The organism is Ferrovibrio sp., assembly GCF_036381655.1.
Classification (GTDB): domain Bacteria; phylum Pseudomonadota; class Alphaproteobacteria; order Ferrovibrionales; family Ferrovibrionaceae; genus Ferrovibrio.
Window position 1 is genome coordinate 1 of the sequence record NZ_DASVCJ010000065.1, and the last position, 57348, is coordinate 57348.

At 63.6% G+C, this 57348-nt stretch carries 50 protein-coding genes, 2 tRNA genes and 1 pseudogene (1 of these 53 only partly in view); 27 read left to right on the forward strand and 26 right to left on the reverse strand.

Annotated elements, in window-relative coordinates; genetic code table 11:
- Positions 1-1669: cytochrome-c oxidase, cbb3-type subunit I (gene ccoN, locus VF194_RS13780; RefSeq protein ID WP_414656108.1), on the reverse strand; the 1669-nt coding region annotated here is incomplete at its 3' end.
- 179 nt (positions 1670-1848) lie between these two features.
- On the opposite strand from ccoN, the gene VF194_RS13785 reads away from it, so the two are divergent.
- A complete protein-coding gene (locus tag VF194_RS13785; RefSeq protein ID WP_330891756.1) occupies positions 1849-2619 on the forward strand; it encodes a DUF2189 domain-containing protein in 771 nt (256 codons plus the stop codon).
- Here the strand turns inward: VF194_RS13785 and VF194_RS13790 are convergent.
- Entirely contained in the window at positions 2616-3380 is a 765-nt protein-coding gene (locus VF194_RS13790; protein ID WP_330891757.1) for a sulfite exporter TauE/SafE family protein, read from the reverse strand. The two genes, VF194_RS13785 and VF194_RS13790, sit on opposite strands and share 4 nt — an antisense overlap.
- Positions 3381-3410: 30 nt before the next feature.
- Between VF194_RS13790 and VF194_RS13795 the strand changes: the two genes are divergently transcribed.
- Together VF194_RS13795 and VF194_RS13800 are read left to right on the forward strand one after the other, a co-directional pair.
- Entirely contained in the window at positions 3411-4043 is a 633-nt protein-coding gene (locus VF194_RS13795; RefSeq protein ID WP_330891758.1) for a hemerythrin domain-containing protein, read from the forward strand.
- Positions 4044-4092: 49 nt separating this feature from the next.
- Entirely contained in the window at positions 4093-4845 is a 753-nt protein-coding gene (locus VF194_RS13800) for a cyclic nucleotide-binding domain-containing protein (protein WP_330891759.1), read from the forward strand.
- Positions 4846-4909: 64 nt separating this feature from the next.
- Here the strand turns inward: VF194_RS13800 and VF194_RS13805 are convergent, their stop codons facing one another.
- From VF194_RS13805 to VF194_RS13820, 4 genes are all read right to left on the reverse strand, one after another.
- Positions 4910-5608 carry an ABC transporter ATP-binding protein gene (locus tag VF194_RS13805; RefSeq protein WP_330891760.1) on the reverse strand — a complete coding sequence of 233 codons (699 nt, stop codon included), beginning with the start codon at positions 5606-5608 and terminating at the stop codon, positions 4910-4912.
- Complete coding sequence (locus VF194_RS13810) at positions 5605-7443, reverse strand: branched-chain amino acid ABC transporter ATP-binding protein/permease (protein WP_330891983.1); 1839 nt, start codon at positions 7441-7443, stop codon at positions 5605-5607. The genes VF194_RS13805 and VF194_RS13810 overlap by 4 nt, the downstream gene beginning before the upstream one ends.
- A 2-nt stretch (positions 7444-7445) precedes the next feature.
- The gene (locus VF194_RS13815; protein ID WP_330891761.1) at positions 7446-8291 is read right to left on the reverse strand and encodes a branched-chain amino acid ABC transporter permease; all 846 of its coding nucleotides are present in this window, start codon (positions 8289-8291) and stop codon (positions 7446-7448) included.
- Positions 8292-8360: 69 nt separating this feature from the next.
- Positions 8361-9701 carry a substrate-binding protein gene (locus tag VF194_RS13820; protein WP_330891762.1) on the reverse strand — a complete coding sequence of 447 codons (1341 nt, stop codon included), beginning with the start codon at positions 9699-9701 and terminating at the stop codon, positions 8361-8363.
- 189 nt (positions 9702-9890) lie between these two features.
- Here VF194_RS13820 and VF194_RS13825 point away from each other — a divergent pair, with 189 nt between their 5' ends.
- The 4 genes from VF194_RS13825 (at position 9891) to VF194_RS13840 (ending at position 14935) form a co-directional block, all read left to right on the forward strand.
- On the forward strand, positions 9891-11447 hold the full coding sequence (locus tag VF194_RS13825) for a helix-turn-helix domain-containing protein (protein ID WP_330891763.1): 1557 nt from the start codon (positions 9891-9893) through the stop codon (positions 11445-11447).
- A gap of 85 nt (positions 11448-11532) precedes the next feature.
- The gene (locus tag VF194_RS13830; protein WP_330891764.1) at positions 11533-11931 is read left to right on the forward strand and encodes a response regulator transcription factor; all 399 of its coding nucleotides are present in this window, start codon (positions 11533-11535) and stop codon (positions 11929-11931) included.
- An 8-nt stretch (positions 11932-11939) separates the two neighbouring features.
- On the forward strand, positions 11940-12215 hold the full coding sequence (locus tag VF194_RS13835) for a hypothetical protein (protein ID WP_330891765.1): 276 nt from the start codon (positions 11940-11942) through the stop codon (positions 12213-12215).
- Complete coding sequence (locus VF194_RS13840) at positions 12215-14935, forward strand: sensor histidine kinase (protein ID WP_330891766.1); 2721 nt, start codon at positions 12215-12217, stop codon at positions 14933-14935. The genes VF194_RS13835 and VF194_RS13840 overlap by 1 nt, the downstream gene beginning before the upstream one ends.
- Before the next feature lie 795 nt (positions 14936-15730).
- On the opposite strand, the gene VF194_RS13845 is transcribed toward VF194_RS13840, so the two are convergent.
- Positions 15731-15807: transfer RNA gene (locus VF194_RS13845), tRNA-Arg, on the reverse strand.
- Positions 15808-16185: 378 nt separating this feature from the next.
- On the opposite strand from VF194_RS13845, the gene VF194_RS13850 reads away from it, so the two are divergent.
- Positions 16186-17277, forward strand: coding sequence for a hypothetical protein (locus VF194_RS13850; protein ID WP_330891767.1), 1092 nt, complete (start codon positions 16186-16188; stop codon positions 17275-17277).
- Between the two features lie 128 nt (positions 17278-17405).
- Here VF194_RS13850 and VF194_RS13855 read toward each other — a convergent pair.
- The 6 genes and pseudogenes from VF194_RS13855 to VF194_RS13880 all read right to left on the reverse strand — a co-directional run bounded on the left by VF194_RS13855 (position 17406) and on the right by VF194_RS13880 (position 23946).
- Positions 17406-17746, reverse strand: a pseudogene (locus VF194_RS13855) (YnfA family protein).
- A 31-nt stretch (positions 17747-17777) separates the two neighbouring features.
- Positions 17778-19265 (reverse strand): ABC transporter substrate-binding protein, encoded by a 1488-nt coding sequence (locus VF194_RS13860; RefSeq protein ID WP_330891768.1) that lies wholly within the window; start codon positions 19263-19265, stop codon positions 17778-17780.
- 15 nt (positions 19266-19280) lie between these two features.
- Positions 19281-20294, reverse strand: a complete 1014-nt coding sequence (locus VF194_RS13865; RefSeq protein WP_330891769.1) for a P1 family peptidase — start codon at positions 20292-20294, stop codon at positions 19281-19283.
- A 12-nt stretch (positions 20295-20306) separates the two neighbouring features.
- On the reverse strand, positions 20307-20795 hold the full coding sequence (locus VF194_RS13870; RefSeq protein WP_330891770.1) for a class I SAM-dependent methyltransferase: 489 nt from the start codon (positions 20793-20795) through the stop codon (positions 20307-20309).
- Positions 20796-20807: 12 nt separating this feature from the next.
- Positions 20808-21263 (reverse strand): cyclic nucleotide-binding domain-containing protein, encoded by a 456-nt coding sequence (locus tag VF194_RS13875; protein WP_330891771.1) that lies wholly within the window; start codon positions 21261-21263, stop codon positions 20808-20810.
- A gap of 31 nt (positions 21264-21294) precedes the next feature.
- Positions 21295-23946: an ABC transporter ATP-binding protein gene (locus tag VF194_RS13880; RefSeq protein ID WP_330891772.1), complete on the reverse strand. Its 2652-nt coding sequence runs from the start codon at positions 23944-23946 to the stop codon at positions 21295-21297.
- Between the two features lie 164 nt (positions 23947-24110).
- Between VF194_RS13880 and VF194_RS13885 the strand changes: the two genes are divergently transcribed.
- The 11 genes from VF194_RS13885 (at position 24111) to VF194_RS13935 (ending at position 36803) form a co-directional block, all read left to right on the forward strand.
- Positions 24111-25334 (forward strand): glycosyltransferase family protein, encoded by a 1224-nt coding sequence (locus VF194_RS13885; protein WP_330891773.1) that lies wholly within the window; start codon positions 24111-24113, stop codon positions 25332-25334.
- 108 nt (positions 25335-25442) lie between these two features.
- Positions 25443-26591 carry a glycosyltransferase family 4 protein gene (locus VF194_RS13890; protein WP_330891774.1) on the forward strand — a complete coding sequence of 383 codons (1149 nt, stop codon included), beginning with the start codon at positions 25443-25445 and terminating at the stop codon, positions 26589-26591.
- Between the two features lie 3 nt (positions 26592-26594).
- Complete coding sequence (locus VF194_RS13895; RefSeq protein WP_330891775.1) at positions 26595-27734, forward strand: glycosyltransferase family 4 protein; 1140 nt, start codon at positions 26595-26597, stop codon at positions 27732-27734.
- Positions 27731-28312 carry a histidine phosphatase family protein gene (locus VF194_RS13900; protein ID WP_330891776.1) on the forward strand — a complete coding sequence of 194 codons (582 nt, stop codon included), beginning with the start codon at positions 27731-27733 and terminating at the stop codon, positions 28310-28312. The genes VF194_RS13895 and VF194_RS13900 overlap by 4 nt, the downstream gene beginning before the upstream one ends.
- A gap of 5 nt (positions 28313-28317) precedes the next feature.
- Positions 28318-29472 (forward strand): glycosyltransferase family protein, encoded by a 1155-nt coding sequence (locus VF194_RS13905; RefSeq protein WP_330891777.1) that lies wholly within the window; start codon positions 28318-28320, stop codon positions 29470-29472.
- Positions 29469-30293: a polysaccharide deacetylase family protein gene (locus tag VF194_RS13910; protein WP_330891778.1), complete on the forward strand. Its 825-nt coding sequence runs from the start codon at positions 29469-29471 to the stop codon at positions 30291-30293. Before VF194_RS13905 ends, VF194_RS13910 begins: the two co-directional genes overlap by 4 nt.
- Complete coding sequence (locus tag VF194_RS13915) at positions 30290-30796, forward strand: hypothetical protein (protein WP_330891779.1); 507 nt, start codon at positions 30290-30292, stop codon at positions 30794-30796. Before VF194_RS13910 ends, VF194_RS13915 begins: the two co-directional genes overlap by 4 nt.
- Positions 30793-32682: an ABC transporter ATP-binding protein gene (locus tag VF194_RS13920; protein ID WP_330891780.1), complete on the forward strand. Its 1890-nt coding sequence runs from the start codon at positions 30793-30795 to the stop codon at positions 32680-32682. The genes VF194_RS13915 and VF194_RS13920 overlap by 4 nt, the downstream gene beginning before the upstream one ends.
- On the forward strand, positions 32679-34586 hold the full coding sequence (locus VF194_RS13925) for an ABC transporter substrate-binding protein (protein WP_330891781.1): 1908 nt from the start codon (positions 32679-32681) through the stop codon (positions 34584-34586). The genes VF194_RS13920 and VF194_RS13925 overlap by 4 nt, the downstream gene beginning before the upstream one ends.
- A gap of 15 nt (positions 34587-34601) precedes the next feature.
- Entirely contained in the window at positions 34602-35627 is a 1026-nt protein-coding gene (locus tag VF194_RS13930; RefSeq protein ID WP_330891782.1) for an ABC transporter permease, read from the forward strand.
- A gap of 6 nt (positions 35628-35633) precedes the next feature.
- Positions 35634-36803 (forward strand): ABC transporter permease, encoded by a 1170-nt coding sequence (locus tag VF194_RS13935; RefSeq protein WP_330891783.1) that lies wholly within the window; start codon positions 35634-35636, stop codon positions 36801-36803.
- Here VF194_RS13935 and VF194_RS13940 read toward each other — a convergent pair.
- Genes VF194_RS13940 through VF194_RS13950 form a run of 3 tightly spaced genes read right to left on the reverse strand, consistent with a single transcriptional unit; the run spans position 36800 to position 39889 of the window.
- Positions 36800-38167 (reverse strand): adenylate/guanylate cyclase domain-containing protein, encoded by a 1368-nt coding sequence (locus VF194_RS13940; protein ID WP_330891784.1) that lies wholly within the window; start codon positions 38165-38167, stop codon positions 36800-36802. The two genes, VF194_RS13935 and VF194_RS13940, sit on opposite strands and share 4 nt — an antisense overlap.
- Before the next feature lie 37 nt (positions 38168-38204).
- Positions 38205-39020, reverse strand: a complete 816-nt coding sequence (locus VF194_RS13945; RefSeq protein WP_330891785.1) for a class I SAM-dependent methyltransferase — start codon at positions 39018-39020, stop codon at positions 38205-38207.
- 38 nt (positions 39021-39058) lie between these two features.
- Positions 39059-39889: an MBL fold metallo-hydrolase gene (locus VF194_RS13950; protein ID WP_330891786.1), complete on the reverse strand. Its 831-nt coding sequence runs from the start codon at positions 39887-39889 to the stop codon at positions 39059-39061.
- 134 nt (positions 39890-40023) lie between these two features.
- Between VF194_RS13950 and VF194_RS13955 the strand changes: the two genes are divergently transcribed.
- Positions 40024-40779, forward strand: coding sequence for an enoyl-CoA hydratase/isomerase family protein (locus VF194_RS13955; RefSeq protein ID WP_330891787.1), 756 nt, complete (start codon positions 40024-40026; stop codon positions 40777-40779).
- Between the two features lie 9 nt (positions 40780-40788).
- On the opposite strand, the gene VF194_RS13960 is transcribed toward VF194_RS13955, so the two are convergent.
- The 5 genes from VF194_RS13960 to carA are packed head-to-tail and all read right to left on the reverse strand — an operon-like array spanning position 40789 to position 47317.
- Positions 40789-41481 carry a response regulator transcription factor gene (locus VF194_RS13960; RefSeq protein WP_330891788.1) on the reverse strand — a complete coding sequence of 231 codons (693 nt, stop codon included), beginning with the start codon at positions 41479-41481 and terminating at the stop codon, positions 40789-40791.
- A 9-nt stretch (positions 41482-41490) separates the two neighbouring features.
- Positions 41491-42351 carry an alpha/beta hydrolase gene (locus VF194_RS13965; protein ID WP_330891789.1) on the reverse strand — a complete coding sequence of 287 codons (861 nt, stop codon included), beginning with the start codon at positions 42349-42351 and terminating at the stop codon, positions 41491-41493.
- Between the two features lie 27 nt (positions 42352-42378).
- Positions 42379-42852, reverse strand: a complete 474-nt coding sequence (gene greA, locus VF194_RS13970; RefSeq protein WP_330891790.1) for a transcription elongation factor GreA — start codon at positions 42850-42852, stop codon at positions 42379-42381.
- A 22-nt stretch (positions 42853-42874) separates the two neighbouring features.
- On the reverse strand, positions 42875-46108 hold the full coding sequence (carB, locus tag VF194_RS13975; RefSeq protein ID WP_330891791.1) for a carbamoyl-phosphate synthase large subunit: 3234 nt from the start codon (positions 46106-46108) through the stop codon (positions 42875-42877).
- Between the two features lie 33 nt (positions 46109-46141).
- Positions 46142-47317, reverse strand: a complete 1176-nt coding sequence (gene carA / locus VF194_RS13980; RefSeq protein WP_330891792.1) for a glutamine-hydrolyzing carbamoyl-phosphate synthase small subunit — start codon at positions 47315-47317, stop codon at positions 46142-46144.
- Between the two features lie 312 nt (positions 47318-47629).
- Here carA and VF194_RS13985 point away from each other — a divergent pair, with 312 nt between their 5' ends.
- From VF194_RS13985 to VF194_RS14005, 5 genes are all read left to right on the forward strand, one after another.
- The gene (locus tag VF194_RS13985) at positions 47630-48088 is read left to right on the forward strand and encodes a GatB/YqeY domain-containing protein (protein ID WP_330891793.1); all 459 of its coding nucleotides are present in this window, start codon (positions 47630-47632) and stop codon (positions 48086-48088) included.
- Positions 48089-48150: 62 nt separating this feature from the next.
- Positions 48151-49995, forward strand: a complete 1845-nt coding sequence (gene dnaG, locus VF194_RS13990) for a DNA primase (RefSeq protein WP_330891794.1) — start codon at positions 48151-48153, stop codon at positions 49993-49995.
- Positions 49996-50060: 65 nt separating this feature from the next.
- Entirely contained in the window at positions 50061-52115 is a 2055-nt protein-coding gene (gene rpoD, locus VF194_RS13995; protein WP_330891795.1) for an RNA polymerase sigma factor RpoD, read from the forward strand.
- Positions 52116-52162: 47 nt separating this feature from the next.
- A tRNA-Ile gene (locus tag VF194_RS14000) sits at positions 52163-52239 on the forward strand.
- 113 nt (positions 52240-52352) lie between these two features.
- Complete coding sequence (locus VF194_RS14005; RefSeq protein WP_330891796.1) at positions 52353-53165, forward strand: adenylate/guanylate cyclase domain-containing protein; 813 nt, start codon at positions 52353-52355, stop codon at positions 53163-53165.
- 31 nt (positions 53166-53196) lie between these two features.
- Here the strand turns inward: VF194_RS14005 and VF194_RS14010 are convergent, their stop codons facing one another.
- The 5 genes from VF194_RS14010 to VF194_RS14030 all read right to left on the reverse strand — a co-directional run bounded on the left by VF194_RS14010 (position 53197) and on the right by VF194_RS14030 (position 56503).
- Positions 53197-53664, reverse strand: coding sequence for a hypothetical protein (locus VF194_RS14010; protein WP_330891797.1), 468 nt, complete (start codon positions 53662-53664; stop codon positions 53197-53199).
- Positions 53665-53675: 11 nt separating this feature from the next.
- The gene (locus tag VF194_RS14015) at positions 53676-53975 is read right to left on the reverse strand and encodes a hypothetical protein (protein ID WP_330891798.1); all 300 of its coding nucleotides are present in this window, start codon (positions 53973-53975) and stop codon (positions 53676-53678) included.
- Positions 53972-54295, reverse strand: coding sequence for a hypothetical protein (locus tag VF194_RS14020; protein WP_330891799.1), 324 nt, complete (start codon positions 54293-54295; stop codon positions 53972-53974). The genes VF194_RS14015 and VF194_RS14020 overlap by 4 nt, the downstream gene beginning before the upstream one ends.
- A gap of 77 nt (positions 54296-54372) precedes the next feature.
- Complete coding sequence (locus tag VF194_RS14025; RefSeq protein ID WP_330891800.1) at positions 54373-56220, reverse strand: sodium:solute symporter family protein; 1848 nt, start codon at positions 56218-56220, stop codon at positions 54373-54375.
- A gap of 16 nt (positions 56221-56236) precedes the next feature.
- Complete coding sequence (locus tag VF194_RS14030) at positions 56237-56503, reverse strand: DUF4212 domain-containing protein (RefSeq protein ID WP_330891801.1); 267 nt, start codon at positions 56501-56503, stop codon at positions 56237-56239.
- Positions 56504-56656: 153 nt separating this feature from the next.
- Between VF194_RS14030 and VF194_RS14035 the strand changes: the two genes are divergently transcribed.
- Positions 56657-57310, forward strand: coding sequence for a hypothetical protein (locus VF194_RS14035; protein WP_330891802.1), 654 nt, complete (start codon positions 56657-56659; stop codon positions 57308-57310).
- Position 57311: 1 nt separating this feature from the next.
- Positions 57312-57348, forward strand: the 5' end (the start) of a protein-coding gene (locus tag VF194_RS14040) for a 3'-5' exonuclease (protein ID WP_330891803.1). Its footprint extends 731 nt past the window's final position; only the first 37 of its 768 coding nucleotides appear in the window; the start codon lies at positions 57312-57314; its stop codon lies beyond the right edge, outside the window.

Sequence of the window (57348 nt, forward strand, 5' to 3'; positions counted from 1 at the left end):
CCTCACGGATGTAGAGATCCCGCCCTTCGATCTCGAGCGGCGTATACGGCTTGACCGCCGCGATGGTCGGAACGTTGGACCGAATGAGGGCGGTTGGCACGAACTCGACCACTCCGCCGATCGCCACCGCGACGAAGGTGAACGCGGCGAACCGGACGGGACGCGCCTCGAGGGTCCTGTGCCAGTCTGCCGATCGCGGCTGCGCCATCGCCACGAGCGGAGGCGCCTGCGCTGACTCGCCTGCGACGAAGACGCCCTGACGGGCCGTCCGGTACAGGTTGTAGGCGGCGACGAGTCCGCCAAGCGTAAACAGCGCCCCGCCGCCCGCGCGCAGCGCGTACATCGGCCGCAGGCGCACGACGGTCTCGAGGAAGTTCGGATAGCGCAGCGCGCCGTCCGGTGTGAACTCCTGCCACATCAGGCTCTGGGTGATCCCGGCGACATACATGGGAATCGCGTAGAAGAGGATGCCGAGCGTCGCGAGCCAGAAATGGGCGTTGGCCAGCCGCTCGGAGTACAGCTTCGTTCCGTAGATCCGCGGAATGATGTAGTAGAGCATCGCGAACGCCAGCCCGCCGTTCCACGCGAGCGCGCCGACGTGGACGTGGCCGATCACGTAGTCGGTGTAGTGCGTCAGCGCATTGACGTTCTTGAGCGACATCATCGGCCCTTCGAACGTCGACATGCCGTAGGCCGTGACGCCGACGACCATGAACTTCAGCACCGCACTCTCTCTTACGCGGTCCCACGCGCCGCGCAGCGTAAGCAGCCCGTTGACCATGCCTCCCCAGGACGGCGCGATCAGCATGACTGAGAACACCGTGCCGAGCGACTGTGCCCAGTCGGGCAGCGCCGTGTACAGCAGGTGGTGCGGACCCGCCCAGATGTACAGGAAGATCAGCGACCAGAAGTGGACGATCGACAGCCGATACGAATAGATCGGCCGGTTCGCCTGTTTCGGGATGAAATAGTACATCATCGCCAGGAAGCCGGCCGTGAGGAAGAAGCCGACGGCGTTATGGCCATACCACCACTGCACCAGAGCGTCCTGCACGCCGGAGAACAGCGAGTAGCTCTTGCTGCTGAACGGCGATACCGGCACCGCCAGGTTGTTGACGATATGCAGCATCGCGATGGTGATGATGAAGGAGATGTAGAACCAGTTCGCCACATAGATATGCGGCTCCTCGCGCTTCATCACCGTGCCGAGATAGGCAATCAGGTAAACGACCCAGACCAGCGTCAGCCAGAGATCGACGAACCATTCCGGCTCGGCATATTCCCGACTCTGGGTAATCCCGAAGACGTATCCGAGCGCCGCGAGCACGATGAAGAGCTGATAGCCGAAGAACAGGAACCAGCCGACCGAGGCGCCGCCGAACAGGCGCGCCCGGCAGGTGCGCTGCACGACGTAAAGCGACGAGCCGAGCAAGGCGTTACCGCCGAAGGCAAAGATCGCTGCCGAGGTATGCAGGGGCCGCAGCCGGCCGAAGGTGGTCCATTCCAGCCCGAGATTGAGCTGCGGAAAGGCCAACTGCAGAGCGACATAAACGCCGGCGGCGAACGCTGCGACGCCCCAGAATATGGTGGCGATCACGAAGGCGCGGACGACGTCCTCGATATAGGGTTCGAAGGTTGCCCGGTTCGGGGCGGCGGCTAGTGCGGTCATGCAGTCCTCGCTATGGCGCCCGGACGGGAACAGACCCGTCCGGCGGCGGCATACTTGGCCCCGCCCCCGATTCCGGCATTGACCCATGTCAAACGCCGACGGGCAAACCTATGCAATACCGGCTAAAGTTTGCGACGTATCGCCGCAGAATGGGAAAGACGTCTGGGAGGTACTTGACTATGGCCAGCATCAGTCAGCCGATTCCGCTTACCCGGTCCATCGTCGTGCGGCAGGTGCGCCCGGACCAGCCCTGGCAATGGCTGGCGTCGGGCTGGCGCGATCTCGCCAGCACGCCGGTTGTCAGCCTCGGTTATGGCAGCGGCCTGGTTCTGGTCAGCTACCTCCTGGTGCTTGGACTTTGGCAGGCGGATTTGCCCTATCTGGTTCTGCCCCTGGCCGGCGGTTTCTTTCTGCTCGCCCCGCTGATCGCCGTCGGGCTCTACGATACCAGCCGCCGCCTGCAAGCCGGCGAGCCGACCGGCCTTGTCATCGCGGTGACCGCCTGGCGGCGGCCGATGCAGGTGGCAACCTTCGGCGTCGTGCTGCTGTTGCTGCATTTCGCCTGGACGCGGATCGCACTGCTGTGGTTTGCACTGTATTTCCATGGCGAGGTGCCGCCGCTGGAAGCCATCCCGTTTTATCTGATCGATGCGGAAAATCTGCCGTTCCTGGTGATCGGTGCCATGCTTGGCGCCGGTTTTGCGGCGCTGGTCTTTGCCGTTTCGGCGATCTCGCTGCCGATGCTGCTCGATCGCGACATCGACGTGGTTTCGGCGATGCTGTGCAGCCTGCGGACGGTACGGAAAAACCCGAAGGCCATGGCCCTCTGGGCCGGGCTCATCGTTCTGTTCACCGCCATCGGGCTGGCCACCTTCTTCGTCGGGCTGGGATTGCTGTTCCCGTTGGTGGCGCATGCCACCTGGCATGCCTACAAGGATTTGGTCGGTTAGCTGGCCGCCAGCCAGCGCCAGGCCATCAATGCCGCCAATACGGCGTTGAAGATCAGGATCGGCACCAGGAAACGCCGCAGGGATTGGCGCAGCCGCTGCCTCAGCACCACGCCCAATCCGCCGACGGCGAACAAGGCCGGCATGGTGCCGAGCGAGAATGCCGCCATGCCGAGCGCGCCGCGCCGCCAGTCGCCGCTGGCGCCGACAAGCAGCAGCGCCGAATAGAGCATGCCGCAGGGCAGGAAGCCGAGCCCCACGCCAAGCACGTAACCCGAAGCCCCTGTCGGTTTCGCAAAGAACGGCGCCAGCAGGCGATGCCAAACGCCGGCGATGCTGCCGAAACCGGCCACCGAACGTTTCGGCAGGAGCTGATCGGCGGCCAGGGTCAGGAACACCAGGCTGGCGGCTATTAGGGCAAAGGCCGGCACCTGCCCGCCGATCAGTAGCGAGCCGATGCCACCGGCAGCCACCGGCGCCGCCGCGCCCAAGGCGGTATAGGTCGTCAGGCGGCCGAAATGGTACGGCAGCAAGGCGGCACCGCGCAGCCGCACCAGCCGCGTCGCCTGATCGACCGGCGTTGCCGCCAGCCGATTGCCGACCTGCGCCAGCACGAAAGGCCCGCACATGCCGGCGCAATGCGCCGCGCCGCCGATCAACCCCATCAGGAACAGACCGGCCGGCAAGCCGAAGCCCGTCATTGCCGTCGCCACATCGCCCCTGGCGAAGGCCGTGCAGGCGGAAAGAAACCAATGCCAATCCATCGCAGGAGCTTACTTCAAAACCATTATAAGGTGTTGATCCTGATCAATGCCGCCGGCACCGGCATGCACCACCGTGGCGTTATGAATCCAGCCGGCAACCTCGTCGAACTGCGCCAATCGGTAACGCCGGCCTTATTGCGGCTTTTCGCCGCGCTCGGCGGCGCGGCGCAGGACGGTTCGCCATTCGATATTCTTGCCGGCCAGCGGCTCTCGCTCGTCGCGGTTTGCGCCATCATGGACGCGTTGCCGAACACGCCGCCAGCCCTTGCCCGCAATATCGCGGCGGCGTTGGCTGGCTTTCTGCGCCACGACTATCTGGCCGTGATCACCGAGGAAGAGGATGGCCTGTTGGTGAAACTGCAGCCCCGCCTTCTGCTTGGCGACGACCTGGATGAAGCGATCCGGCAGCTCATGGAAGAGCATCGGCGCGACCGGCAGGAGGCTTTGCTGCTTGCCGCGAAATGCGACGAAATTGCAACTGGACTGTCCGATGGCGAAGCGGCCGCGACGCTGGTGGCGCTGCGCGCCTTTGCCGAGCGCCAACGCCGCCATCTTGCCTGGGAAGAGGCCATCATTCTTCCGCTTGCGCGTGATCGCCTGTCCTCGGACGATTTGTCGCAGTGGAAGCAGGCTATGAAAAAACGCCTTCACTCCGTAAAATAAATAGTGGCTTGAGATGCATATTTCCTGTCGGAAGAAGTGGGAGCTTCAGATGATCAGCGGCCACAACGTCGTAGCGATGCAGCCGCGCCCACGGCCGGCCACGGCGGAACTGCCGGATGTTTGCGCCAACTGCACGGCCCGCAGCCTGACGATCTGCGCGCCGTTGACGGCGGACGAGCAGGCGGACGTCGCCAGCCTGACCACCAACCTCGCCTTCAAGCCGCGCCAGATGATCTTCCATGAAGGCGACGACGCGGAATACGTCTACAACATCACCGCCGGCAGCGTTGCGCTCTCGAAATCCATGGCCGATGGCCGCCGCCAGATCACCGGCTTCCTGGGTCCGGGCGATTTCCTCGGCTTCAATGCCCGCGCTCAGCATTCGGTCAGCGCCGAGACGCTCACCGATGCACGGGTCTGCCGCTTCGTGCGCCGCGCCTTCCATGATCTGCTCGCCCGCATTCCGACTTTGGAACACCGGCTGCTCACGGTCGCGACCACCGAGCTGGAAGCAGCGCAGGATCAGATCCTGCTGCTCGGCCGCAAGACGGCGATGGAACGGATATCGACATTCCTGCTGATGCAGATCGAGCGCGCCAAAACCCGCGGCGCCGTCACCAATCCCCTGCTGCTGCCGATGACCCGTGCGGAAGTCGGCGACTATCTCGGACTGACCATCGAGACGGTCAGCCGCTGCTTCACCAAGCTGCGGAAATCGAACATCATCAGCTTGCTGAACGCCGACCGCGTCAGCATCGACAACCCGGACGCACTGGCCGCGCTGGCCGATTCCGGGGACTGATTCGCGCTGAGGCGTTTGCCTCAACGTCGCAGACTATGCCGCATACGCGGCCTCTGCCGTGCGATCAGACGCCCAGATACCGTTGCAGGATATCGGGCTGCTGCCGGATATCGGCGGCCGAGCCCTCATGCACGACATGGCCGTTGTTGATCACATAGACCCGCTGCGCGAGCGCCAGCGTGGCTGCCAGATTCTGCTCGACCAGAACGATGGTTTGCCCCGCTGCGGCGAGGTCGCGGCAGGCCCGCATCAGATCATGGACAATGACCGGCGCGAGACCCTCGAACGGCTCGTCCAGCAGGATGATCTTGGGATCGCGGATCAAGGCGCGGGCAATCGCCAGCATCTGCTGCTCGCCGCCGGATAGATCGGTTCCCCGGCTGCTACGGCGTTCCTTCAGCCGCGGAAACATCTCGTAAATCCGCTCCAGCGGCCATTTATTCTGCGCCGTCAGGCCGGCCAGAACGAGATTCTCCTCGACATTCAGGCTGCCGAAGATGCGGCGCTCCTCGTGGACGAGTTGCATGCCGGCCAGCGCAATGGCATGGCTCGGCTTGCCGGTGACGTCGTTGTCGTCGAAGATCACCGAGCCGCTACGCGGCCGCACAACGCCCATCAGGCTTTTCAGCGTGGTGCTCTTGCCGGCGCCGTTGCGGCCAAGCAGAGCCACCACTTCGTTGCGCTCCACCCGCAAGGAAACATCGAAAAGGATATGCGAATCCCCGTAATAGGTGTTGAGCGCCTTAGCCTCCAGCAAGCTCATTCCAGCACCCCGCCGAGATAGGCTTCCTGAACCATCTTGTTCCCCTGGATTTCCGCCGGCGTTCCTTCGACCAGCACCCTGCCCTCATGCAGCACGGTGATACGCTCCGCCATCTCGAAAATCGCATCCATGTCGTGTTCGATAATGACGAGCGTGCGGCCCTGCCGGATCGACTTCAACAGTTTCACGGTTTCGACACGTTCGCTCGGGCTCATACCGGCCAGAGGCTCGTCCAGCAGCAGCAGGCTCGGCGAGGTTGCCAACGCCAAACCGATTTCAAGCCGCCGCTTCTCGCCATAGGCTAGCGCCGAGACGGGAATGTCCAGCCGATGCGTGAGGTTGACCAGCGCGGCGGTATGCATCACCTGCTCGCTCACGCCAGGCATGGTGTCGACATTGCGCAGAACATCGACGCGGAACCGGCCGCGGGCCTCCGCCAGTGCCGCTATGGTGAGATTCTCGCGGACGGTCAGGTTGGAGAAGAGCTGATTGACCTGGTAGCTCTTGGTCAACCCCAACTGGCACACATCGGTAACGCTCATGCCGGTGATGTCGCGGCCTTCGAAGATGATGGTCCCGGAGGTCGGCGCCACTTCACAGGTGAGCAGCTTGAAGAAGGTCGATTTGCCGGCGCCGTTCGGACCGATAACAGCCCGCAATTCGCCGTGCTGCACCGTAAAGTCGATGTCTCCGTTGGCGACGAGGCCGCCATAGCGCTTGGTCACCCCCTTGACCTGCAGGATCGGCCCCGACGAGCCGGTCAGGGCGTGACTGCTGGGCGGCAGCGGCGCCGCCATGGCGGCCGCCGTTTCGGCAGCCGACGCTTCCGCCGGCTGTGCTTCGGCGGCACCGCGCGTCACGGTCAGCGCCCAAAGGTCCTTGAGCGCGCCGATGATGCCGCGCCGCAGGAAGCAGACGAGCAGCACGAAAATCACACCCAGCGCCAGTTTCCACGAGGCGCCCAAAGCCAGCGGCCCCTGCAGGAAGTCGCGCAGGTAGAGCCACACCGTGGCGCCGACCAGGGGCCCGAACAGCGTGCCCAGACCGCCGATCACGGCCTGCATCACCAATTGTCCCGAAGTGTCGAAGGTGAACGCCTCGGGCGGCATGTAACCTTGAAGCACGCCGAGCAGACCGCCCGCCAGGCCGGCATAAGCCGCAGCGATGACGAAGACGAGATGCTTGTACTTCTGCACGTCGTGGCCGACCGCCGCGGCGCGCTGAGGATTGTCACGGATCGCAATCAGGATGTGGCCCACCGGCGAGCGCACGATCTGCCGGGCAATCACCATGCCGATCAGATAGCAGACGGCAATGAAGCCATACATCGACCAGCCGCTGGTGATATGGATGGTGGTGAAGCCGAGATAGAAGGTCGGCGACGGCACGCCCGGAAGGCCGTTCTCGCCCCCGGTGAAAGCTGCCAGCGGCGAGTTCTCGACGAAGAAGAACACCTCGGCGATCGCCACCGTGATCATGGCGAAATAGATGCCCGTCCGCCGCAAGGCGATAAAGCCGATCAGATAGCCCGTGATCGCCGCCACCACGGTGCCGATCGCCAGCCCCAGCACCACGCTGGACAGGCCGGCCCGGGTCAGCAGATAGGCCGCGAAAAAGCCGCCGGTGCCGAAAAAGGCCGACTGGCCGAAAGACAGCAGGCCGGTATAGCCGAACAGCAGGTCGAAACCGATGCCGAACAGGCCGAAGACCAGAATACGGTTCATCGTATCCGGAACGAAGCCGGCGAATGGCAGGATGTAGGGCGCGATCAGCAGGCCGAGCGCGGTCAGGAGATCCGGCAGCCAGCGGCGGCGGAGCAAAGTGCGCTTTACCATGGTCACGACCGTCCCTGCGAGCCGAGCAGTCCGTGTGGACGCAACATGAGTACCAGTGTCATCACTGCAAACAGCATGGCTTGAGATAAGCTTGGATCGAACATCGCCGTAATACTGAGGATTTCGCCCGCGATCAGGCCGCCGAGTACGGCGCCCGGAAACGAGCCGACGCCGCCGATCACCACCACTACGAAGGCTTCCACCAGGATCGCCTCGCCGATATCCGGCGTGATCGGCGCCACCGGCACGTTGACGATGCCGGCAAAGCCGGCCGCCATGGCGCCAATGCCGAACACGATCATGAAGACGCGATAGACATTGATGCCGAGCGATCCGACCATCACCGCATCCTCGATGCCGGCGCGGACGATCATGCCGAGCTTGGTGCGGTACAGCAGGAGATACAGCACCAGCAAGGCGATCGCCACGATGCCGATCACCGCCAGGCGATAGGTCGGATAGATCATGAAGCCGAGATTGGTGATGCCGGTTGCCCAGCTTGGCGCCGGCACCGATTTCGACAGGCTGCCGAAGAAGAAACGGATCGTCTCGACATAGACGATGCCGAGCCCGAAGGTGACCAGAATCTGGTCTTCATGCGGCCGGCTGTAGAAATGCCGGATGATCAGCCGCTCCATCACGATTCCGACGAACATCATGAAGATGGCGCCGGCCGCGATGGCGACGAGGAATGATCCGGATAACTGGTAGGCAACGTAACCGGCGTAACCGCCGATCATGAACATCGCGCCGTGCGCGAGGTTGAGGACACCCAGCGTGCCATAGATGATCGTCAGACCGGAACTGATCAGCGCCAGCAGAGCGCCGAGCACCAGCCCGTTAAACATCTGTGAAATAAAATTAGGCCACGAGAGCATTCCTCAACCCCGCGCACGGATCACGAATTCAACGATGGATCAGGTATAGTCGCCGAGCTTGCATCCGAACGCATCGGGTGCCTGCATCAGCCCCTCACCCGGGACCACGTCAACCACGTCATAGTAGTCGTCCGGACCCTTCATATCGGCCGGCTTCTTGCCGCGCGTGACGATGACCGGGCGTACCAGCTGATGGTCGGCACCGCGGAACCAGACCTCGCCCACCGTGGACTGGACCTTGTAGCCGGCTTCGTACGCCTTGATGACTTCCGGCGGATAGAAGGTCTTGGCGCGTTCGACGGCGTCGGCCCACATGGCGACCTGCATATAGGCCGCGTTGGCGCCCCATTCCGGATTGGACTTGTACTTGCCCCGGAAGGCATCGTTGAACATCTTGGCGAGCGGGAACTTCTCTTCCAGGGTCCACCAGTAATCGGTGGCGGCAAACACGCCGGCCATGATGTCCGCCCCGACTTCCTTCGCCAGGAACGGCGTATTGTAGGGCACAACCAGCGTCATCTTGCCGATGATGCCGAAGTCCTTGGCCTGCTTGATCGACAGAACCGCGTCGCGGCCGAAATTGATGTTGATCACCACATCGGCGCCGCTATTGGCCACATTCAGCAGGTAAGAGCTGAAATCGGTGGTGCCGAGCGGCGAGACCTGGTTGGTCGCAACGGTCCAGCCGCCGGCCTTCAGATGCTCTTCCATCGACTGCCGCACGGTGTGGCCGTAGGTATAATCGGGCGTCAGGAAGGCGATCTTCTTGTTCTTGCCGATATTCTTGATCAGCACCGGCGCGATCGCCTTGGCCGCGGTTTCGGCGTAGAAGCATTCGCGGAAGGAGTAACGCACGCAGTCCTTGCCGGTCGTATCGTTCGAGCCGGAGATGCCCGGCAGGTAGATCACCTTCTCGCGCTGCGCCAGCTTGTTGTTGGCCACCGCCTCGGCGCTCGAAACCGAGCCGGTCATCATCACGGCCTTGTTCTCGCTGATGAACTTCGACAGCGCCTGAACCGCCGTGTTCGGCTTGGCCTGGCTGTCGGCGATGCCGTATTTGACGGTTTTGCCGAGCACCCCCTTCTTGAGGTTCGGCGAAATCTTGTGCATCAGGTCATGGCCGGCATTGAGATGCTCGATGGCAAGCACGTAGCCCTTGATCAGATCCTCGCCCGACGCGGCATAGGTGCCGGTGCGCGGCACCGAAATGCCGACAAACACCGAATCGCCAGAGGAACCGGCGGGATAGGTGCCCAGCGCAGGATGCTCTGCGGCGAATGCGGGCAGGATCAGACCGGACGGCAGCAAGGCGCCACCGGCCAGAACGGAACCCGCCTGCAGAAAAGCACGGCGGGTACGCGGCTTATCGAAAACGGTCATTGGAACTCCTCCCATTATGGCTTTTCGTGCCTTGGCAGCAGACCCCACCGGCACGCTGCGGACTATCTGTAGGAACAGTCGGATGGCCTCGCAACTAAAGGCTGCCCATATTGCAAACTTTTGTGAAAACATTGAAAATTTCAAATTAAACTAGTAAAAAAATTTACAAACCTGCAGGAAATCACCGCCATGCCCCGTCTTCCGATTGGCCATCAGATCCGCGAGGAACGCAGGAAAAAGCACATGACGCAGGCGGCTCTGGCGGCGGCGGCGGGGATTTCGACCTCCTATCTGAACCTGATCGAACACAACAAACGGCCGATCGCCGGCGCCCTTATCAACCGGATCGCCGCCGCGCTCGGAATCGCCCCCAGCCGCCTGAGCGACACGGACAATCTCCGGCTGTCCCAGGACCTTCTGGAAATCGCCCGCACCTATGCCAACCTGCCGACGACAGATCCTGAACAGGTGCTCGATTTTGTCGCCGTCGCCCCTGCCTGGGCGCGCGCCATCCTGCAGCTCCACCGCAGTTATCGCGAAGCATCGGAAACCGCCGTCGCCCTGTCCGACCGGCTGAGCCAGAACCCGGCCCTGATCGAACTCAGCCATGCCGTCCTGACGCGAATCACGTCGATCCGGGCCTTCGCCGAAATCCTGCAGGAACATGGCGAGCTCGACGAGGCGGCGCGGCGGCGTTTCTCCGGCATCATCGCGGCGGAAGCGGATGCGCTCGGCTCGAGCGCGCGGACGATGATCGAACTTCTCAGCGCCAGACCGGGCCATGCCGCCGGCTCCTCGCCGGAAGAAGAAGTCGACGACTTCATCATCTACCATAGCAACTATTTTCCCGAACTGGAGGAGGCCGCCGGCGACCTGCGCCGCCTGCTCGGCGGCGGCGACCGGATCGCCGAAGCGGCGATGGCCGAGCGCCTGGAGAATCTGCATAAGCTCCGCATCGAAAGCGCCGAAGGGATGGCCTACCAGGCCGCAGAGGCGTCATCGGGCGCCGATGTCGTCCGCCTCGATCCCCGGCGGCGGGAAGCCAGCAACCGCTTCATACTGGCGCGATGCCTGGCCGAGCGGGACCATGCGGCCCTGCTGTCGGAAATCGTCCTCGGATCGCCATTGCTGAGCAGCGACGCGTCGCGCCAGGCCGCCCGGCACGCGCTCGCCAACTACATGGCCAGCGCCCTGCTGTTTCCGTACGAGCGCTTTCACGAGATGGCGGAGGCCTGGCGGTACGATATCGAGCGCCTGGCGCATGCCTTCGGAGGCAGTTTCGAGCAGACGGCTCACCGGCTGGTCACGCTGCGCCGCCCGGGCGCCGAGGGCGTGCCATTCGCCTTCCTGCGCAGCGATCCGGCCGGCAATCTGTCGAAGCGCTTCAGCATTCCGGGCCTGCGCATGCCGCGTTACAACGGCGGCTGCGCGCTCTGGCCGCTCTATACCGCCTTTCATTCCCTCGGCCGCGTGGTCACGCAACTGGCTCACATGCCGGAAGGCGAGCATTACCTCCTGATCGCCAAATGCGTCTCCAAACACGCCGCCGGCTATGGCGAGCATGCCACCTTGTTCAGCATCATGGTCGGCTGCGACGCCGCATATATGCCGCGTATCGTCTATGGCGACCTGTTCAACGGCAGCCGCACCAGGGCTACATCCACCGGCATATCCTGCCGCTCCTGCAGCCGAACCGACTGCCCGCAGCGCGCTTATCCGCCGATCCTGACCTCCCGCCCGCGCTAACTTGGCCTCGACCGGCCTGCCGCCGTCATGCTAGCCTTGAACAAGCTGGGCCAAGACACAACGAGAACCAGCAGCGGAGGATATCATGCCCGGGCGAATCCTGGTCGCCGAAGATGAGCCTTACATCGTTGAGGCCATTACGTTCCTGCTGTGCCACAAAGGCTATGAAGTTACCGCGGTCGAAGACGGCGCCGCCGTCATCCCCGCCATAGCCAACGCCAAGCCCGACCTGCTCATCCTGGATATCATGTTGCCCTCGGCCAACGGCTTCGAGGTGCTGTCGCGTATTCGCTCAGCGCAAAATCTTCGGGCCCTGCCCGTCCTTGCCCTCACCGCCAAGGGTCAGGAGGCGGACCGCCAGCGCATGACCGAGCTTGGGGTGGACGACTTCGTGACCAAGCCTTTCTCCAATCGGGATCTGGTCAGCCGCGTGGACCGGCTGCTCGCAACCGGGCCGCAGAACCAACCGGCGGCACGGAACTAGCTCGGCCCATGGCCTCACAGAACCGCTACCAGGAACTTGCCATCGTCCTGCCCCTGGGCGGCACCATCCTGTTCATACCGCCGTATCTGAGTATCTTCAGCCGGGCGGAGTTCGTGTTCGGCATTCCGGTGATGCACCTTTATGTCTTCGGCGCCTGGCTTGCCGGCATCCTGCTCACCGCCCTGCTCTCGCGGCGCTTCATCCGCATCGCCGCTGCCGCCGATCCGGGCCCGCCGGAATCGCGCGGCAAGACCGCCATCGACGCGGGCAATCCGCCGGACTGATGCTGGCATCGACCGCCATCATCACGGTTGCCGGATTGTATCTCGGCGGATTGTTCCTGCTCGCCTGGGTCACCGACCAGCGGGTGGCGCAGGGCGCCGGACGGTTCGTCAGTTCGTCGGTCAGCTATACCCTGTCGCTCGCCATCTACTGCACCTCCTGGACCTTCTTCGGCGCGGTCGGCTCGGCGGTGCGCAGCGGCCTGGAATACCTCACCATCTATATAGGCCCGACGCTGGCGCTGATGGCCTGGTGGTATCTGCTGCGCAAGCTGGTGCGCATCACCAAGGCGCAGCGCATCACCTCGATCGCCGACTTCGTTTCTGCCCGCTACGGCAAGAGCGCATCGCTGTCGGCGCTGATCACGGTGATCGCCGTGGTGGTCGTCACCCCCTATATCGCGCTGCAGCTCAAGGCCGTCGCCGCCGCCTACAATGCGGTCAGCGACCATGCCGCCCCGGGGCTGGGCCAGATCGGCGAGCATAACCTGCCGGGCGACACCGGCTTCTGGGTGGCGATCTGCATGGGCGCCTTCGTCATCCTGTTCGGCACCCGCAACCTGGGCGCCGACGAACGCCATCCCGGCGTGGTCGCGGCGATTGCGCTGGAATCCATGGTCAAGCTGTTCAGCCTCGGCGCCGTGGCCTTCTTCAGTCTTTACGAACTGAACGACGGCGTCGCCGACCTGTTCCACCATGCCCTGCAATCCCCGTCGCTGCAGCGCCTCTATGTCTTCCGCGAGGGCTTCGAGACGCGGTGGATCGTCACCACCTTCCTGTCTGCGGCGGCGATGGTCTGCCTGCCCCGGCAGTTCCAGGTCGCGGTGGTGGAAAATTCCGACGAGCGCCATCTGGCCACCGCGTCATGGGTATTCCCGCTCTACCTGCTGCTGGTCAGCCTGTTCGTCATTCCGATCGCCATCGCCGGCGTGACCCGCCTGCCGGAAGGCATGAATCCGGATCTTTACGTGCTAACTCTGCCGCTGGTCTACAACCGCGACTATCTGGTGCTGCTGGCCTTCATCGGCGGCCTTTCCGCCGGCACGTCCATGGTGATCATGGCCAGCATCGCCCTGTCGATCATGATCTCCAACCATCTGGTCACGCCCCTGCTGCTGCGCCTGCCGCATTTCCGCGAACCCGGCACCGGCGATTTCTCGCGGACATTGCTGCTGGTCCGCCGCGGCAGCATCATCGCCATCCTCACCCTGGGCTACGTCTATTACCGCACCATCACCTCGAGCGATCCGCTCGCCTCGGTCGGGCTGATTTCCTTCGCCGGCGTCGTGCAGTTCCTGCCGGCGCTGCTGGGCGGCATCTTCTGGCGCGGTGCGACCAAGAGCGGCGCGACCACCGGCCTGCTGATCGGCTTCGCGATCTGGACCTATACCCTGCTGCTGCCGAGCTTCGCCCTCCCCGGTACCGTGTTTTTCGATCTGCTGCGCGACGGCCCCGGCGGCCTGGCCTTCCTCAAGCCCGACGCGCTGTTCGGCCTTTCCGGCTGGGACTCTCTGGTGCACGGGCTGTTCTGGAGCCTGTCCTTCAACATCGCCGCCTATATCGGCGTCTCGATCTTCTCCAGGCAGTCGCCGCTCGAGCAGCTGCAGAGCGCGATCTTCGTCGGCATCTTCGAGCGCCGGGCGGCGAATGTCGACAGCGCATTGCAGCGATCCGCGCATGCGGAAGACCTGCTGCGGCTGACGCAGAGCATCCTCGGCCACGAACGGGCGCACCGCATTTTCCGCGACTATGCCCGACGCCAGGGCCGCAAGGACGATCTGCCGATTCCCAACCCCGCCCTCATCGCCTACGTCGAGCGGCAGCTGGCCAGTAGCGTCGGCGCCGCTTCGGCGCGCACCCTGGTATCGCGCATCGTCATGGGCGAGACGATCACGGTGGAAGCCGTGATCTCCATCCTCGACGAGACGCAGCAGGCGATCCGCTACAGCCGCGAGCTGGAACGCAAATCGACCGAGCTGGAGGAGACGGCCGAGAAGCTGCGCCGCGCCAACGAGCAGCTGCGCCGCCTGGACATGATGAAGGACGATTTCCTCAGCCGGGTCAGCCACGAGCTTCGCACGCCGATGACGTCGATCCGCTCGTTTGCGGAAATCCTCGTCAACACGCCGGAGGTGGAAACCGCGCAGACGCGCCGCTTCCTGCAGATCATCCAGCAGGAGAGCGAGCGCCTGACCCGCCTGCTCGACGAAATCCTCGATCTGAACCGCGTGGAGAACGACCAGATCAACTGGCCGGTCGTCATCGCCGATGCCGGCCACATCGCCCGGCAGGCGATGGCCGCGATGGCCGGACTGGCGAAAAGCCATGGCGCCCAGCTCGTCGATGCGCTGGACGGCACCCCTCTGCCGGTCCGGGTGGAGGCCGACCGGCTGCAGCAGGTCTTCATCAACCTGATCTCCAATGCCATCCGCCACAACGACAGCGCCACTCCGATCGTCTGGGTCGAGGGGGGCATCGCCGGCGACGGCAAGACCGTGGAAGTGCGGGTGCGCGACAATGGTCCCGGCATCGACGCCGAGGAGCGCGACCTGCTGTTCGAGAAATTCTCGCGCAGCACGACCGAGCGGCGCAAACGCTATGGCGGCAGCGGCCTGGGCCTGGCGATCTCCCGCAGCATCGTGCAGCGGCTGGGCGGCAGGCTGGTTCTGCTCGAGGGCGCCGAAAGGGGCGCGACCTTCGCGGTGCGGCTGCCCTCCGCCTGAGCGCAGCCCGGCCGCAGCCGCGCCGAGAGCCGGACCGCGAGGCCGGACCGGCCGGCATGGGCCAATTCCCTCGTATCCGCTGTGGAATGATTGCACTGCCATCATTGCAGCAATCCGGCCGGTTTTTGACCGCTGGCGACCGGCCCGGTCGGCTACGGACCGCCACCGACCATCCCTGACCGCTGCGAACCGCGGCAGGCGGGCCTCTTCGGCGCCAGCCGCGGCATACCTTCGTATTCACCTGTCCAACAGCGAAATGCCCTGCCGGAGAGCAGGGTTGCTTAGGAACAATATGGGAACTTGCGGCCCGAAAGACAAGGGCAAGAAGACGATGGGCAACAGCCCGCTCAATCGTCGATCAGGTCAAAACGGGGATGTGACTGGAAGGGCGCTTTGAGCTGCCGTTGGATGGAGGCCTTTCGACGCGTGATCGCGCCAAGCCGTTTGCGTTTTTTCCATCGTTTCATCGACCGGCCGCGCGACCGGCAAAAATATTCCGGTGAAGCCGGGCAGACCCGCCTGAAGGCAAAGACGGGCCGCTCGCCGCCTCAATCGCGGGACTGCTGGTGGATGAGCCCGTCGGCAGGTTGGAGAATGAGAAAGGTACTGGCTGGCCTGGCTCGGGCGGGTTCAAAGCCGTTGCGACCTGCTATCCGCGTGAGCGCCGCGCCGCGAGAAATTCATTCGAGCTCGTGGCGGTATTCGGGGCTTCGAGCACCGCTGTAAACTCGTAGCGGTCCTGTGTAAACCGAACAAAGCGGGACGCGGCTAAGCGGTTTGTGCTCTTGGAGAAAATGGCGCGCTCGAAGAGATTCGAACTCCTGACCCCCAGATTCGTAGTCTGGTGCTCTATCCAGCTGAGCTACGAGCGCGCAGGCGGCGAAAACCGCGATGGGGGCGGAACCTACTCAATTCGCTGGGCCGGCGCAAGGGCCAAGCGACAGCCTTTGCCGTTCGTCGCAAGCCTCGGATTCTACTAGCAGATGAAGCTTGCGAGCGGTTCCGCGCCCCCCTAGAATACCACCGTTCGCAGAAGGCGCGCGCTGGCCGCAGGACGGTGTCGGGCCGAGAGTGCAACGGGGGGCCCTCAGGCCATTATGACAAAGCAAGACAACAGCAACGCAAATCGGCGCGGCATGGCACAACCTGTTCATTGTGAGGCTGCTCGTATTCCGACAGAGCGGCGCCGCCGCCTGGCTTCAGCCACTGCCCTCGCCGCCTTGGTCCTGGCGCTGTCGGGCTGCTCGTACATGTCCGACGAGTTGTGGCCGTCGCTGACCGGCGAGGATCCCGCCGGCCAGCCGGGCGCCACGGTGCAGCAGATTCCGCCGTCGAGCGCCGAAGCGAATCCGCAGCCGGTGCTCACGCCCCCCGCCATGGGCTCGACCAATTTCACCGTGCCCGGCGTCACCCCGGGGCAGCCGACCGGCACCTTCGTCGGCCAGAAGGTGCAGCAGATGCGCAGCGAGCTGGCCCAGCTCCAGCAGCAAGTCACCAGCCGCAACCAAGCGCTGCAGAGCATCCGCGTCAAAGCAACCCAAGATTCGCAGAATTATCACGGCCTGGTGGCCGCGGTCAGCACCCGCCTGCAGATGGGCACCACGCCGGGCAATCCGATCCTGATCAACCAGTGGAATCAGGCCCAGGTCAATCTCGACCGCATGGCCAGCGATGTCGATCAGCTCAGCAGCCTGGGCAACCAGGTCGCCGCCGATTCGGCGATGGCCACCTATCTGCTGCAGGCGATCAAGTCGACCTACAGCCTGTCCGGCGCGATCGACGAGGATCACCGCCAGCTCGCCGTGCTGGAGGACGAGACCGCCAAAACGGTCGTGCTGATCGACCGCCTGCTGGGCGAACTCAGCCAGGACGTCGCGCGCCAGAGCAACTATATCGGCAGCGAGCGCGCCAACCTGACGACGCTTTCGGCGGCGATCAAGCAGGGCGAATTGCTCGGCCCGTCGCTGGGCAACCGCGCCACCTATTATGCCGGCGCGCAGCAATTCGCAGCGATGGATACCGGCGCCCCGGTCAATACCCAGGGCCGCGTGCCGCTGGTGGTCATCCGCTTCGACCGCGCCGACGTTCCCTATCAGCAGGCGCTGTATAACGCCGTTTCGCAGGCGCTGGCGCGCAAGCCGAATGCGGTGTTCGACGTGGTCGCCGTCGCCGCCGGCGGAACCCCGGCGCAGGCCGCCAGCAACCAGAACCAGGCGCGGCGCAATGCCGACCGGGTGCTGCGCTCGCTGGCCGATATGGGCCTGCCGGCCAGCCGGGTGAACGTCACCGCGGCACGGGATGCGCAGGCGGCGGCCAACGAAGTGCAGGTCTTCGTCCGCTAAGGCGGCCGGTCAGGCTTCAGGGTTTCAAAAGCCCGCCGGGGAAACCCGGCGGGCTTTTTCTTTCCTGATGACGCTTCGGCGATGACTCTTTAGCGATGATTCTTTTGGGGGACCGCCGGCAGCGAGCCTTAAAGCTGCGGCCCGGCGGCGCGGGGCCCGAACAGGATCACCGCCATGCCGGCCAGGCAGAGCGCCGCGCCGGCAAAAGGTCCCAGCGGTCGGGCCGGTGGCCTTCCACCGCCCAGGCCCAGACGAGCGCCGCGGCGATGTGAATGCCGCCATAGGCGACACAGGCGCGGCCGGCCAGCGGACTGTCGGCCAGGGTGAGCAGATAGGCAAACAACGCCAGCGCCGCCAGGCCGGGGATCAGCCAGAGCGGCGACTTATCCAGCCGCAGCCAAAGCCAGAAGGCGAAGCAGCCGGCGATCTCCGCCACCGCCGCACCGAGGAAGGCCAGCAGCGACATCATCCGCGGCCTCGTCCGCCCGGCTTCCTGCCGCCTATTGCCAGGAGACCGCCGACAAATCGTTCACCGCGACTGGTGCATTGGTCCAGAAGCCGGTCAGGCCGGCCTTGTAGACGCCGATGCGCGGCAGGTTGAACAGAAAGCCGACGACGGCATCCTCGGCCAGCAGGCGCTGCAGATCCTGCAGGGCCTTGATCCGCTCGGCCTTGTCCAGCGTCGTATCGGCCCTGGCGATCAGATCCTGCGCCTGCTTGCTGTCATACTGCCAGTAATAATTGGGGTCGGCGAACTTGATGTAGTCGTTCGGCTCGACATGGCTGACGATGGTCAGATCGTAGTTCTTGTTCTTGAACACGGTATCCAGCCACTGTGCCCATTCCATATTCTCGATCTTCGCCGTGATGCCGATATCGGCCAGCAGGGCGGCGATGATCTCGCCGCTGCGGCGCGCATAAGCCGGCGGCGGCAGTTTCAAGGTCAGTTCGAGACGGCCGATGCCCGCCTCCTTCAGCAGGGCCCTGGCCTTCGCCGGATCGTAGGGATAGCGGCCGGTCATATCGACATAGGCCGGATCATGCGGCGGAATCCAGCTTCCGATCGGCTTGCCGTAACCGGAATTGGCGCCGTCGATGATCGCCTTGCGGTCGAGCGCGTATGAAATCGCCCGGCGCACGCGGATATCGTCGAGCGGCTTGCGCTTGTTGTTCATCGACAGGATGGTCTCGCCCTCGGTCGATCCGATCGTGACCTTGAACTGCTTGTCCTGCTGGAATTGCGGCACATTCTCGCCGGTCACGCCGATCGGCACCGCATCCAGCCCGCCCGACAGCAGGGCCGCCACCATGGCGCCCTGATCGGCGATGAAGCGGAACTTCGCCGTCTTGATCCTGATGGCCGGCCTGTCGCGGTAACTGTCGGATGCGACCAGCGTGACGGAATCGCCCTTCACCCATTGCTCCAGCCTATAGGGGCCGGTGCCGACCGGCTTGGTGGCATTGGTGGCAGCCGATTCCGGCGCGGTGATGACGGCGGTGTTCTCGCCCAGGCTGAACAGCAGCGTCGGATCGGGCTTCTTGAGCAGGATGCGCACGGTCAGGGCGTCCGGCGTCTCGATCGCCGCCATATTGGCAAAGACGGCCTTGCGCTTGTTGGTGCTTTTCTCGCCGCCATAGGTCTCGAAGGAATACTTCACGTCGGCGGCGTCGAAGGCGGTGCCGTCCTGGAATTTCACGCCCGGCTTCAGCTTGAAGGTAAAGGTCTTCATATCCGGCGCGACGGTCCAGCTTTCGGCCAGCAGCGGCGCCACTTCGCCGTTTTCCTTGATCCGGGTCAGCCCCTCGAAGATGTTCAGATGCGTGATCTCGCCGATCGCGGCGGCCGGCGCGATCGTCGGATCGAGGCCCGGCGGCTCGAGCACCATGCCGATGGTGACCGAATCCTTGTGCGGCTGCGCCGAAGCGACGTTTGCCGCGCAAAACAGGCCGATACCGAGCGCCGCCGCGAAGAACGTCCAAACCCGCATGATCTTCCTCCCAGGCTAAGGCTGCCGCGACGCCTCCCTGAAGCTCGCATAGGCCCCCAACGTTTCGGCCGACCATACGCCGCGGGCGACGGCGCGCGCAACGCAATCGGCGGCGATGCTGCCCACGCGGGCGATCAGCCAGTTCCGTTCCGCAGCTTCACCCTGTTCCTTCCAGGCGGCGGTGGAAAGCGCGAACAGCGCATCGCCGTCGAACGGCGTATGCACTGGCCGCACCGCCCTGGCCAATCCGTCATGCGCCATGGTGGCGACATGCCTGAGCGCCGCCTTGTCCAGGGCGGCATTGGTCGCCACAACGCCGATGCAGGTATGGCCGGCCAGGCGCGACTCCGCCGGAATGCCCAAAGGCAGCGTGCCGTGCGGCATGGCCATCGGCCGGCCGCCGAATTCATCGCCCTGCTCGTAGGGCGCCGCCCAGAAGCCGCCATCGCCCGGCGTCGTCACGCTGCCGACGGCATTCACCGCCACCATGGCGGCGACGATCAGGCCGTCGGCTTCGCACCAGGAGGCGCTGCCCAGCCCGCCTTTGAGCTTGCCGGCCGCCGCGCCATAGCCGGCGCCGACATTGCCCAAGGCAAAGCCGCCGTCCCGCGCCTGCGCGCAGGCCGCGTAACCCAGGCGGCGATAGGGCGGCTCCTCGCCCCAGTCCTTGTCGCCGCCATTGCTCAGATCGAACAGGATCGCCGCCGGCACGATGGGGACGATGAACTCGCGGATCGCGTAGCCGCGCTTGTGCTTCGCCAGCCACTGCATCGCGCCCGATGCGGCATCCAGCCCGAAGGCCGAGCCGCCGGACAGGCAGATCGCATCCACCGCCGGCATCATCGCCTCGGGGCGCAGCAGATCGGTCTCGCGCGTGCCCGATCCGCCGCCGCGGATATCGACCGAACAGGCGGCGCGCCGGTCCGGCAGGATCACGGTGACGCCGCTGCGTACCTTTTCATCGACGGCGTGGCCGACCGCAAGGCCGGGAACGTCCGTGATGAGATTATGCGGGCCCGGACCGGTCATGCGCCTGGCCCGCTACGCCCTGACATAGACGAAGTAGCGGTTCGCCGGGATTTCGACCGGCGGCACGCGCGGCTGCAATGCCTCATGATCCAGCTTCTGATCGCTCAGGATGATCGCCCCGCTGGCGGCCAGGGGCGGCAGCCAGTTGCTCAGATTCGCCACCTGCCTCGCATTGGCTTCCGGATCGCCCAGGCCGGCATCGGCATGGATGAGCTTTGCCGCGCCGGGATGGCTCCGCGCGAAGGCGGGCAGATTGTCGGCGAACTCGCCCAGGATCAAATCGCCCGGCGGCGGCACCGAGCGCGGATTGGCGTTGTTGGCGCGATCGAAGGCGACAATGCGCCAGCCCGGCAATTTCTCGCGCAGGTGGTCGTATGTGCGCCCATTGCCCAGCCCGACCTCGAGGGCAAGGCCGGAATTTTCGCCGAAGGCCGTCACCGCCCAGTTGATCAGGGCGCGCTGCGCCTCGAGGCGTCGGATGAAGCTGTCCAACCTGCTCATGAGGAAAACCGTCTAAGCCCGGCCCTGCGCGGACAGGGCCCGCAAATCCGCGGTCGTCCGCTCCAATCTTTGTGCCAGCACGCGCATGATCTCCACTGCTATCTGGGGGAAGTCGGCTATTAGACGGAAGAACAGATCCTTTTCAATGCGCAGCACGGTCACTTCCGTCGCCGCTGTGACGGTCGCCGTGCGGGGGACGTCACAAAGGATTGCGATCTCGCCGACGAAATCGTTCTGCTTCAGATGCGCCACCTTGAAAGGCCCGCCCGGGGTGTCGACCGAGACATCGGCCTCGCCGTTGATGATGACGAAGGCCGCATCGCCCGGATCGCCCTGGCGGCAAAGCACGTCGCCCGGCTTGTAGGTCAGTCGCCGGCTGGTGAATGCCAGCAGCTTCAGTTTGGACGGCTCGATCTTCGCGAAGAGCGGAATGCGCCGCAGCAGGTCGACTTCTTCATTCAGGCTCATAGCGCAACCCCTTTCCTGTCTCGCGCCCGCATCAGGCGTGCATCAGCATCTGCTTGAACCGGCCATGCCGTTCGCTCAGATCGGCATAGCGTCCGGTCTGCACGACGGTGCCGTTCTCGATCACCAGAACCATGTCGAACCCTTCGCAATCGCTGGCGCGCTGCAACAGCCAGATCAGACCGCGATCCCGCTGCATCTCCAAAACCGCCCGCAGGACCGCGGCATGACTGCGCGGATCGAGCGCGGCGGTCGATTCGGATAGCAGCAGCCAATCGGGGCGCTTCATGAGAGCGCGAGCGATAGCCAGCTTCTGCCGCTGCGAGGCATTCAGCCGGGCGCCGCCGATGCCGACCTCGAACTGCAACCCAATGGCGATGATCGGCTCGCGCAGCTCCAATTGCTCGATCACATCGGCCATGACGCGGCCGACCTTCTCCTGCGCCTGCGCCTGCCCGTAGGAGATGCGCCCGAACAGGATATTGTCGACGATGCTGGACGAGATGGTGAAATGCGCCGGATCGAAGAAGGCGACGGCATCCTTGCGATCCTCGGGCAGGGTATCGGCGAAGATCTTGCGCGCCTTCAGGATCGCTTCGCGCTCGCTCTCGTCGAAATGACCGAGACGATGCCGCGCCAGAATCAGCTTGAACGGCAGCGACATCAGGCGGATGCGGTCCTGCTCCGAAAGCTGATCCAAAGCGTCGGGCTTCACCCGCATCAACAGCTCCTGATAGTCCGGCAGGTCGTCGGACGAGATGAAACTGAACTGCTGGAAGAATTCGTGATCCGGCGGCAGATCGGCGAACAGTTCGACCATCGTGCTGGCGACTTCATAGCCGATGCTCAAAAAGCGCTGCTTGAGGCCGACAGCCTCCAGCACGCTGAGCATATGCGGATCGCGCGCCAGATTGTCTTCGTGATAGATGCCGTTGCGCGGGGTGCCGAACATCAGATTCTCGGCCACCGTGGCGTTGTTGTTGTAGCGGTCCGGGTCCCAGCTTTCCACCAGATCGGCCAGCGCGCCGTCCGCGAGGCGCGTGCGGAAGGCATCCCTCGCCTTCAGTATGCGCGCGGCAAGGTCCGGCTCCTGCTCGGGATTGATCGTCCCGCGCATGCCGAATTGATAGACGTCCTCGTCGAAGGCCGCCGCCGCCAGCGCCCGGATCGCGGCCTGCCGCATGTCATGGGGGCCGCTGGCGCCCGCCGCGGCATAATCGGTCCAGTCGGCATCCGGGTCGTGGACGGAATTGCCCGATGCCACGACCTCGGCCATTTCCCGATCGAAGCGGCGCTGGGCCTCCGGGCTGCGCTCCGGCGCCGTCACCGGCCGATGGCGCAGGCCGAACAGCAGATTCTCGCCGATCGAGGCATTAAAGATATGCGCCGAGGGACCGACATAGGCCAGCCTGCGGCCCGTCACCGTCTCCGGCAATTCCGTGATGCTCCTGCCGTTTATGATGATCTTGCCGCGGGTCGGCATCTGCAGTCTGGCCAGCAGCTGCAGGAAATCGTCGCCGCCCAGCCCGATCACGGCGACGCGGGCCGGCCAGGGAATCGTCAGGTTGAGGTTTTCCAGGATCGGCTCGCCCTGATCGTCCTGCAAGGTGACGCCGGCCAGCTTGATCTCGCCGGTCAGCGGCACCGGCGTTTCCGGCTCCACCAGCTGATCCTCCGGCGGCAGCAATCCCGGCGGCTCGAACTGGCTGACCACCTGATCGTATTTCTGTTTGACGTCCTCGCGGGTCTGGTAGTGGTTGAGCAGTTCCCGCCAGGGCGCCGCCATCTCCTTATGGGCGCTGACTGCCGCCACGACGGTACCGACATCGAGCGTACCCTTGATCGCAAGATATCCGCCGATCGAATAAAAGAAGAAAGGACCGAGCTGCTGAATGAAATTGTTCAGGAACTTGATCATGAACTTGCGCTGGAAGATTTCCACGCGAATCCAGTAACTGACGCCCAGCCGCCGCGAGAACTCCGCCAGCATGCGGTTGGCGCCGTCATGCGTATGCACCTCGGTGATTCCGCCGATCGTCTCGCTGATACGGTCGGATAGCCGCCGCTGGTTCTTGATGCGCTCGCGGCCCAGCGCACGCACTTTTGCCTGCATGCGGGGCACGAAATAGAACTGGATGGGATAGAGCGACACCGCGGCCAGAGCCATGATCGGATTCTGGATCACCAGGAAGGTGAAGATCACCAGCAGCATGCCGCCCTGGAAGATCGGCAGGGCGAAGCTCTCGCCGATGAAGCCGCCGATCGGCTCCACTTCGGCAATCACCATGGGGATGATCTCACCCTGGCTGGTGCGGCGAAAGGTCGGCAGCGGGAACCGCAGGATCTGCGCGTAAAGCTCGTAGCGCAGCCGGCGCAGCATCCGTTCGCCGGTAATGCCCTGGAAAAAATTGATGGCGTATTTGAAGGCCTGCTGGACCAGAACCAGAGCCAGAAACCCGAAGCACAGGGCCAGCAGATAGCTGGCATGGTCGAGCTGGACCCACCCGAGGCCGAACAGGTCGACCGGGAAGCTGATGTCACGGCCCTGGATGCCCTGGTTAACGATGGCCTTGGGCATACTCAGGTAATAATAGTAGGGTCCGAAGGATAGAACTGAGAGCAGGACAATGATCACCTGCTGTCTCAAGCTATGCTTCAGGATGAAGCGATAGAGATTCTTCTCCATGGGTACTTCCCATTCTTTGCCGAACCTTAACCCAGCCCGGGCAAGCCGCCAATCGTCGGGCAGGAACGGGAACGGCCAGGGAATCATTACAGGGCAGGCCCTTGGCCAATAGCTGGGGGCTATGCCATAGTCTCGTCCGAAGGTCCCAAAGGGGGGATACTCGCATGGTATCGCGCAGCGACGGCACCCGTGTGCTGATCTACAGCCACGACACCTTTGGCCTGGGCCATTTGCGCCGGTGCCGAACCATCGCTCATGCCCTGGTCGAACGCTACAAGGACATGTCGGTCCTGATCCTCTCGGGCTCGCCGATCATCGGAAGCTTCGATTTCCGCAGCAGGGTCGATTTCGTCCGTATACCCGGCGTGATCAAGCTGCGCGACGGACAGTATACGTCCCTCAACCTGCCGATGGATATCGAGGAGACGCTGAAGATCCGCGCCGAGATCATCCAGCATACGGCACGCATTTTCGATCCGGACATCTTCATTGTCGACAAGGAGCCGCTCGGCCTGCGCGGCGAGGCGCTCGAAACCATGAAGATGCTGAAGGCGCGCGGCACCCGGATCGTGCTTGGATTGCGCGATGTAATGGACGAGCCGAGTCTGCTGGCGCCGGAATGGAAGCGCAAGAATGTCATGCCGGCGCTGCGGTCGCTGTTCGACCAGATCTGGGTCTACGGCCTGCCGCAGTTCTGCGATCCGCTGGCCGGCATCGAACTGCCGGAACGCGTCAGGCGCAAGGTGGTCTATACCGGGTATCTGCCGCGCTTCCCGGTGGAGCCGCCGCCGGAACACCAGTTGCCGGAAATCACCCAGCGCCCTTTTCTGCTTGTCACCCCCGGCGGCGGCGGAGATGGCGAAGGATTGATCGAGTGGGTGCTACGCGCCTACGAAACCAACGAGATGCTGCCCTACCCGGCCCTTCTCGTGCTGGGTCCGTTCATGCAGCGCGAGCGCCGCGCCGAATTCCTGGCCCGCGTCGCCCGGCTGCCGCGCGTCGAAGCCATCACCTTCGATGCCCATATGGAACATCTGGTCGAGAATGCCGTCGGCGTCATTGCCATGGGCGGCTATAATACGTTTTGCGAAATCCTGAGCCTGGACAAGCGCGCCATCATCGTGCCGCGCAAGCGTCCGCGCATGGAGCAGTTCATCCGTGCCCATCGCGCTGAACAGCTTGGGCTGGTACGGATGCTCGAAGATGACGGCGAGTACGACCCGGCGGTGATGGCCGCCGCCATCCGCAAACTGCCGCGTCAGCCATTGCCGTCCGAGGTCGTCATACCCGGCCTGCTGGAAGGCCTGGACAACGTCGACCGGCTGGTGCAGCCCTGGCTGCGGCCGGTTTCCGCCCCCGGCGCCAACATCGTTGAACTCCGGGGCTGACCCTCTTTTTTCGTAATCGTTTCTGGCGCCATGTCGGTTCCTGTAGCTTTTCTCCTCAAAGGGTATCCGCGTCTTTCGGAAACCTTCATCGCCCAGGAAATCGCTGCCTTGGAGGAGCGTGGCCTCGACATCCTGATCGTGTCCTTGCGCCATCCGACCGACAAAAAACGCCACGCCCTGCATGAGCAAATCCGGGCACCGATCCTGTATCTGCCGGAATATCTTTATCAGGAACCGCTGCGGGTGCTGAAAGGCTGGTGGCGGGCGCGGCGTCTGCCGGGCTATCGGGACGCCAGGCGTCTCTGGTGGCGAGACCTCAAGCGCGATCTCACCCCGAACCGGATTCGCCGCTTCGGCCAGGCTTTGGTCCTCGCCGCCGAGTTGCCCGAACGCTATCGTCATCTGCATGCGCATTTCATCCACACGCCAGGATCGGTGGCGCGCTATGCGGCGCATCTGCTGGAACTTCCCTGGAGCGCTTCGGCGCATGCGCGCGACATCTGGATCACGCCCGAATGGGAGAAGCGCGAGAAGCTGGCAGATTGCGCCTGGATCGTGACCTGCACGGCCCATAACGTCACCCATCTCGCCGCACTGGGCGATCCGGCGAAGGCGGCGCTGGTCTACCATGGTATCGATTTCTCGCGTTTCCCGGAACCGCCGCGCTGGCGGCCGGCACGCGATGGCCGCGATGCCGCCGATCCCGTGCAGCTCCTCACGGTCGGCCGCGCCGTGGAAAAGAAGGGCTTCGATATTTTGCTCAAGGCGTTAGCCCGGCTTCCCGGCGATCTGCACTGGCGGCTGACGCATATCGGCGGCGGACCGCAGCTGAACTCGCTCAAGGCCCTGGCGCAGGCACAAGGCATCGCCGAGCACGTGGTCTGGCTCGGTCCGCAAAGGCAGGACGAGGTCATCGCCGCTTATCGCGCGGCCGACGCTTTCGTGCTGGCCTGCCGGCGCGACCGGGATGGCGATATGGATGGCCTGCCGAACGTCCTGCTGGAGGCGCAGAGCCAGGCGCTGCCCTGCGCGGCCACTGCCATTTCCGCGATCCCGGAGCTGATCGCGGATGGCGAAACAGGGCTGCTGGTCCCGCCGGAGGATACCGAAGCCCTTGCCGTCGCCCTCAGCCGCCTCATACTCGATCCGGCCTTGCGGCAACGTCTGGGCAATGCCGGTGCATTACGTGTGCGGAACGATTTCGCCATGGCGCCGGGGATCGCCGAACTGTCCCGGCGTTTCGGCCTGACGGCGTAAGCGATGCGGGTAGGCTTCTACGCGCCGCTGAAGCCGCCGGATCATCCGGAGCCGTCGGGCGATCGCCGCATGGCCCGGCTGTTGATCTCCGCCCTGCGCGGCATGGGCCATGACGTCGCCGTGATCTCGGGACTGCGCAGCTACAACAAGTCCGGCGACGCAGGACAGGAAGCGGCGACGGCGGCAGCGGCGCAGTTCGACCTGCAACGGATCGAGCGCGCATGGGCCGCAGAGCCGGCCGGCCGTCCCGATCTGCTTTTCACCTATCATGTCTATCACAAGGCTGCCGATTACCTCGGACCGGCGCTGAAGTCGCGTTTCGGATTGCCCTACGTCATTGCCGAGGCTTCGGTCGCGCCGAAACGCAAGAATGGCCCCTGGGCGGCCGGTTACGCCCAGGCCGCCGCCGCCATCCAGGCTGCGGACGCCATTCTCGCCATCACGACTTTGGATCGCGCCTGCCTGACGGCCTTCGTCGGGGAAGAGAAAGTCCTCCCCTTCCCGCCCTTCATCGATCCCCTGCCTTTTCTGCAAGCCGCCGCGCGGCGCGAAGACGAGCGCCGGCTGCTGGCGGAGCGGTTCCATTTGCCGCTCTGTCAGCCCTGGCTGCTGGCGGTCGGCATGATGCGGGGCGGCGACAAGCTGGCCTCCTATCGCCGCCTGGCGGAAACACTCCAGCTCGCCCGGCAGGCATCGTGGCATATGCTGATCGCGGGCGACGGACCGGAGGAAACGGCCGTGCTCGCCGCCTTCGGGCCGCTGGGCGGGCGCACCCGGTTTCTGGGACAGCTCGAACTCGATGACCTGGCGGGACTCTATGCCGCCAGCGACCTTTATGTCTGGCCCGCCGTCAACGAAGCCTATGGCATGGCGCTGCTGGAAGCCCAGGCCGCGGGCCTTCCGGTCCTGTCGGTCAACACCAGGGGCGTGCCGGATATCGTTTGCCATCGCGAAACCGGCTGGCTGGCCGACGACGATAGCGCGATTGCGCTTTCCGATGCACTGCTGCGGCTGCTGAACGCACCGGCGGAACGGCAGGCGATGGCGGCAGCAGCGCCGCGGCGCGTGGAACGGCATCTTTCGATCGCCGCCGCGCAACAACGACTGGCTACCCTTTTCCAACAATTGGGGTTGGCGGCATGACCCGCTTGGTCTTTCTTCGGCATGGCCCGACCGATTGGAATGCCAGCGGCCGTCTGCAGGGGCGCAATGATCAGCCGCTGTCCGCGGCCGGCCGCAGCTCTCTGTCCGGCCGCAGATTGCCTGCCCCGTTGATACGGCGTCGCTGGTATTCCAGCCCGCTGCGACGCGCCAGAGAGACGGCGGATCGGCTGGGCATTTCGGCCCTGATCGAGCCGGCGCTGATCGAAATGGATTGGGGCCGTTATGAAGGCTGCACTTTGAGCGAATTGCGGGCCCGCCATGGCGAGGCCTTCGCGGCCAACGAGGCGCGCGGCCTGGATTTTCTGCCCCCCGATGGCGAAAGTCCGCGGCAGGTGCAGGATAGGCTGCGCCCCTGGCTGCGCAACATCGCGGCCGCGGGCATCGATGCCGGCGCCGTCACGCATAAAGGCGTCATCCGTGCCATGATGGCGATGGCCTATGACTGGCCGATGCTCGGCAAGCCGCCGGTCAAGCTCGATTGGCGCTGCCTGCATGACTTCGATATCGACCGAGATGGCCGGCCGCGCCCGGCTGCCATGAACATGTCTCTGGAGTGACTTCAGTGCCGGCAAAACCACGCATCATGATCTATGTTCAGCATCTGCTCGGCGTCGGTCATCTCCATCGGGTCGCGGCAATCGCCCGTGCGATGGCACGCGGCGGCTTCGATACCACGCTGGTCTCCGGCGGCATGCCCGATCCGACGCTGCATGGCCTGGAGGACATCCGGTTCGTCCAGCTTCCGCCCGCGCGCGCCAAGGATGCCAGCTTCCGCATCCTGCTGGACGAGAACGGCGCGGAGGTCACGGATGCCTGGCGCGGCATGCGGCAGGAGCGGCTCAATGCCGTATTCGACGAGGTCGGCCCCGACGCCTTCCTGACCGAACTCTTCCCCTTCGGCCGCCGCCCGATGCGTTTCGAGCTGCTGCCGCTGCTGGCCCGCATCCGCGAGCGCCGGCCGCGCCCCCTCGTCTTCTGTTCGGTGCGCGACATCCTGGTCGACCGCACCAAGCCGGAACGGGACCTGGATAGCATCGCCTGGCTGCAACAATACTACGATGCCGCTTTCATCCACGGCGATGCGCAACTGGTGCCGTTCGAGAAAACCTTTCCGCTGGCGGGCCGGATCAAGGATCAGCTGCATTACACCGGCTATATCGTCGAGCAGCATAGCCTGCCGCAAACGGATGCCGGCGATGGCGAGGTGCTGGTATCGGCCGGCGGCGGCGCGGTCGGCCTGCCGCTGTTCCGCGTGGCCTTGGCAGCGCGCGGGTTGTCTTCGCTGCGGGACAAGCCTTGGCGCTTTCTGGTCAGCCGCCAGGAAGACCCCGCCGAGGTCGAGGCGCTTCGCCGTTCCGCCGGCCCCGGTGTCGTCATCGAGCCGGTCCGGGCCGATTTCCCCGGTATGCTGCGCCGCTGTCTGCTTTCGATCAGCAAAGCCGGCTACAATACCGTGATGGAGACATTGGCCAGCCGCGCCAGGGCGGTGGTGGTGCCCTTTGCCGGCGGCGAGGAGACGGAACAGGCGCTGCGCGCCGATCTCCTGGCCGGACGCGGCCTGCTGCAGGCGGTCCGGGAGACGGAACTGACGCCGCAACGCCTGGCGGACGCGATCGACAAGGCACTCATGACCGAACCGGGCCGCAGCAACATCCGGCTGGACGGCGCCGACGAAACCGCCCGTCTGGTCCGGCATTTCCTGGCGGCGCGAAAATGACGGGGGATCGCGGCGCCGCGCTATCGTGGCCGCAGGCCTGGGCCGCCCTGGATGCCGAACTCGGGCAGTGGCAGGCCGCCGGGAAAGTAGCCCGGTTCTGGTGGCGCGACGACGACGCCACCAAAGCCACACCGGCGCTGAACCGGCTTGTCACCCTGCGGAAGACCGTCGATGTTCCGCTGACGCTCGCCGTCATACCAGCCCAGCTTGCGCCGTCGCTGGTCGATCTGGTTGCGGCTGCGAACGGCATTACCGCGGCGCAGCATGGCTTCAGCCACGCAAACCATGCTCCGGCAACGGAGAAGAAATCGGAATTCCCGGCCAGCCGCAGCCTCGACGAGCGCCTGCGGGACCTTCGAACCGGTCAGGCCATTCTGCGGCAGCGGCTTGGAGAGAAGTTTCAGCCGGTTCTGGTCCCGCCCTGGAACCGGTTCGCCCCCGACCTGCTCGGCACTCTTCCGAGCCTGGGCTTTTCGGCGATTTCGGCTTTCCAGCTCCGCCGGCAATACTGGGCCGCGGAAGGGCTGGCGCAACTGAACACCCATATGGATCCCGTCGACTGGCGGGGCGGGGATTCGGACCTTGGCTGCCGCATGGCGCTCATGGCGGCCATCCAGGCCCTGACGGCAATCCGCACGGGGCTTGCCCATCTGCAACCTGTGGGACTGCTGACCCACCATCTGCGCCATGACAGCGCGGGATGGGACTTCATCGAAACATTCCTTCGCCGGATCGCTGCCCATCCTGCCGCCCGCTGGGTTGATCTTGCGGCGGCATTGGCTGTCGGCCGGCCGGTTGGCGATATCATTCAAGCATCATGATCCGCCTCCACTACCCCTTTTCGCGCCTTTGGCCCGATTATCTGAGGTCGCTTCTCGGCCTCGCCTTCTGCCTTGGACTGCTGTTGTTTGCCACGCCACAATCTGTCATTTTTGTGCTGCTTGCCGGTTTGAGCCTGCTATTCGCCTGGCTGGGAGCCAGCGCGATATGGCGCCAGCAGATCGAGGTCCAACTCGACGCCTCAGGAGTGGCATGCCAGGGCCGGTGGGGATTCGGTGTACGCCGGCGGGTGGTAGAGTGGTCCGGCGTTTCGGCGGTGGTCTTGAGGTATTACTCAACGCGTCGCGACCGGGGCAAGGGATGGCTGCAATTGACGATTGAGGGACATGGGGGACGCTTAAGCGTCGACAGCGACATGATCGGCTTTCCGCAATTGGTGCGGGAAGCGCTGGCTGCTGCCCGCCGCCTCGATCTGCCGCTGAGCGAAACCACACTCGCCAATGCAGCCCGGCTTGCCGATGCCGGGCGAGAGGGCGTGTGGTGAGCAGCAATCTCCTCGAGATCAACGACCTGCACGTTCAGTTCCACCTGCCCGAAGGTGTGATCAAGGCCGTCAATGGGGTCAGCTTCCGCATCCCCCAGGGCGGGACGGTCGCCCTCGTAGGAGAGTCCGGGTCGGGCAAGTCGGTGGTCAGCCAGTCCATCATGGGAATTCTGCCGCGGCCGGCGAAAATCACCGGCGGCAGCATTCTCTTCTACGATCCGCTGACGCCGGAAATTCCGGTCAACATTGCCGGCCTGGACCCCCGCAGCGAAGCAATGCGTCACCTGCAAGGCGGGCGCATCTCGATCATCTTCCAGGAGCCGATGACCTCGCTCAGTCCGTTGCACACGATCGGCGATCAGGTCAGCGAGGCGCTGCATCTCCACCGCAAGGCGAGTCGCGCCGAGGGCCAGGAACTGGCCGCCGAGATGCTGCGACTGGTGGGCTTTCCCGATCCGCAACGCGCGTTGCGCACCTACGCCTTCGAACTGTCCGGCGGCTTGCGTCAGCGCGCCATGATCGCCATGGCGCTGGTCTGCCGGCCGGCCCTGCTGATCGCCGACGAGCCGACCACGGCGCTGGACGTTACGATCCAGGCGCAAATCCTGAAACTCATAAAGGACCTGCAGGCCGAACTCGGCATGGCCGTCCTGATGATCACGCATGACCTGGGCGTGGTCGCCAATATGGCCGACGAGATCGTCGTGCTGTATCATGGCGAAGTCATGGAGCGCGGCACGCTCGACGACATCTTCCAGGATCCGCAACACCCCTACCTCAAGGCCCTGCTGCATGCCGTGCCCCGCTTCAACATGAAGCCGGGCGAACGCCTGCAGCCGATCCGCGAAATCAAAAGCCAGGTCGGCGACCTGTTGCGCAGCAAGAAGCAGGCGGCGGGCAAGTCGACGGGGCAGACGCTGCTCGAAGTCGAGCATGTCGACAAGACCTTCTCCCTGCGCAAGGGCGGCCTGTTCGGCGGACACCAGGAAAATCTCGTCAAGGCGGTCGACGACGTCAGCTTCAGCATCCGGCGCGGCGAATGCCTCGGCCTGGTCGGCGAGTCCGGCTGCGGCAAGACCACGGTCAGCAAGCTGATCCTGCGGGCCATCACGCCCGACAAGGGCAAGATCCGGTTTCACGACGGCGACCGCTTGGTGGATGTGCTATCGCTGAGGGACGAGGAACTCTTCGCTTACCGCCGCAATGTCCAGTTCATCTTTCAGGATCCTTACTCGTCGCTGAATCCGCGCATGACCGTCTTCGACATCATCTCCGAGCCGATGGTCATCCACGGCATCGGCGACGCGGACGAGCGGTTCGAACGGGTCAAGGAACTGATGACTCTGGTCGGCCTCGACGTCCGCTTCCTGCGTCGCTATCCGCATTCCTTTTCCGGCGGCCAAAGGCAGCGCATCGGCATCGCGCGCGCCCTGGCGTTGCAGCCGGACTTGCTCATTTGCGACGAGCCGGTTTCGGCTCTCGACGTCTCCATCCAGGCGCAGATTCTGAACCTGTTGAAGGACCTGCAGCGCGAGCTGGGCCTCACATATCTGTTCATCTCGCACAATCTGGCGGTGGTCGACTACATCGCCGACCGGATCGCCGTGATGTGCGCCGGCCGCCTCGTCGAGCTGGCGCCGCGGGATGTGCTTTTCTCCAACCCGATCCACCCCTATACCAAGACGCTGCTCTCGGCCGTGCCGAAGCCCGATCCGAATGACCGGCTCGATCTTCGGCTCTTGATGGCGGAAAGAACATCCAGCCCAGCGGCCTGGCCGCATCCCTTCACTATATCTGACAACGCGCGTTCGCATATGCTGGATCTCGGCAACGGTCATCTTGTCCGGGCCTCGGACGCCGCCGGAATTCGGGATCTCGTGGCATGACGATACTCGCTCGCTTCGCTTTCGCCCTTCTGCTCATGGCGGTCGCGCCGTGGTTTCCGGCGCAGGCCCAGCCGCTCGAACTTCAGGAGACATCGTCGCTGGCGGCCGATGTTGCCGCCGGCCGCCTCCCCCCGATTGAAAAGCGAGTCCCGGAACATCCGTTGGTCGTTTCGTTCAAGCAGCCGAATATGATCGGCCAGCAGGGCGGCGAGTTGCGTACCTTGATCGGCCGCATGCGCGACCTGCGCCTTCTCAGCGTGATCGGCTACACCCGGCTGGTCGTCTATAACGAAAAATTCGACTTCGTGCCTGATCTGGTGGAATCCTTCGACGTCAAGCAGCAGCGGATATTCACCTTCCATCTGCGGCCAGGGCACAAATGGTCGGATGGCGCCCCGTTCACGTCCGAGGATTTTCGCTACTACTGGGAAGACGTCGCCCTGAACAAGGACCTGAGCCCGTCCGGCCCCCCTGTCGAATTTCTGGTCGACGGCGAATTGCCGAAAGTCAGCTTTCCCGACGAGCTGACGATCCGTTACGAGTGGTCCAAGCCAAACCCGGACTTCCTGCCCAGATTGGCCGGCGCCGCGCCGCTCTATATCTATCGGCCGGCCCATTACATGAAGAAATTCCACGTCAAATATGCCGACCCCGCTGTGCTCAAGCAGGAAGTCGCGGCGGCCAAACAGCGGAACTGGGCCGCGCTGCACAACAAGCTCGACAACATGTATGAGCTGGACAATCCGGACCTGCCCACGCTCAATCCCTGGGTGATCACCACCCGGCCGCCGGCGATCCGCTTCGTCGCCCAGCGCAACCCCTATTTCCACCGCGTCGATACGAATGGCGTACAGCTTCCCTATATCGATCAGCTGGTGCTCACCCAGGCGGACGCCAAGCTGATTCCCGCCAAGGCCGGCGCAGGCGAAGCCGATCTGCAATTCCGCAACATCGACTTCAACAATTTCACCTTCCTGAAGGAAAACGAAAAACGGGCCGGCTATCGCACATTGCTGTGGCGCACCGCCAAGGGATCGCATTTCACGCTCTATCCCAATCTCAACTGCAACGATCCGATCTGGCGCCAACTCAATCGCGACCCCCGCTTCCGGCACGCGCTGTCGCTCGCCATAGATCGGCAGGCGATCAATGAATCCCTTTTCTTCGGCCTGGCCATCGAGTCGAACAATACGGTGCTGCCGAACAGCCCGTTGTTCAAACCAGAATACCAGACCCAGAATGCCACTTTCGATCCGGCAACGGCCAACCGACTGCTGGACCAGATCGGACTGACCAAGCGGGACGATAACGGTACCCGCCTGCTGCCGGACGGACGGCCGCTGGAGATCATCGTCGAGACCGCGGGCGAGGATACCGAACAAACCGATATCCTCGAACTGATCGGCGAGAACTGGGCCAAGATCGGCGTCAAGCTGTTCGCCAAACCGAGCCAGCGCGACATCGTCCGCAACCGCATATTTTCCGGCGAAGCGATCATGTCGGTCTGGACCGGCCTGGAGAACGGGCTGGCCAAAGCCGACACCATCCCCAACGAGCTGGCACCGACCTCGCAATACCAACTGCAATGGCCGAAATGGGGGCAGTGGCACGAAACGCACGGACAGGCCGGCGAACGGATCGACATGCCAGCGGCCCAGGAGCTCTACGACTTGTATCAGAGCTGGCTCGGTAGCGCCGACGAGGCCGAGCGGGCGCGCATCTGGCATCGCATGCTGGCCATTCACGCCGATCAGACCTTCACCATCGGGGTTATCAGCGGTGTTTTCCAACCGATCGTCGCCAATCGCAAGCTGATGAATATTCCGAAGGAAGGTATCTTTAATTGGGATCCCGGCGCATTCATCGGCTTGTACCGCCCGGAAACCTTCTGGTACCGGCAATAGGGCTGGGCAGAGTCCATGCTGATTTACCTGGCGCGCCGCCTGCTGTTGATGATCCCGACCCTGTTCGTGATCAGCTTCCTGGTTTTCACCATCATCAAGCTGCCGCCCGGAGATTACCTGAGCAACCAGATCGCCGAGCTGCGCGCGCAGGGCGAGGACTCCGCCCTGCAGCGGGTTGAATTCCTGCGCCATCAATATGCTCTGGATCGCCCCTTCCTGGAGCAATATGCAATCTGGATCGGCCTCTGGCCTGGCCCCAATGGCTTGTCAGGATTGCTGCAGGGCGATTGGGGCTGGTCCTTCGAATATAACCGTCCGGTCGGCGAATTGATTGCCGACCGCCTGGTGATGACGGCCATCATCAATGCGGGAACCATTCTGTTCATCTATCTGATCGCTTTTCCCATCGGCGTCTATTCGGCGACGCGGCAATATTCCTGGAGCGATTACGGCTTCACCCTGCTGGGCTACATCGGTCTGGCAACGCCGAATTTCCTGCTCGCCCTGGTCCTGCTTTATTACGCCAATGTCTGGTTCGGCCTCAGCATGGGCGGGCTTGTCGCACCCGAGCTCATCAACGCACCCTGGGGCTGGGAAAAAATCCGCTCGCTCCTCGCCCATATGCTGGTGCCCGTCATCGTCATCGGCACTTCCGGCACCGCCGCGATGATCCGCCGGCTGCGCGCCAACCTGCTGGACGAACTGCAAAAGCAGTATGTGACGACGGCGCGGGCCAAAGGCGTGCCGCCGCTGCGCCTGCTGCTTCGTTACCCCGTGCGCATGGCGCTGAACCCCTTCGTGGCCGACATCGGCAACCTGCTGCCATCGATCGTGTCCGGATCGGTCATCGTATCGGTCGTCATGAGCCTGCCCACCGCCGGGCCGATGCTGCTCGGCGCCCTGCAGTCGCTCGACCAGTATCTGGCCGGTTCCTTCCTGATGTTCCTCGCCGTGCTCACCGTGGTCGGCATGCTGATCTCGGATATCCTGCTGGCGCTTCTCGATCCGCGCATTCGCCTGACCGGCGGGCAAGCAAAGTAGGCGGGCATGAACGAATACCGCGATACGCCGAAGATCGAGCACTGGATCAGCAAGGCGCCATTCAACCCCTATTCCGTCGAAAGCCTGACGCCGGAGCAGGAGAAATATTACCGCGCCTCGCAATGGCAGATGATGTGGTGGAAATTCCGCCGCCATCGCCTCGGATTGTGGAGCGGCGTCATCCTGCTGGCGATCTACGCATCCATTTTCGTTTCCGAATTCATCGCACCGTACAATCTGCAGACCCGCAATCCGCGCGCCATCTACGCGCCGCCGACGGCGATCCATTTGATCCACGAGGGCAAATTCGTCGGCCCCTTCGTCTATCATCAGCGCTTCCGGATGAATACGGAGACCTTGAAGCGGGAATATCGGCCGGACCTGTCGCGCATCCACAAATTGCGATTCTTCTGCCAGGGCGACGCCTACAATTTCTGGGGTCTCATCCCGATGCGATTCCATTTCGTCTGCCCGGCCAAGGATGGGACGTTTTATCTCTTCGGCACCGATCGCCTCGGTCGCGACATCTTCTCGCGCATCGTCTACGGCACGAGGATTTCGCTGACGGTCGGCCTGATCGGCATCAGCATCAGCTTTCTCATCGGAATCACGTTGGGCGGCATTGCCGGCTATTATGGCGGCTGGGTGGATAATCTCATTCAGCGTTCGATCGAACTGATCCGCAGCCTGCCGGAACTGCCGCTCTGGATGGCCCTGTCCGCCGCCCTGCCGGTCACCTGGTCGCCGATCCTGGTCTATTTCGGCATTACCATCATCCTCGGGCTGCTTGACTGGCCGGGCCTCGCCCGCGCCGTGCGCTCAAAGCTGATGGCACTGCGCGAGGAGGATTTTTGCATGGCGGCCCAGCTCATGGGCGCCTCGCCAGGACGCATCATCGGGCGCCATCTGCTGCCGAGCTTTACCAGTCATCTGATCGCGTCGGCGACCTTGTCGATACCGACGATGATCCTGGGCGAAACGTCGCTGTCGTTCCTCGGCCTCGGCTTGCGACCGCCGATCACGTCCTGGGGCGTGCTTTTGAACGAAGCCCAGAACATCAATGTTGTGGCGCTTTATCCCTGGCTGATGACGCCGGCGATCCCGGTCATCATCGTCGTTCTTGCCTTCAACTTCTTCGGAGATGGCCTGCGGGATGCGGCAGATCCCTATCGTTAGGATTCAGGCTCGATAATCGCAAGGTCGACCGGCACCGGAACGCCCTCGACATGGCGGCCGCGACGGATTTCCACATCGTGCGGCGGCCCGTAACCCTGCTCCTTCCCCAATTCGAATGTTTCGACACTGGCGAGGCCGAGGCATCGCTCGACCTTGCATTGCTTGTCGAGCTTGGCCGCGAGGTTAACGGGCTCGCCGATCACTGTATATTCCAGGCGCGAGGCGTCGCCCACGGCGCCAAAAACGACCTGACCGGCGGCTACGGTGACGCCGATCCGGATCGGCACCTGCCCCGCCGCCACTCTTTCCTCGTTCCAGAGCCTGGCGGCCTTGCTCAGATCGTGGACCGCGCGCAGGGCATCGGCAGCGAAGGTCTCGCTCGGCCTTGCCGCGCCGAAGGAGGCCAGAATGCCGTCGCCGAGAAACTTGTCGATGCTGCCGCCATGCCGGCGAATGACCGAGACCATGCGGGCCTGATAATCGGCCAGCAGCAGCATCAGGTCGTTCGGATCGAGCTGTGTCGACAACGGCGTAAAGCCGCGAATGTCGACATGCAGGATCGCGGCGGTTCTGACCTCGCCCTGACCGGGCTGGATCTGCGCCTGGGACGCGGTGATCGCCTGGGCGATTTCGGGGGCGAAGAAGCGCTTCAGATCCTGCGCCGCAATGCCCTCGGTAACCGCGCGCACGAGAAGCCGGCGGGCCCGCACGATGGCAAGGGCGAGGATGACGGTCGTCATCACAATGGCAATGATCTTGTCGACCTCGCCGGCAATCAGGACCTTGTTCGAGGTGATGTATTCGACGTAATCCTGCGCAACGGGCGAATCGAGGGAGTCGAACGTGTAGGCGTAGTAGACGAGATATATCCAGCCCGCGGCGGCGGCGAGCCCGGTCAGCAGGACATATGTTACATCGAACCGCAGCGCGCGCAGGGCGATGAAGATGAAGACGTAGAACAGCGTCGGCACCTTGAGGTAAAAGCCGGCCGGCTGCAGATACTGAATATGGAAACCCCAGATCAATCCCAGCAGCAGCAGAACGTCGGCGATCACCGAAATCGCCAGGAACCAGGGCGGCATGTATCCCTTGATACACAGGCCGAGGCGCAGAATGCTGAAGACGAAATAGATGCCGATGACCCAGGGAGCCGGCGTGAACAGGGCATATTCGTCCATCGCCATGGCCATCGGCGAATGCTTGTAGAGCAAGGAGAAAGTGGCGATGACGGCGAACTGGACGATCGCGATCAGCAGTTCGCTGGAGCGCTGTTGCTGGCGGATGGCCTGAAGGACACGCTCCGGCGGGCGGCCGTCTATGCCGCGGCCGAAGACGAGATTCGTAAACCGGCTGCCCTTCCCCATTGACTCATCATGGGCCGAATGCCGGTTGCGGGCAAGATCAGGTGCCTTTGCAAAGCCACAAGCTGGCAGGAATCGCTTCGGCGGCGCCCGGCAGCCGCCCGATCACGCCGGTGTGCAGCTGCGCGCTCAGGCGGGTGGCCACGAAATGGCTGGCGAAAATCGGCTTGAACCCGCACGACAGCAGCGGGCCGACCCCCTGCTGCTCGTTATAGCCGCGCCATGCCCAGGCCGGCGGATAATCGTCGGGCAGGAAGATATCGTGGATGTGGATCAGTATGCCTTCCGGCAATCCCGGCAGGATGCGGTTGAACAGCCAATCGACATCGGTTCCCGGCATCAGGATATGGCTGGAGTCGATGAACAGGATGTCGCCTTCCCGCAACGCCTGGAAGGGCGCCATCCCGGCCTGCTGCACCACCGTCTGGACCAGCCGGATCGGCAAGCCGCGCAGATCGGCGCGCGGCGCAGGATCGATCGCGGTAATCTCGGTTGGCAATCCACCGTCCCGGACGGCACGGGCGAGAAACCGGGTCGAATGCCCGGACCCCACTTCGACGATGCGACGGGGGCCGTATTGACGCACCAGGGTGTAGGCCGCTACGGCGTCGAGAGTGGGGAACCAGCTCTGATCGAAGCGCGGCGCCGGCGGCGGCGCCCGCTCGGCAGCGATCCGCAGCAGATCGGCGGCATAGCCTTCGGCGCCCCGCAGCAGATCCTCGAATACTGGTTCCGCCGCGGCGAACAGACCGGCCAGGGACTCGTAAACCGGCTGCCGCGGCGCGATGCTGTCAGCGTAACGATAGGGAATGAAAAAGCCCTGATGCCGCAACCCCGAAAGGGTCTGCAATCCCATGCGCAGACGGCGCCAAGCAAGCGAGCGGAACATTGCGATCAGGGGCGCAGGACCAGGCCTTCGCGCGCCACGATCGAGCCCGGACGGACCTCCGAGAGCTGTTCGGCCACGCGATCCATGAAAGCGTCGTCATGCTCCGGATCGTGATGGAAGACGACGAAGGTCTTCACATCGGCGGCGTCGCAAAGCCGGGCGCCAGCCTGCCAGGTCGAATGGCCCCAGCCCTTGCGGCAGTAATATTCCTCGTCGGTGTACATCGAATCGTAGATCACGATATCGGCGCCGCGGATCAGCTTGACGATATTCTCGTCCAAGCCGTGTTCGGGATGCTCGGTGTCGGTCAGATAGCAGATCGATTTGCCGCCGTATTCGATGCGATAACCGGTCGCGAGGTCCGGATGGCTGAGCGGGCCGGTGCGAACCGTAACCCCGGGACGGGGATGCAGGACTTCGCCCTGATGGAAATCGGTGAAATCGATCTGCGCCTGGAAAATTTCCATCGGCACAGGGAAAAGCGGCGAGCACATCATCTGCTTCAGGACGCCCTTGATGCCCGTGCCGTCGGTGACATGGCCGGCATAGACATGAAACCGGCTGCGCGGATCGAAGAAGGGGCAGAAATGCGGCAAGCCGCAGACATGATCGTAATGCGTGTGGGTCAGGAACAGGTCGGCGTCGACCGGTCCCTCCTGCTGCAGGGCAAGGCCAAGCGCGCGGATACCCGTTCCAGCGTCGAAGAGAAGCAGATGCTCACCGCACCGTATCTCCAACGAGGAGGTATTCCCGCCATAACGAACGACATCCGGGGAGCCGACGGCAATACTGCCGCGCACCCCCCAGAACCGGACATAAAACTCTTCAACCCCCACTCGGGCCTCCTGTTTCCCGTCAGCGTCGAGAGACGGAGCGCCTTCTGATCTCACCGCCGGTATCACCAGCCCTTGCTGCCTGCCAGAGCCTGTGCGGAAATGTGTCATGGGAAAGATTAAGGGCGGATAGGTAGGTGTCTCAAGCTTTTCTTCTGGTAATCCAAGATTTTCGGGCCACCATCACATTTTGCCGCCCGGAGAGGCATAACGCCCTGGAAATCCTTGATTTGGATGCTCTTGACGCAGCGTTAACAGACCTCTCTATCCGCGAAGATGTGCGTCTGTTGCTACTTAAAGCCGAAGGCAAGAGCTTCTGCTCGGGTGTCGATCTCTCTGCCATCGCCGGCCGCGACTGGCGCGACAATCCGCTGGAGCGGGTGGCCGATCGCTTGGAAGCCCTGCCCTTCCCCACCCTCTGCGTCCTACAGGGGGGCGTTTATGGCGGCGGCACCGATCTGGCGCTGGCCTGCGATTTCCGCCTCGGCGCCGAAGGCATACGATGCTTCGTTCCGCCCGCGAAACTCGGAATCCAATATCATCCGCACGGTCTGAAACGCGCCGTTACGCGGCTCGGCCTCGGCCCGGCCAAGCGGCTATTCCTGGCGGCCGAGGCATTCGACGACGCCGAGATGCTGCGCACGCATTTCCTGGATTGGCTGGTGCCGCGCGACAGCCTGCAGGCGCGCGCCGAGGAGCTTGCCCAGGCGATCGTTGGCCTGGCGCCGCAGGCGGTGCGCGGCATGAAGCAGACGCTGAATGAAATCGCCGCGGGATTGCTGGACGAGCGGGCGGCACGCGATCGCGCCACCGCCAGCTTCAATACAGAGGACGCCCAGGAAGGCCGGCGCGCCATGAAAGAAAAGCGCCCGCCGCAATTCCTCGGCCGCTGATATTCGGCGTCACGGCTGCAGGCGATAGCCGCCGGGATCGGTGATCAGCAGCTTCGCCTCGCTCGGGCTGCGCTCGATCTTCTGCCGCAGGCGATAGATGTGGGTTTCCAGCGTATGGGTCGAAACCCCTGCGTTGTAGCCCCAGACTTCCGTCAGCAGAGTCTCGCGCGGCACCGGCTTGGCGCCGGCGCGCAGCAGATATTTGAGAATGGCGGCTTCCTTCTCGGTCAGCCGGACTTTCTTGCCGGCCTTTTCATTGTCGAGCAGCAGCTTGTTCGCCGGGCGGAAGGTGTAAGGCCCGATCGTAAAGACGGCGGCTTCGCTTTGCTCGAACTGACGCAACTGCGCGCGGATGCGGGCCAGCAATACGCCGAGCTTGAACGGCTTGGCGATATAATCGTTGGCGCCCGATTCCAGCCCCTGGATCGTATCGGCATCGCCATCGGCGGCCGTCAGCATGATGACCGGGGCGCGCACACCCAGATGGCGCAGCTGCTTGCAGACATCGCGGCCATCCATATCCGGGAGCCCGACATCCAGCAGCACCAGATCGAAATGATCGCGCTGGACGATATCGATGGCGGCAGCCGCGTCATTGACGCAGGTCGTCGTGAATTCCTTGGTCGCCTCAAGCTGCTCTGCCAGCAGCGATTGCAGCGTTCGGTCGTCATCGACCAGTAAGACGCGCTTGGCTCCGCTCATTTCCCCTCCTCACCCGAACCACGCCGCCACCGCGGCATGAATGGCGCTTCCTGGCCGGGCCAGTTCGTCGACGATATTGAAATGATGCTTACCCGGCGCAGTGATCTCCGTCACCGCCCCCTGCACGGATTGGCAGATTTTCACGAAATCGTGTTGTTGGCCATGGAAGCCTTCGGTTTCCAGCTCGCCGACCGCAAGGATCATGGGAGCCGGGATGTGCCGCCAGGATGGCAGCAGATACTGCGGACTGTTCCGGATCGCCACCACCTCATCCAGGCCAAGCCTGTCATTCAGATAGCAGCGGCTGATCGGCAACAGATCATAAAGGCCCGACAGCGATGCCACCCCTTTTACCAAATCGCGCGGTGCGGCGCCGTCGAGGGCCTGCCACTCCGTCAGCATCGCCATGAGAGCCAGATGGCCTCCGGCCGAATGTCCGCCGACAACGATCCGGTTACGGTCGAAACCCAAGGGCGCGGCTTCGCGCCAGAGCCAAAGCAGGGCGCGCCGCACGGAGGCCACGATCTGGTCCATATCCGCTTCGGGAGCCAGCGGATAGCCGAGCAGCGCGACATTGGCGATTTGATCGGCTTCCGGCGCGGCAAAGCCGTTCGCGACAAAGCTGTTGTCCTCTTTGCCCATTGCCTGCCAGTAGCCGCCATGGATGAAGACCAGCAGCGGCCTGTCGGCTTCGGACACGGTGAACAGGTCGAAGGTTTCGCGCGGATGCGGGCCGTAGGCAATATCGCGCCGCAAGGGCAGCTTGCTGCGCGTCTGCTCGCTCAATGAAGTCCAGCGGGCGAAATCCTGCTGATGGCCGGGAACCGCCGCACGATTGTTGTAGAGCCTGTCGAGCGCCGCGCGATCCATCTGGATCTCCTCCCTGCGGCGCCTCGGCTATTTGAAGGCGACGGAAACGATTTCGTAGGCTTTGGCGCCGCCCGGCGTCACCACCTCGACGCTGTCGCCTTCCGCCTTGCCCACCAGGGCCCGCGCCAGCGGTGCCGTGATCGACAACAATCCGGATTTGATATCGGCTTCATCGGCGCCGACGATCTGGTAGGTGCTCTCCTCGCCGGTGTCTTCGTCGGCAAGAACGACGGTGGCGCCGAACTTGACCCGATCCCCCGACAGTTTCGAGACGTCGATCACTTCCGCGCGCCGCAGCTTGTCTTCGAGCTCAAGGACGCGCGTCTCGATCCAACCCTGACGCTCCTTGGCCGCGTGGTATTCCGCATTCTCCGACAGATCGCCATGTTCGCGCGCTTCCGAAATCGCACGGATCACGGCAGGCCGTTCAACAGTTTTCAAATGCTTCAACTCGGCTTCCAGACGCTGGTAGCCGGCTGCGGTCATCGGGATCTTCTGCATAGCTCCCCTTCCTAACAGACCGTCAAAAATAAGCCTGGAGCGGAGCCACGGCAAGGCTCCCTGCCCGCAGGGCCTCGATTGCGCGCACCGCCGCCTTCGCGCCGGCGACGGTGGTGAAATACGGAATCTTGTTCATCAGCGCCGTGCGACGCAGATCGAAGCTGTCGCGGATCGAAGCGGCGCCTTCGGAGGTGTTGAACACCAGATGGACTTCGCCATTCTTCATGGCGTCGACCACGTGCGGCCGCCCTTCCATCACCTTGTTGACCCGCTTCACTGCGATGCCGTGTTCGCCGAAGAAACGCGCCGTGCCCGAGGTGGCGACAATCTCGAATCCCATGGCGATCAGGCGCCGCGCCGCGTCCACCAATGCCGGCTTGTCGCCATCGCGGACGGAAATGAAGACACTGCCGGCCAGCGGCAGCACCGTACCGGCGGCGATCTGCGCCTTCGCAAAAGCCGTGCCGAAGTCGCGGTCGATGCCCATCACCTCGCCGGTCGACTTCATTTCCGGGCCAAGGATGATGTCGACGCCGGGGAAGCGGGCGAACGGGAAAACGGCCTCCTTCACCGCGACATGGCCGGCACCGGGACGCTTCAGGTCGAAGCTCGACAGCGCCTCGCCGGCCATGACGCGGGATGCGAGCTTGGCAAGCGGAATGCCGATTGCCTTGGCAACGAAGGGCACCGTGCGCGAGGCGCGCGGATTGACTTCGAGGATATAGACGACGTCGTCCTTCACGGCGTATTGCACGTTCATCAAGCCGACCACCTTCAGCGCACGCGCCAGAGCCTGGGTTTGCGTCCTGATTTCCTCGATAATCGGCGCCGCCAGACTGTAGGGCGGCAATGCGCAGGCGCTGTCGCCGGAATGGATGCCGGCCTCCTCGATATGCTCCATCACGCCGGCAACGAACTGCGTCTCGCCATCCGCCAGGCAGTCGACATCGACCTCGATGGCATCCGACAGATAGCTGTCGATCAACACCGGGGACGTGCCGGAAACCTTTACCGCCTCGGTCATGTAACGCTCGAGCTGCGCCGGTGTGCGCACGATCTCCATGGCGCGGCCGCCCAGCACATAGGAGGGCCGGATCACCACCGGATAGCCGATCCGCGCGATCACGGCGCGCGCCTCCTCTTCCGAGCGGGCGATGCCGTTGGCCGGCTGCTTGAGCTGCAGTTTCTCCAAAAGCTGCTGGAAACGCTCGCGGTCTTCGGCCAGGTCGATCGCATCCGGCGACGTGCCCAGAATCGGCACCTTGGCGGCTTCCAGGCCAGCCGCCAGCTTCAGCGGCGTCTGGCCGCCGAACTGCACGATAACGCCCAGCAGCTTGCCCTTCGACTGCTCGATGCGGACGATCTCCAGCACATCCTCGACCGTCAGCGGCTCGAAATAGAGGCGGTCGGAGGTGTCGTAATCGGTCGAGACGGTCTCCGGATTGCAGTTGACCATGATGGTCTCGAACCCGGCTTCCTTCAGCGCATAGGCGGCATGCACGCAGCAATAATCGAATTCGATGCCCTGGCCGATACGGTTCGGACCGCCGCCGAGAATGATGACCTTGGTGCGGTCCGACGGCTGCGCCTCGCATTCGCCCTGGGCGACGGATTCGTAGGTCGAATACATATACGGCGTGCGGCTTTCGAATTCCGCCGCGCAGGTATCGACCCGCTTGAATACCGGCACCACGCCGGCAGCGCGCCGTTGCGCCGCCACCTCGGCTTCGGTGCGGCCGCTCAACTCGGCCAGCCGCGCATCGGAGAAGCCCATGCTTTTGAGCGCCTGCAGACCGTCGGCATCCTGCGGCAGGCCCTTTTCACGGATGCGCTGCTCCGCCCGGACGATCTCCTCGATCTGCTCGAGGAACCAGGGATCGTACTTGCAGGCGGCATGGACCTCGGCAATCGACAGGCCATGCCGGAAAGCCTGCGCGATCACCAGCAGGCGATCCGGCGTCGGCTTGGCCAGGGCAGCGATGATCGCCTCCTTGCCATCGGCTTCATCCGCGTCCTGTATCTCGACTTCATTCAGGCCGGTCAGCCCGGTTTCCATCGAGCGCAGCGCCTTCTGCAGGCTTTCCTGGAAGCAGCGGCCCATCGACATCGCTTCGCCGACGGACTTCATCGAGGTATTGAGCAACCGCTCGGTGCCGGGGAACTTCTCGAAGGTGAAGCGCGGCATCTTGGTGACGACATAGTCGATCGTCGGCTCGAAGGAGGCCGGCGTCACCCCGGTGATATCGTTCATCAACTCGTCGAGCGTGTAGCCCACCGCCAGCTTGGCGGCGACCTTGGCGATCGGGAAACCGGTCGCCTTGGAAGCCAGGGCAGACGAGCGCGAGACGCGCGGATTCATCTCGATGACGACCATGCGGCCATCGGCCGGGTTCACGGCGAACTGCACGTTGGAGCCGCCGGTCTCGACGCCGATCTCGCGCAGCACCGCCATCGAGGCGTCGCGCATGATCTGGTATTCCTTGTCGGTCAGGGTCAGCGCCGGCGCCACCGTGACGCTGTCGCCGGTATGCACACCCATCGGATCGACATTTTCGATCGAGCAGACGATGATGCAGTTGTCCTTGCGGTCGCGGACAACCTCCATCTCGTATTCCTTCCAGCCGAGCACCGATTCGTCGATCAGCACCTCGGTGGTCGGCGAGGCATCGAGCCCGCGCAGCACGATCTCGTCGAATTCCTCATGCGTATAGGCGATGCCGCCGCCGGTGCCGGCCAAGGTGAAGGACGGCCGGATCACGGCCGGCAGGCCGACATGCGAGAGCAGCGCCCGCGCTTCTTCCAGCGTATGCGCCGTGCCCGAGCGCGGCATGTCGAGACCGATCTTGGTCATTGCCTGGCGGAACAGCTCGCGGTCCTCGGCCTTGGCGATCGCCTCGCGGCTGGCGCCGATCAGCTTCACGCCGAACTTCTCCAGCACCCCCATCTCGGCCAGGCGCATCGCGGTATTGAGCGCCGTCTGCCCACCCATGGTCGGCAGCAGCGCGTCCGGCCGCTCCTTCTCGATCACCTTGGCGACGATCTCCGGCGTGATCGGCTCGACATATGTCGCATCCGCCAGCCCCGGATCGGTCATGATCGTCGCCGGGTTCGAGTTGATCAGGATGACGCGATAGCCTTCCGCTCTCAGCGCCTTGCAGGCCTGCGTGCCGGAATAGTCGAATTCGCAGGCCTGACCGATCACGATGGGGCCGGCGCCGATGATCAGGATGCTTTTTATGTCGGTACGTTTGGGCATGATCCACCTGGGGCAGCGAAGACGCGAAGCGTTTCAGCCGCGTTGCTGCTCCATCAACTTGACGAAGCGCTCGAAGAGATAATGGCTGTCCTGCGGCCCCGGCGAGGCTTCCGGATGATACTGGACCGAGAAAACCGGCTTGTCCTTCAGTTTCAGGCCCTCGTTGGAGCCGTCGAACAGCGAGACATGCGTGCGCTCGACATTCGCCGGCAGGCTGTCATCGACCACGCAGAAGCCATGATTCTGGCTGGTGATCTCCACCTTGCCGGTCTCGATGTCCTTGACCGGATGATTGGCGCCGCGATGGCCGCGATGCATCTTCTCCGTCCGGCCGCCGAGCGCCAGCGCCATCATCTGATGGCCCAGGCAGATGCCGAAGACAGGCTTGCCGCTGTCGATCAGCGTCTTGATCGTGGGCACGGCATATTTGCCGGTGGCTGCCGGATCGCCGGGACCGTTCGACAGGAACACACCATCCGGATTGTGGCGCAGAACGTCTTCCGCCGGCGTATCGGCCGGCACGACGGTGACCTTGCACCCCACATCCGCGAGACAGCGCAGGATGTTGCGCTTGATGCCGAAATCCAGCGCGACGACACGGAATTTCGGCTGTTCCAGCTTGCCGTAGCCTTGGCCCAGGCTCCAGCGCGTCTCGTCCCAGGTATAGGTCTGCCGGCAGCTCACCTCGGCGGCGAGGTCCATGCCTTCCAGGCCAGGCCATGCCTTCGCCTTGGCATGCAAAGCCGCCAGATCGAACTTGCCGTCCCTGCGATGGGCGATCACGCCGTTCGGCGCGCCGCCATCGCGGATGCGTCGCGTCATGGCGCGGGTATCGATGCCGCTGACGCCGACCAGGGCCCGCAGCTTCAGCCAATCGTTGAAATGGCTGTTGCTGCGGAAATTCGATGGGCTGGTGATCGGCGCGCGCAGGATCAAGCCGCGTGCTGCAATCCCCTGGGTTTCGATATCCTCGCTGTTGGTGCCGGTATTGCCGATATGCGGGAAGGTGAAGGTGATGATCTGCCCGGCATAGGACGGATCGGTCAGGATTTCCTGATAGCCCGTCATCGAGGTGTTGAAGCAGACCTCGCCGACCGTTTCTCCTTCGGCGCCCAGGCCATGACCCCAGAACACGCTGCCATCGGCCAGCACCACCACACCCGTATAGCCCGGGCCCGGCGGTGCGGCGTATTTCTGTGTCTCGGCCATGATCCGGCTCTCCACTCAAGCAAGGCTACGCCGGGCGGGCGGCGTAGCTCTGGCCGCAAAAAACCACCGGAGGGCGATGCGAGGACCCGACTCCGGCGGTACGGCACAGATTATAACGATGGTGCGGCACGTGATGTATGCCGCGCTAACCGGGGGCGGACCATATCAAAACGGAAGCCGTCGTCAAGCCCGGTTCTCAACTGAAAATTATAACAGGATCAAAGGGTTATTCTTTTTGCGTGATCCGGTCGCATGGGCTATGCTGCGCCCCTTCCAAAAACCCCCGATTCCGTTACCGCAGAGGGAATGCTGATGCTGCGCGAAAAGCTTAACCAGGCGCTCAAGGATGCCATGAAGGCAAAGGATACGCGCCGTATTGCCACTTTGCGCCTCATCCTGGCTGCCCTGAAGGACCGCGATATCGCTGCGCGGACCAGCGGCGACGATCGGACCGGCATTGCCGATACCGACATCCTTTCGATGCTGCAGACCATGGTACGCCAGCGCCGCGAGTCGATTGCCGCCTACGAGCAGGGTGGCCGGCTCGATCTGGTCGAGCAGGAGAAGGAAGAGATCGCGATCATCGAGGGATTCCTGCCCCAGCAGCTGTCGGAGGCGGAAGTGGAGGCTGCCGCCAAGGCCGCCGTCGCCGAGGTCGGCGCCCAGGGAATCAAGGACATGGGCAAGGCGATGGGCGTCCTGAAGGCGAAATATGCCGGCCAGATGGATTTCGCCAAGGCCGCGGCAGTCCTGAAAGAGCTTCTGAGCTAGTCTTTTCATTGCTACTCTGCGGGGCTGTCCCGGGTCCAGGATGGGCCTGGGAGTGAGGGGCTATGGCGTTTCCTGATTCTTTTCTGGAAGAGCTGCGCAACCGCGTCCCCCTGTCCGGGGTGGTCGGCCGCTCGGTGCGGCTGATTAAGCGCGGCCGCGAATTCACCGGCCTCTGCCCCTTCCATAACGAAAAGACCCCCTCGTTCACGGTCAACGACGACAAGGGCTTCTTCCATTGCTTCGGCTGCGGCGCCCATGGCGATGTGATCGGCTTCGCCATGCGCAGTTCCGGCCTGTCCTTCCCGGAAGCGGTCGAACAATTGGCTCAGGAGGCAGGGCTGGCCGTCCCCCGCTTGCGCCCGGAAGATCGCGACAAAGCCGAACAATCGGCGACCTTGGGCAAGGCGCTGGAAGAAGCCGCCAAATGGTTCCAGACGCAATTGCAGGCCAATGCCGGCGTCGAGGCGCGCGCCTATCTGCAGCGACGCGGCCTGCGGCAGGAAACCATCGAGCGTTTCCGCCTCGGCTATGCGCCGAATTCCCGTACCGCCTTGAAAGAGGCCATGCTGGCGCGAGGCATCCCCGAGGCATTGCTCATCGAATCCGGCCTGCTGATCAAGCCCGAGGATGGCGGCGCGACCTACGACCGCTTCCGCCATCGGGTGATGTTTCCGATCGGCGACCGGCGCGGCCGGGTAATTGCCTTCGGCGGCCGCGCGCTCGATCCCGATGCGCCGGCGAAATACCTCAATTCGCCGGAAACTCCCCTCTTCCATAAAGGCCACAACCTTTACAACCATGCCATCGCCCGCGAAGCCGCCCGCGAGGCCGGCGGCGTGGTGGTGGTCGAAGGCTATATGGATGTCATCGCCCTGGCCCAGGCCGGCATCGGCCATGCCGTGGCGCCGCTCGGGACGGCGCTCACCGAGGATCAGATGGCCCTGCTCTGGCGCATGAGCAACGAGCCGATCCTGTGCTTCGACGGCGACTCGGCCGGCTGGCGGGCGGCCCTGCGGGCCGCCGACCGGGCCCTGCCGCTTCTGGAGCCGGGCCGGTCTTTCCGTTTTGCCATCCTGCCCGGCGGTCAGGATCCGGACGATCTGGTCCGCGGCCAGGGCCGCGCGGCAATGGAGCAGATTCTGTCGGCCGCCCTGCCGCTGGCCGATATCCTGTGGCGCAAGGAAACCGAGGGACGGCCGCTGGACACGCCGGAACGCCGCGCCGCCCTGGACGCTGCCCTGATGGGGCTCGCCAATCAGATCAAGAGCCCCGCCGTCCAGAACCACTATAAAGACCATTTCCGAGGCCGCCTCCGGACCCTGTTTGCGCCGGCACGGCAGTTTTCCCCTAATTTCCAGGCCGGCCGCCGCCCTGGAGCGGGCAATTGGCGCAATCCGGGCCCCTTGCCGCCGGCCAGCCCTCCGCCGCCGCAGCCCGACCGCTCCAGCCGGACCGAGCGGGCCCTGCTGATCGCGGTGCTGACCCATCCCTGGCTGCTGGAGGAACATGGCGAGGCCTTTGCCGCACTGGCTTTCCCCCAGGGTCCGCTTGACAGCCTTAAGAGCCGGATTCTAGAAGAGGCTTCCCGCCATCCGGGTCTTGACGGCGAGGCCTTTACAGCCCATTTGAGGCAACAAGGACTCGGAGCGCAGCTCGACCTATTGATCGGCGAGACCGGACGGGTTCTTGAGCCGTTTGCACGAGCAGGCACCGCCCCGGACAAGGTCGAAAGAGGTTGGTGGCAGGCCGTGCAGCGTTACCGGTTAACGGAGCTGGAACAGGAGCTGGCAGCGGCGGAAGCCGATCTTGCCAATAATACGAATCCCGAAGCATGGCAGCGGTTTATGGCCTTGAAAGCAGAGGTTGGTTCTGCACGCAGCCAGGTTTCGATATCGGACCAGGATTGAGCCGTTCCAACCGGGGCGGCTTTGTAGTTTTTTTCGACGCTGAATAGGACGAGTTAGGAACCGGCATGGCGAAACAAGCAACGGCCCCTGACGCCACCGAAGCCCCCGAAAAGGAAGAAGTGGTTGATACCCCGCTGATCGATGCATCCGTCGCGGCCATTAAGCGCATGTTGGCCAAGGCGAAGGAGCGCGGCTACGTCACGTATGACGAGATCAACGCCGTGTTGCCGCCCGAACAGGTCTCCTCCGAGCAGATCGAGGACACCATGGCGATGCTCTCCGAGATGGGCATCACCATCGTGGAGTCGGAGGAGCAGGACGACGGAAACGCGGACAAGGACGAAGCCGAACTCGAGAACGAAGCCCCTGAGGGCGAAACCGCGCCGGCCAAGGCGGAAGTCGACCGCACCGATGACCCGGTGCGCATGTACCTGCGCGAGATGGGCTCGGTGGAGCTGCTCTCGCGCGAGGGCGAAATCGCCATCGCCAAGCGGATCGAGGCCGGCCGCGAGAAGATGATCGGCGCCATCTGCGAAAGCCCGCTGACGATCCAGTCGATCGTGAAATGGCGCGACGACCTGGTCGACGGCAAGATCCTGCTGCGCGACGTGGTCGATCTGGAAGCGACCATGGGCGGCGGCGCCGGTCCCGAGCCGGGCATGGAAGGCGAGGACGAGGACGCAGCGGTCGAAGCCGCCGCGCCGAAGCCGGCGAAGCTCGAAATCGTCGCCCCGGCGAAACCGGCGGAAGCCAAGCCCGACAAGAAGGCCGCCAAGCCGAAGGACGCAGAGCCCGATGGCGAAGCCGCTCAGGCGCCGGCTGAGGAGATGGACGAGGACGACGAGGCCAATCTGTCGCTCGCCGCCATGGAAGCCCAGCTCAAGCCGCAGGTCCTGGAAGCCTTCGACGCCATCGCCAAGCATTACAAGAAGCTGCAGAAGACGCAGGAAGAGCGCCTGCAGGCTGCCTTGGCGCACCAGGAGATCGATGCCAAGAAAGACAAGGCGTACCAGAAGCTGAAGCATGAAATGGTCCGCCTCATGGAGTCGGTCCATCTCAATAACAGCCGCATCGAGTCGCTGGTCGAGACCATGTACGGCCTCAACAAGCGGCTGATGATGCAGGAAGGCAAGCTGCTGCGGCTGGCGGAGAGCTACAAGATTCCGCGCGATGAGTTCCTGAAGAATTACGAAGGCCAGGAACTCGATCCGAAATGGCTGGAAAAGGTCGCCAAGCTGAAGAGCCACAAGGGCTGGGCCCGCTTCGCCGAATCCGGCGCCAAGGAGGTCAATCCGATCCGCGAACAGATCGCGGCGATCGCCACCGAATTCGGCCTGCCGATTTCGGAGTTCAAGCGCATCTACAAGCAGGTGCGCGAGGGCGAGCGCGAAGCCAGCGTGGCGAAGAAGGAGATGGTGGAGGCCAACCTGCGCCTCGTCATCTCGATCGCCAAGAAGTACACCAACCGCGGCCTGCAGTTCCTCGACCTGATTCAGGAAGGCAATATCGGCCTGATGAAGGCGGTCGATAAGTTCGAATACCGCCGTGGCTACAAGTTCTCGACCTATGCCACGTGGTGGATCCGGCAGGCGATCACGCGTTCGATCGCCGACCAGGCACGCACCATCCGCATTCCGGTGCATATGATCGAGACGATCAACAAGCTGGTGCGCACCAGCCGCCAGATGCTGCATGAGATCGGCCGCGAGCCGACGCCGGAGGAGCTGGCGACCAAGCTCGGCATGCCGCTGGAGAAGGTCCGCAAGGTGCTCAAGATCGCCAAGGAGCCGATCAGCCTCGAGACGCCGATCGGTGACGAGGAGGATTCGCATCTCGGCGACTTCATCGAGGACAAGAACGCCGTCCTGCCGGTGGATGCCGCGATCAACTCCAACCTGCGTGAGACCACCACGCGGGTGCTGGCGACGCTGACGCCGCGCGAGGAACGCGTGCTGCGCATGCGCTTCGGCATCGGCATGAATACCGACCACACGCTTGAGGAAGTCGGCCAGCAGTTCTCGGTCACCCGCGAGCGCATCCGCCAGATCGAGGCCAAGGCGCTGAGGAAGTTGAAGCATCCGAGCCGGTCGCGTAAATTGCGCTCGTTCTTGGATACCTAAGAGGCACGGCGCCTCGGTATCTGCCGGGGCGTTTTCCTCGCGCTTCCGGGCCTGTAGCTCAAGTGGTTAGAGCCGGCCGCTCATAACGGTCTGGTTGCAGGTTCGAGTCCTGCCGGGCCCACCATTTCCCCTCGCGATTATTTTCCGCCAGCAGCCGAAACTGTGACGGATTCTGCTATTTCGCCCTGCGCTCGGGGTGTAATCTTCCCCCAGGCGCATGCGAAAACAGTCCCTGCCATGACCGACACCGCAACCGGCATCCGCCGCAAGCTCACGACGATCTTCTGTGCCGATGTCCAGGGCTACAGCGCCCTGGTGGAACAGGATGAGGTCGGCACCATCGCCCGCCTCAAGCAATACCGCGCGGCGATGGTGGAGGAGATCGAGCGGCGCCAGGGCCGCGTGATCAACACCTGGGGCGATGGCCTGCTTGCTGAATTCGCCTCGCCGGTCGAAGCCGTCTCCTGCGCCGTCGAGGTGCAGCGCCGCCTCGAAATCCTGAATGGTGGAGAAGCGGAACGGCCGCCGATGCAGTTTCGCATCGGCATCAATCTCGGCGATGTCATGGTCGAGGGCGACGACCTTTATGGCGAAGGGGTGAATGTCGCCGCGCGGCTGGAATCCCTGGCCGAACCCGGCGGCATCTGCATTTCAGGCACCGTATTCGAACAGGTCCGCAAGAAGATCAATGTCGGGTTTTCGTTCCTGGGCAAGCGCGAGATCAAGAATATCGCCGAGCCCGTGCCGGCCTACCACGTATTGCTCGATCAGAAGACCGAAGCGACGACGCCGCGCCGAACGGATGATGGGGCATCTCCTGGCGCTCTCCGTCAGCCGGAGGTCGTGAACAGGGCGATGGCGGAGTGGACGCGCCTTGCCTGGCGGTTCGGGGTCATCCTGGCTGGCCTGATCATCATCAACTTGCTGACGTCGCACCGTACGTTGTGGTTCGTCTGGCCGATGCTTGGAATGGGGCTGTTCCTGGCGCTGCGTTTTCCCTTCGGGTCCTTTCCGGAAGGACTATGGCCGCCGCGCCGCCGCGACGGCTGATGACCTCGACGTCACGTCCGGCGGTTTTCCGTCAAGGCATTGTCCTGAAGGCTTCGATATTGCGGTGCTGACCGGTCGAAAAGCCGATCCGCTGATGTGCGCCTTCCGTTACCCAGGCGCCGGGCGCCAGCCAGAAAATCAATGCAAAGCAGCAGAATCCGGCAGCAATCAGCACGGCATAGAGGGCACAGCGCAGATAGATTTCGCGCAATGTACCGGTGATGATCCGCTGCGCCGCCTCGGGCCGCAGTTCGATCTGCCGGTTCAGCAGCAGCCAGACCTCGGTCCGCCTATACGAGCGATGCGTCACCCATGTCGCCTTGAGCAGCAGGACACAGGCGACGATCAGGGTGAGGATCGCTCCCGATTTGATCGCTTGGAGCGGATCGGCAATCAGGCCGATCATGACGCACCAGATCGCCAAACCGGCGAAGAAGCAACCGCGACCGACCGAGTGAACCGCCAATGTCCTGACCCGCATTTCGATCGGTTCAGGCATGGCCGCTCCGCTCAGATAAGGCCAGGCAGGGTCAGCAGGATCGCGCTCCCCAGCCACACCAGCATGGATATCTGATCGCTCTGCTGGCGCCCGGTGAAACGTTCGAACAGCGCCGCCGGCACCCCGGACAGCACCAGCGTCGAAACGGATACAATCAATGACGTGCCATAGAGGATGGCGATCGAACTGCGCGGCGCGAATTCCGGCAGCCAGACCGGCGCCAGGATGAAGACCAGCGGCACCAAGGGCGAGACGAAGCCGTTGATCAGTGTCACGCCGAGCACGGCGACGAACAAATTGCGCGGATTCATGACGCCGCCCCCGCCAAGGTCGGCGCCAGACCATAAGCGGCAAAAGCGAAATGCGCCACGTAACGCAGCGCGAAAGCCCAGAAGGCCGTCATCAGCGGCAGAAAACGGGGATTGATAAACCGTGGCGTGATGAAGTCCGTCAGCCATATCGCCCAGTTCGTCAAAAGCCTGAACCAGCGGAAGATGTAGTTCGGATGATCCGGCGGCAAGAAGGCCATCATCAGGAAACGGCCGATACAGGTCCATCCGACGACGGCGAAGCCATAAGCAACCACCCAGTACGGCAGGTAGTTCCAGAAAAAGTCGGGTTGCGATGTCATGGATTTCCAGCGGAAGCGATAAAGGAAACGGCGGGGACCAGTCCAAGGTCCCCGCCGCCATCGAAAGAAGCGATGATTTAATGGATCACGGCATCTTCAGCCCGGGCCAGCTTCACCTCGCCCCGCGGGATGCGGATGCTGTCGATGAAGTCCTGCATCTCCTTCGAGGGCTCGGCCGTCATCTTGCTGACCACATAGGTCACGATGAAGGCCACCGGAAGGCCGAACAGTCCGGAAGAGACGTTCTTGATCCCGAACCAGAGCGGCATGTGGTAGAACTGCGTCATCACCAGGTAATAGACGCAGACGCCGTAACCCGCGATCATGCCAGCGACCGCACCGGTATTGGTGGTGCGTTTCCACCAGATTCCCATCACCAGCGCCGGGAACAAGCCGGACGCGGCAATCGAAAAGGCCCAGGCCACCATCGACAGGATGGTCGAAGGCTTGGTCGATGCCACCCAGGCCGCGATGATCGCCACCACGACCAGCAGCACACGGCTGATGATCAGGCGACGCTTGGTCTCGGCATGCGGATTGATCATCCGGTAGTAGATGTCGTGGCTGAGCGCGTTGGCGATGGCGAGCAGCAGGCCATCGGCCGTGCTGAGCGCCGCCGCCAGACCACCGGCCGCAACCAGGCCCGCGATGACATACGGCAGGCCGGCGATTTCCGGCGTGGCCAGCACGATGGCATCGGCCGCGATCCTGAACTCGCTGAGCTGCAGAATACCGTCGCCGTTGCCGGTCACGCCCTTGCACAAGGCAAAGCGCGCGGCGGCATCGGGGCGGTCGCAGGTTCCGACCAGGCCAATCTCACCCCAGGACTGAACCCACTGCGGGAGCTGATCGATGTGGAGACCAATCACGTTCTGATACACTTCCAGCTTGGCGAAGGCGGCATAGGCCGGCGCCGTGAAATACAGCAGGAAGATAAAGAACAGGCTCCAGGCCACCGATTTGCGAGCGTCACGGACGCTCGGCGTCGTGAAGTAGCGCATCAGGATATGCGGCAGCGCCGCCGTGCCGACCATCAGACAGAGGATCAGCGCGAAGAAGTTGACCGCGTCGATGAAGCTCAATTCGCCCTTGGCATTGGCGAACGGCATTACGTGCCCCTTCACCACACCGATGGACTTCTCCAGAACCTCGATCTTCTCGAGCGCCTGGCCGTACATCAATTGCGGGATCGGCACGCCGGTCACCTTGGCCGACAGGATGATCACCGGGATCAGGTAGGCAATGATCAGGATGATGTACTGTGCCACCTGCGTCCAGGTCACCGCCCGCATGCCGCCGAGCATCGAACAGACCAGGATACCGGCCAAGCCGACGAAGACTGCCACCTCGAAGGAAATGCCGAGGAAGCGCGAGGCGATGATGCCGACGCCGAAGATCTGCGCCGTCACGTAAGTGAACGACGCCGAGATCAGAACGACTACGCCGCAAAAGCGCGCCAGGTTGCCGCCGTAACGGGCGCCGAGGAAGTCAGGTACGGTATACTGGCCGAACTTGCGCAGATACGGCGCCAGCAGGATCGAGACCAGCAGATAACCGCCGGTCCAGCCCAGCACGAAGGCAAGGCCGTCATAGCCCAGCAGATAAAGCGTGCCGGCCATGCCGATGAACGAGGCGGCCGACATCCAGTCGGAGCCAGTCGCCATGCCGTTGTAGAGCGCCGGCACCTTGCGGCCGGCGACATAGTATTCGCCCATCTCCGCCGTGCGCGACAGGATGCCGATCAGCGCGTAGACGCCGACGGTGAGGAACACGAAGAGATAGCCGATGATCCGGTTCGGCACGCCCATCTGTTCCAGAATGGCCAATAGAATCACAAAGGCGGCAAAGCCGCCGGTATAGATTCCATAGATCTTGCCAAGGTTGTCGATGAAACTGCGACCCCCGCTTTGGGTGTTGTTCGCCATAGCGTCGTTCCCTTCCCTATTCGTCTTCCGCCACGCCGAACTCTTCATCGACCTGGTTCTGTTTCGAAGCGAACCAGAATAGCGCGATGACAAAGGCGATCAGCGAACCCTGCGCGGCCATGTAGAAGCCGAGGGGGAAGCCGATGATGCGGATTGTGTTGAGCTGCGGCGCAATGAAATGCACCACGAAACCAAAGAAGAACCAGATGCCCAGCATGGTCCACATCAGACCTGATGTTCTGGACCAATAGGCCTTGGCCTTTTCAGGAGATAAGTCTGACATGAGCGATCCTGCCCCTGAGGTTGTTGTTGTCGTTGTCGTCCTGGTGCGAGATGATTGATTCCATGCACCAGCTGCTGGGATTATAGGCAGGGCGAAGCGGTTCATCGCATTAGACCAAGGTCAAACGGATCGCATCAAGGAACACGCAGGAACATGATCGACAGCGAACCGGGCTTATTGCGCCGCACATGGGACTTCTTCTTTCCGCCGGCGGTTTCGACTTTGGTCGAATTCAGGACCTTCGTTTCCGGCGAAGCCGCCTATTTGGCGCAGAAGACGGTGATCGGCTATTGCCGGGTCAAGACCATGCACGACTACGAAAAGCTGCTGACCGAGGCTGCTTTCCGGGACGGCCTGGAGGTCTGCCGCTGGGAGGCCTATGCCGGCACCCTGGGGGACACGCTGATCCTGACCGAGGGCATGCTGCGGCCGGCCGACGAGCGGACGCGGGCGCGACTGGCCGCCGCCGTCGCCGCGCTCTATCCGGACCTGCTGGACGAAAGCTGCCCGCCGCATCGCAGCGACTGGCAGGACCGCAAGGAAGCCTTCGCGCGCCGCTTCGCATTGTCCCGCCAGGCGGAACCGGCACAGCCGGATCATGTCGTCGAGGGAACAGCGGCGCTGATCCACGAACTGGCGCCGATCCACGACCGGCTCAAGCGCCACGACCTAGAAGTGATCCTCGGCGACCTCCGCCTGCATGCGCTCGCCATGCACAGCGCCATGCTCAAGCGCTTCCGGCGCGAGGCACTGGTCCGGGCTTTGGCGGAGCTTCCGGCAGCCAACGGCGCCGCGGACGCCAGATAGCATGCTGCGGCGATCGGCCGATGGTCTGCTCAGCCGGC

What these genes read in the sequence shown, in the direction of transcription:
- rpoD (WP_330891795.1), top strand. Translation starts at nt 50,061, where the DNA reads ATGGCGAAACAAGCAACGGCCCCTGACGCCACCGAAGCCCCCGAAAAG.
- carA (WP_330891792.1), bottom strand. Translation starts at nt 47,317, where the DNA reads ATGGCCGAGACACAGAAATACGCCGCACCGCCGGGCCCGGGCTATACG.
- VF194_RS13915 (WP_330891779.1), top strand. Translation starts at nt 30,290, where the DNA reads ATGATCCGCCTCCACTACCCCTTTTCGCGCCTTTGGCCCGATTATCTG.
- VF194_RS13785 (WP_330891756.1), top strand. Translation starts at nt 1,849, where the DNA reads ATGGCCAGCATCAGTCAGCCGATTCCGCTTACCCGGTCCATCGTCGTG.
- VF194_RS13850 (WP_330891767.1), top strand. Translation starts at nt 16,186, where the DNA reads ATGTCCGACGAGTTGTGGCCGTCGCTGACCGGCGAGGATCCCGCCGGC.
- VF194_RS13820 (WP_330891762.1), bottom strand. Translation starts at nt 9,701, where the DNA reads ATGACCGTTTTCGATAAGCCGCGTACCCGCCGTGCTTTTCTGCAGGCG.
- VF194_RS13945 (WP_330891785.1), bottom strand. Translation starts at nt 39,020, where the DNA reads ATGGGATTGCAGACCCTTTCGGGGTTGCGGCATCAGGGCTTTTTCATT.
- VF194_RS13910 (WP_330891778.1), top strand. Translation starts at nt 29,469, where the DNA reads ATGACGGGGGATCGCGGCGCCGCGCTATCGTGGCCGCAGGCCTGGGCC.
- dnaG (WP_330891794.1), top strand. Translation starts at nt 48,151, where the DNA reads ATGGCGTTTCCTGATTCTTTTCTGGAAGAGCTGCGCAACCGCGTCCCC.
- VF194_RS13865 (WP_330891769.1), bottom strand. Translation starts at nt 20,294, where the DNA reads ATGACCGGTCCGGGCCCGCATAATCTCATCACGGACGTTCCCGGCCTT.
- VF194_RS13935 (WP_330891783.1), top strand. Translation starts at nt 35,634, where the DNA reads ATGAACGAATACCGCGATACGCCGAAGATCGAGCACTGGATCAGCAAG.
- VF194_RS13880 (WP_330891772.1), bottom strand. Translation starts at nt 23,946, where the DNA reads ATGGAGAAGAATCTCTATCGCTTCATCCTGAAGCATAGCTTGAGACAG.
- VF194_RS14025 (WP_330891800.1), bottom strand. Translation starts at nt 56,220, where the DNA reads ATGGCGAACAACACCCAAAGCGGGGGTCGCAGTTTCATCGACAACCTT.
- VF194_RS13875 (WP_330891771.1), bottom strand. Translation starts at nt 21,263, where the DNA reads ATGAGCCTGAATGAAGAAGTCGACCTGCTGCGGCGCATTCCGCTCTTC.
- VF194_RS13900 (WP_330891776.1), top strand. Translation starts at nt 27,731, where the DNA reads ATGACCCGCTTGGTCTTTCTTCGGCATGGCCCGACCGATTGGAATGCC.
- VF194_RS13835 (WP_330891765.1), top strand. Translation starts at nt 11,940, where the DNA reads ATGGCCTCACAGAACCGCTACCAGGAACTTGCCATCGTCCTGCCCCTG.
- VF194_RS13860 (WP_330891768.1), bottom strand. Translation starts at nt 19,265, where the DNA reads ATGCGGGTTTGGACGTTCTTCGCGGCGGCGCTCGGTATCGGCCTGTTT.
- VF194_RS14015 (WP_330891798.1), bottom strand. Translation starts at nt 53,975, where the DNA reads ATGAATCCGCGCAATTTGTTCGTCGCCGTGCTCGGCGTGACACTGATC.
- VF194_RS13870 (WP_330891770.1), bottom strand. Translation starts at nt 20,795, where the DNA reads ATGAGCAGGTTGGACAGCTTCATCCGACGCCTCGAGGCGCAGCGCGCC.
- VF194_RS14030 (WP_330891801.1), bottom strand. Translation starts at nt 56,503, where the DNA reads ATGTCAGACTTATCTCCTGAAAAGGCCAAGGCCTATTGGTCCAGAACA.
- VF194_RS13830 (WP_330891764.1), top strand. Translation starts at nt 11,533, where the DNA reads ATGCCCGGGCGAATCCTGGTCGCCGAAGATGAGCCTTACATCGTTGAG.
- VF194_RS13790 (WP_330891757.1), bottom strand. Translation starts at nt 3,380, where the DNA reads ATGGATTGGCATTGGTTTCTTTCCGCCTGCACGGCCTTCGCCAGGGGC.
- VF194_RS13805 (WP_330891760.1), bottom strand. Translation starts at nt 5,608, where the DNA reads ATGAGCTTGCTGGAGGCTAAGGCGCTCAACACCTATTACGGGGATTCG.
- VF194_RS13825 (WP_330891763.1), top strand. Translation starts at nt 9,891, where the DNA reads ATGCCCCGTCTTCCGATTGGCCATCAGATCCGCGAGGAACGCAGGAAA.
- VF194_RS13965 (WP_330891789.1), bottom strand. Translation starts at nt 42,351, where the DNA reads ATGGATCGCGCGGCGCTCGACAGGCTCTACAACAATCGTGCGGCGGTT.
- VF194_RS13815 (WP_330891761.1), bottom strand. Translation starts at nt 8,291, where the DNA reads ATGTTTAACGGGCTGGTGCTCGGCGCTCTGCTGGCGCTGATCAGTTCC.
- VF194_RS14005 (WP_330891796.1), top strand. Translation starts at nt 52,353, where the DNA reads ATGACCGACACCGCAACCGGCATCCGCCGCAAGCTCACGACGATCTTC.
- VF194_RS14020 (WP_330891799.1), bottom strand. Translation starts at nt 54,295, where the DNA reads ATGACATCGCAACCCGACTTTTTCTGGAACTACCTGCCGTACTGGGTG.
- greA (WP_330891790.1), bottom strand. Translation starts at nt 42,852, where the DNA reads ATGCAGAAGATCCCGATGACCGCAGCCGGCTACCAGCGTCTGGAAGCC.
- VF194_RS13985 (WP_330891793.1), top strand. Translation starts at nt 47,630, where the DNA reads ATGCTGCGCGAAAAGCTTAACCAGGCGCTCAAGGATGCCATGAAGGCA.
- VF194_RS13885 (WP_330891773.1), top strand. Translation starts at nt 24,111, where the DNA reads ATGGTATCGCGCAGCGACGGCACCCGTGTGCTGATCTACAGCCACGAC.
- VF194_RS13940 (WP_330891784.1), bottom strand. Translation starts at nt 38,167, where the DNA reads ATGGGGAAGGGCAGCCGGTTTACGAATCTCGTCTTCGGCCGCGGCATA.
- VF194_RS13895 (WP_330891775.1), top strand. Translation starts at nt 26,595, where the DNA reads ATGCGGGTAGGCTTCTACGCGCCGCTGAAGCCGCCGGATCATCCGGAG.
- carB (WP_330891791.1), bottom strand. Translation starts at nt 46,108, where the DNA reads ATGCCCAAACGTACCGACATAAAAAGCATCCTGATCATCGGCGCCGGC.
- VF194_RS13960 (WP_330891788.1), bottom strand. Translation starts at nt 41,481, where the DNA reads ATGAGCGGAGCCAAGCGCGTCTTACTGGTCGATGACGACCGAACGCTG.
- VF194_RS13930 (WP_330891782.1), top strand. Translation starts at nt 34,602, where the DNA reads ATGCTGATTTACCTGGCGCGCCGCCTGCTGTTGATGATCCCGACCCTG.
- VF194_RS13925 (WP_330891781.1), top strand. Translation starts at nt 32,679, where the DNA reads ATGACGATACTCGCTCGCTTCGCTTTCGCCCTTCTGCTCATGGCGGTC.
- VF194_RS13810 (WP_330891983.1), bottom strand. Translation starts at nt 7,443, where the DNA reads ATGGTAAAGCGCACTTTGCTCCGCCGCCGCTGGCTGCCGGATCTCCTG.
- VF194_RS13800 (WP_330891759.1), top strand. Translation starts at nt 4,093, where the DNA reads ATGATCAGCGGCCACAACGTCGTAGCGATGCAGCCGCGCCCACGGCCG.
- VF194_RS14010 (WP_330891797.1), bottom strand. Translation starts at nt 53,664, where the DNA reads ATGCCTGAACCGATCGAAATGCGGGTCAGGACATTGGCGGTTCACTCG.
- VF194_RS14035 (WP_330891802.1), top strand. Translation starts at nt 56,657, where the DNA reads ATGATCGACAGCGAACCGGGCTTATTGCGCCGCACATGGGACTTCTTC.
- VF194_RS13840 (WP_330891766.1), top strand. Translation starts at nt 12,215, where the DNA reads ATGCTGGCATCGACCGCCATCATCACGGTTGCCGGATTGTATCTCGGC.